The 41,469-nt window shown below is 73.2% G+C and carries 39 protein-coding genes and 1 pseudogene; 22 read left to right on the top strand and 18 right to left on the bottom strand.

The genetic code is table 11. From position 1 onward, the window contains the following. Positions 1-204 precede the first annotated feature (204 nt). Complete coding sequence (locus ACZ3YL_RS39375; protein WP_188309041.1) at positions 205-1,074, top strand: Fpg/Nei family DNA glycosylase; 870 nt, start codon at positions 205-207, stop codon at positions 1,072-1,074. A 31-nt stretch (positions 1,075-1,105) separates the two neighbouring features. Here the strand turns inward: ACZ3YL_RS39375 and ACZ3YL_RS39380 are convergent, their stop codons facing one another. Further along, positions 1,106-1,963 (bottom strand): SAM-dependent methyltransferase, encoded by an 858-nt coding sequence (locus ACZ3YL_RS39380; RefSeq protein WP_465662404.1) that lies wholly within the window; start codon positions 1,961-1,963, stop codon positions 1,106-1,108. A gap of 238 nt (positions 1,964-2,201) precedes the next feature. On the opposite strand from ACZ3YL_RS39380, the gene ACZ3YL_RS39385 reads away from it, so the two are divergent. The 4 genes from ACZ3YL_RS39385 (at position 2,202) to ACZ3YL_RS39400 (ending at position 6,379) form a co-directional block, all read left to right on the top strand. Beyond that, entirely contained in the window at positions 2,202-3,059 is an 858-nt protein-coding gene (locus tag ACZ3YL_RS39385) for a polysaccharide deacetylase family protein (RefSeq protein ID WP_465662406.1), read from the top strand. Positions 3,060-3,248: 189 nt separating this feature from the next. Further along, positions 3,249-3,575 carry a hypothetical protein gene (locus ACZ3YL_RS39390; protein ID WP_465662408.1) on the top strand — a complete coding sequence of 109 codons (327 nt, stop codon included), beginning with the start codon at positions 3,249-3,251 and terminating at the stop codon, positions 3,573-3,575. Between the two features lie 210 nt (positions 3,576-3,785). Next, positions 3,786-4,658, top strand: coding sequence for a sulfurtransferase (locus ACZ3YL_RS39395; RefSeq protein ID WP_465662410.1), 873 nt, complete (start codon positions 3,786-3,788; stop codon positions 4,656-4,658). Positions 4,659-4,840: 182 nt separating this feature from the next. Continuing rightward, the gene (locus ACZ3YL_RS39400) at positions 4,841-6,379 is read left to right on the top strand and encodes a M1 family metallopeptidase (protein ID WP_188309036.1); all 1,539 of its coding nucleotides are present in this window, start codon (positions 4,841-4,843) and stop codon (positions 6,377-6,379) included. Between the two features lie 86 nt (positions 6,380-6,465). Here the strand turns inward: ACZ3YL_RS39400 and ACZ3YL_RS39405 are convergent, their stop codons facing one another. From ACZ3YL_RS39405 to ACZ3YL_RS39415, 3 genes are all read right to left on the bottom strand, one after another. Next, on the bottom strand, positions 6,466-7,275 hold the full coding sequence (locus tag ACZ3YL_RS39405; protein WP_465662412.1) for an AAC(3) family N-acetyltransferase: 810 nt from the start codon (positions 7,273-7,275) through the stop codon (positions 6,466-6,468). A 164-nt stretch (positions 7,276-7,439) separates the two neighbouring features. Further along, positions 7,440-8,408 carry an NAD-dependent epimerase/dehydratase family protein gene (locus tag ACZ3YL_RS39410; RefSeq protein ID WP_465662414.1) on the bottom strand — a complete coding sequence of 323 codons (969 nt, stop codon included), beginning with the start codon at positions 8,406-8,408 and terminating at the stop codon, positions 7,440-7,442. Between the two features lie 145 nt (positions 8,409-8,553). Then, positions 8,554-9,924, bottom strand: coding sequence for a condensation domain-containing protein (locus ACZ3YL_RS39415; RefSeq protein WP_188309033.1), 1,371 nt, complete (start codon positions 9,922-9,924; stop codon positions 8,554-8,556). 381 nt (positions 9,925-10,305) lie between these two features. Here ACZ3YL_RS39415 and ACZ3YL_RS39420 point away from each other — a divergent pair, with 381 nt between their 5' ends. From ACZ3YL_RS39420 to ACZ3YL_RS39435, 4 genes are all read left to right on the top strand, one after another. After that, a complete protein-coding gene (locus tag ACZ3YL_RS39420) occupies positions 10,306-11,574 on the top strand; it encodes a beta-ketoacyl-[acyl-carrier-protein] synthase family protein (RefSeq protein ID WP_465662417.1) in 1,269 nt (422 codons plus the stop codon). Then, on the top strand, positions 11,571-12,818 hold the full coding sequence (locus ACZ3YL_RS39425; protein WP_188309031.1) for a ketosynthase chain-length factor: 1,248 nt from the start codon (positions 11,571-11,573) through the stop codon (positions 12,816-12,818). Before ACZ3YL_RS39420 ends, ACZ3YL_RS39425 begins: the two co-directional genes overlap by 4 nt. Before the next feature lie 133 nt (positions 12,819-12,951). Continuing rightward, on the top strand, positions 12,952-13,209 hold the full coding sequence (locus ACZ3YL_RS39430; RefSeq protein ID WP_188309030.1) for an acyl carrier protein: 258 nt from the start codon (positions 12,952-12,954) through the stop codon (positions 13,207-13,209). After that, positions 13,206-14,150 (top strand): aromatase/cyclase, encoded by a 945-nt coding sequence (locus ACZ3YL_RS39435; protein WP_317621429.1) that lies wholly within the window; start codon positions 13,206-13,208, stop codon positions 14,148-14,150. Before ACZ3YL_RS39430 ends, ACZ3YL_RS39435 begins: the two co-directional genes overlap by 4 nt. An 83-nt stretch (positions 14,151-14,233) precedes the next feature. Here the strand turns inward: ACZ3YL_RS39435 and ACZ3YL_RS39440 are convergent, their stop codons facing one another. Together ACZ3YL_RS39440 and ACZ3YL_RS39445 are read right to left on the bottom strand one after the other, a co-directional pair. Continuing rightward, entirely contained in the window at positions 14,234-14,788 is a 555-nt protein-coding gene (locus ACZ3YL_RS39440) for a hypothetical protein (RefSeq protein WP_188309029.1), read from the bottom strand. A 3-nt stretch (positions 14,789-14,791) separates the two neighbouring features. Then, positions 14,792-15,643 carry an SAM-dependent methyltransferase gene (locus tag ACZ3YL_RS39445; RefSeq protein WP_465662420.1) on the bottom strand — a complete coding sequence of 284 codons (852 nt, stop codon included), beginning with the start codon at positions 15,641-15,643 and terminating at the stop codon, positions 14,792-14,794. 199 nt (positions 15,644-15,842) lie between these two features. Here ACZ3YL_RS39445 and ACZ3YL_RS39450 point away from each other — a divergent pair, with 199 nt between their 5' ends. Further along, positions 15,843-16,787 carry a TIGR03619 family F420-dependent LLM class oxidoreductase gene (locus tag ACZ3YL_RS39450; RefSeq protein WP_465662422.1) on the top strand — a complete coding sequence of 315 codons (945 nt, stop codon included), beginning with the start codon at positions 15,843-15,845 and terminating at the stop codon, positions 16,785-16,787. Positions 16,788-16,820: 33 nt separating this feature from the next. Here the strand turns inward: ACZ3YL_RS39450 and ACZ3YL_RS39455 are convergent, their stop codons facing one another. Both ACZ3YL_RS39455 and ACZ3YL_RS39460 read right to left on the bottom strand, forming a co-directional pair. Then, positions 16,821-17,255: a PPOX class F420-dependent oxidoreductase gene (locus tag ACZ3YL_RS39455; protein WP_188309026.1), complete on the bottom strand. Its 435-nt coding sequence runs from the start codon at positions 17,253-17,255 to the stop codon at positions 16,821-16,823. Beyond that, positions 17,255-17,998: a TetR family transcriptional regulator gene (locus ACZ3YL_RS39460; protein ID WP_465662424.1), complete on the bottom strand. Its 744-nt coding sequence runs from the start codon at positions 17,996-17,998 to the stop codon at positions 17,255-17,257. Before ACZ3YL_RS39460 ends, ACZ3YL_RS39455 begins: the two co-directional genes overlap by 1 nt. A gap of 109 nt (positions 17,999-18,107) precedes the next feature. Between ACZ3YL_RS39460 and ACZ3YL_RS39465 the strand changes: the two genes are divergently transcribed. After that, positions 18,108-19,589, top strand: coding sequence for an MDR family MFS transporter (locus ACZ3YL_RS39465; RefSeq protein WP_465662426.1), 1,482 nt, complete (start codon positions 18,108-18,110; stop codon positions 19,587-19,589). Between the two features lie 8 nt (positions 19,590-19,597). Here the strand turns inward: ACZ3YL_RS39465 and ACZ3YL_RS39470 are convergent, their stop codons facing one another. Both ACZ3YL_RS39470 and ACZ3YL_RS39475 read right to left on the bottom strand, forming a co-directional pair. Beyond that, positions 19,598-20,788 (bottom strand): acyltransferase family protein, encoded by a 1,191-nt coding sequence (locus tag ACZ3YL_RS39470; protein ID WP_465662428.1) that lies wholly within the window; start codon positions 20,786-20,788, stop codon positions 19,598-19,600. 12 nt (positions 20,789-20,800) lie between these two features. Then, on the bottom strand, positions 20,801-21,676 hold the full coding sequence (locus tag ACZ3YL_RS39475) for an NmrA/HSCARG family protein (RefSeq protein WP_317621427.1): 876 nt from the start codon (positions 21,674-21,676) through the stop codon (positions 20,801-20,803). Positions 21,677-22,042: 366 nt separating this feature from the next. Between ACZ3YL_RS39475 and ACZ3YL_RS39480 the strand changes: the two genes are divergently transcribed. Then, positions 22,043-22,459 carry a DoxX family protein gene (locus tag ACZ3YL_RS39480; protein ID WP_188309022.1) on the top strand — a complete coding sequence of 139 codons (417 nt, stop codon included), beginning with the start codon at positions 22,043-22,045 and terminating at the stop codon, positions 22,457-22,459. 1 nt (position 22,460) lies between these two features. Further along, positions 22,461-23,594 carry an acyl-CoA dehydrogenase family protein gene (locus ACZ3YL_RS39485; protein WP_465662431.1) on the top strand — a complete coding sequence of 378 codons (1,134 nt, stop codon included), beginning with the start codon at positions 22,461-22,463 and terminating at the stop codon, positions 23,592-23,594. A gap of 108 nt (positions 23,595-23,702) precedes the next feature. On the opposite strand, the gene ACZ3YL_RS39490 is transcribed toward ACZ3YL_RS39485, so the two are convergent. The 4 genes from ACZ3YL_RS39490 to ACZ3YL_RS39505 form a co-directional block, all read right to left on the bottom strand. Beyond that, positions 23,703-24,500 carry a DUF6081 family protein gene (locus tag ACZ3YL_RS39490; RefSeq protein WP_465662433.1) on the bottom strand — a complete coding sequence of 266 codons (798 nt, stop codon included), beginning with the start codon at positions 24,498-24,500 and terminating at the stop codon, positions 23,703-23,705. A 46-nt stretch (positions 24,501-24,546) separates the two neighbouring features. After that, complete coding sequence (locus ACZ3YL_RS39495) at positions 24,547-25,581, bottom strand: LLM class flavin-dependent oxidoreductase (protein ID WP_188304371.1); 1,035 nt, start codon at positions 25,579-25,581, stop codon at positions 24,547-24,549. 79 nt (positions 25,582-25,660) lie between these two features. Next, positions 25,661-26,398 (bottom strand): SDR family NAD(P)-dependent oxidoreductase, encoded by a 738-nt coding sequence (locus tag ACZ3YL_RS39500; RefSeq protein ID WP_188304372.1) that lies wholly within the window; start codon positions 26,396-26,398, stop codon positions 25,661-25,663. Further along, positions 26,398-27,183, bottom strand: coding sequence for an SDR family NAD(P)-dependent oxidoreductase (locus ACZ3YL_RS39505; protein WP_188304373.1), 786 nt, complete (start codon positions 27,181-27,183; stop codon positions 26,398-26,400). Before ACZ3YL_RS39505 ends, ACZ3YL_RS39500 begins: the two co-directional genes overlap by 1 nt. A 221-nt stretch (positions 27,184-27,404) precedes the next feature. Here ACZ3YL_RS39505 and ACZ3YL_RS39510 point away from each other — a divergent pair, with 221 nt between their 5' ends. Further along, positions 27,405-27,830 carry a nuclear transport factor 2 family protein gene (locus ACZ3YL_RS39510; RefSeq protein WP_188304374.1) on the top strand — a complete coding sequence of 142 codons (426 nt, stop codon included), beginning with the start codon at positions 27,405-27,407 and terminating at the stop codon, positions 27,828-27,830. A gap of 106 nt (positions 27,831-27,936) precedes the next feature. On the opposite strand, the gene ACZ3YL_RS39515 is transcribed toward ACZ3YL_RS39510, so the two are convergent. Continuing rightward, positions 27,937-28,746: an AfsR/SARP family transcriptional regulator gene (locus tag ACZ3YL_RS39515; protein WP_188304375.1), complete on the bottom strand. Its 810-nt coding sequence runs from the start codon at positions 28,744-28,746 to the stop codon at positions 27,937-27,939. 325 nt (positions 28,747-29,071) lie between these two features. On the opposite strand from ACZ3YL_RS39515, the gene ACZ3YL_RS39520 reads away from it, so the two are divergent. Further along, on the top strand, positions 29,072-29,584 hold the full coding sequence (locus ACZ3YL_RS39520; protein ID WP_188304376.1) for a flavin reductase family protein: 513 nt from the start codon (positions 29,072-29,074) through the stop codon (positions 29,582-29,584). Here the strand turns inward: ACZ3YL_RS39520 and ACZ3YL_RS39525 are convergent. After that, positions 29,554-30,519 carry an MBL fold metallo-hydrolase gene (locus ACZ3YL_RS39525; protein ID WP_465662436.1) on the bottom strand — a complete coding sequence of 322 codons (966 nt, stop codon included), beginning with the start codon at positions 30,517-30,519 and terminating at the stop codon, positions 29,554-29,556. The genes ACZ3YL_RS39520 and ACZ3YL_RS39525 overlap by 31 nt on opposite strands. Before the next feature lie 249 nt (positions 30,520-30,768). Here ACZ3YL_RS39525 and ACZ3YL_RS39530 point away from each other — a divergent pair, with 249 nt between their 5' ends. Then, a complete protein-coding gene (locus tag ACZ3YL_RS39530; RefSeq protein ID WP_465662438.1) occupies positions 30,769-31,908 on the top strand; it encodes a sensor histidine kinase in 1,140 nt (379 codons plus the stop codon). On the opposite strand, the gene ACZ3YL_RS39535 is transcribed toward ACZ3YL_RS39530, so the two are convergent. After that, positions 31,847-32,455: a response regulator transcription factor gene (locus ACZ3YL_RS39535; protein WP_188304379.1), complete on the bottom strand. Its 609-nt coding sequence runs from the start codon at positions 32,453-32,455 to the stop codon at positions 31,847-31,849. The genes ACZ3YL_RS39530 and ACZ3YL_RS39535 overlap by 62 nt on opposite strands. A gap of 328 nt (positions 32,456-32,783) precedes the next feature. Between ACZ3YL_RS39535 and ACZ3YL_RS39540 the strand changes: the two genes are divergently transcribed. Continuing rightward, positions 32,784-34,085, top strand: coding sequence for an MFS transporter (locus ACZ3YL_RS39540; RefSeq protein WP_465662440.1), 1,302 nt, complete (start codon positions 32,784-32,786; stop codon positions 34,083-34,085). A 248-nt stretch (positions 34,086-34,333) separates the two neighbouring features. Here the strand turns inward: ACZ3YL_RS39540 and ACZ3YL_RS39545 are convergent, their stop codons facing one another. Next, on the bottom strand, positions 34,334-35,365 hold the full coding sequence (locus tag ACZ3YL_RS39545; protein ID WP_465662442.1) for a substrate-binding domain-containing protein: 1,032 nt from the start codon (positions 35,363-35,365) through the stop codon (positions 34,334-34,336). 712 nt (positions 35,366-36,077) lie between these two features. On the opposite strand from ACZ3YL_RS39545, the gene ACZ3YL_RS39550 reads away from it, so the two are divergent. The 5 genes and pseudogenes from ACZ3YL_RS39550 to ACZ3YL_RS39570 form a co-directional block, all read left to right on the top strand. Beyond that, a complete protein-coding gene (locus ACZ3YL_RS39550) occupies positions 36,078-36,884 on the top strand; it encodes a DeoR/GlpR family DNA-binding transcription regulator (protein WP_188304383.1) in 807 nt (268 codons plus the stop codon). Positions 36,885-37,288: 404 nt separating this feature from the next. Further along, entirely contained in the window at positions 37,289-38,203 is a 915-nt protein-coding gene (locus tag ACZ3YL_RS39555) for a substrate-binding domain-containing protein (RefSeq protein WP_317621011.1), read from the top strand. 46 nt (positions 38,204-38,249) lie between these two features. Further along, positions 38,250-39,845, top strand: a complete 1,596-nt coding sequence (locus ACZ3YL_RS39560; protein WP_465662445.1) for a sugar ABC transporter ATP-binding protein — start codon at positions 38,250-38,252, stop codon at positions 39,843-39,845. Then, entirely contained in the window at positions 39,842-40,882 is a 1,041-nt protein-coding gene (locus ACZ3YL_RS39565) for an ABC transporter permease (RefSeq protein WP_188304386.1), read from the top strand. Before ACZ3YL_RS39560 ends, ACZ3YL_RS39565 begins: the two co-directional genes overlap by 4 nt. Positions 40,883-41,022: 140 nt before the next feature. Further along, positions 41,023-41,469 (top strand): annotated as a pseudogene (locus ACZ3YL_RS39570) (galactose-1-phosphate uridylyltransferase); the annotation flags it as partial.

Genomic DNA, 41,469 nt, shown 5'->3' on the forward strand with positions numbered 1-41,469 from the left:
CTGCGCCGCCCCCTTCCGCAGCGCGTCCCTCTCGCCTGGTGGGGAGGGGGTGGGTGGGTGGGGGAGGTGGGGGGAGGGGTGCGGGGGTGGGTGGGGGTGGCTTGGGGGTGTGGGTGTTGCGGGCGCGCGGGCTTTCGCCCTGCGCGCCCGCTGGGGGCGGGCTGCGGGCGGGCGGGTGGTGTGGGGGTGCGGGAGACTGGGCGCATGCCGGAGCTGCCTGAGGTGGAGGCGTTGAGTGTGTTCCTGGCCGAGCGGTTGGTCGGGCGGGAGATCGCTCGGGTGCAGCCGGTGGCGGTCAGTGCGCTGAAGACGTATGACCCGCCGGTGAGTGCGTTGGAGGGGCGGACGGTGGGGGCGGTGACGCGGCGCGGGAAGTTCCTGGACATCGAGGCGGGCGGGCTGCACCTGGTGGTCCACCTGGCCAGGGCGGGGTGGTTGCGGTGGAAGGACGGGTTGCCCGCGGAGCCGCCGCGTCCGAGTCCGCGGAATCCGTTGGCATTGCGGGTGCGGCTGGCGGGGGAGGGCGGGGACGGGTTCGACTTGACCGAGGCGGGGACGAAGAAGGGGCTCGCCGTGTATGTGGTGGGCGATCCGGCGGAGGTGCCGGGGGTGGCCAGGCTCGGGCCGGATCCGCTGGATCCGGGGTTCACGGTGGGGGACTTCGCCGCTTTGTTGCGGGGCGACCGGCGTCGGTTGAAGGGGGTGCTGCGGGACCAGAGCGTGTTGGCGGGGGTGGGCAACGCGTACTCGGACGAGGTGCTGCACGCGGCCCGGATGTCGCCGTACAAGCTGGCGTCCAGCCTCACGGAGGAGGAGACGGCGCGGCTGTACGAGGCGCTCGGCGGCACGTTGCGGGAGGCGGTGGAGCGCTCGCGCGGGCTGGCGGCGGGGGAGCTGAAGGCGGAGAAGAAGCTGGGGCTGCGGGTGCACGGGCGGACCGGTCAGCCCTGCCCGGTCTGCGGGGACACGGTGCGGGAGGTGTCCTTCGCGGACTCCTCGCTGCAGTACTGCCCGACCTGCCAGACCGGGGGCAAGCCGCTGGCGGACCGGCGGCTGTCGCGGCTGTTGAAGTGAGGCTCGCTCCAACAGCCGCGTTGTGCCGGGTTCAGCGCTTGATGGCGACGCCGCCCCAGTAGTAGGCGGCCTTCGGGTCGGCGGGGGGCTCGCCGTCGGGCCGCCAGGCGAGCACTGGGGAGAGGCCCGGTTCGACCAGGTCCCAGCCGTCGAAGAAGCGGAGTACGTCGTCGTAGCCGCGGGGGACGAGGGTCATTCCGCCGGCCCGGGCCGCTTCGGCGACCTTGCCGACCGCTTCCGGGGCGAAGTCCGCGGTGGGGGTGGTGAGGGCGATGCAGCTGCCGGCGGGCAGGGCGTCGCGCAGCGCGGCGACCCGGCCCCACGGGTCGTCCTCGTCGGCGATCAGCATCAGTACGGCGATCATCAGCAGGCCGACGGGCTGAGTGAGGTCCAGCGTGGAGGTGAGCGCCGGGTCGGCGAAGAGTTCCTCGGGCTTGCGCAGGTCGGCGTGGATGTAGGTGGTGCGGCTGGCCGGGCTGGAGACCATCAGGGCGCGGGCGTGGGCGAGCACGATCGGGTCGTTGTCGACATAGACCACCCGGGTGCCGGGGCTGACGGCCTCGGCGATCTCGTGGGTGTTCGGCGAGGTGGGGATGCCGGTGCCCAGGTCGAGGAACTGGCGGATGCCGTGTTCCCGGGCGAGGTGGCGCACGGCCCGGCCCTGGAAGGAGCGGTTGGCCTTGGCCATCTCCTTGACGCTGGGCACAGCCTCCTCGATGGCCTGGCCCATGGCGCGGTCCGGCGGGAAGTTGGTCTTGCCGCCCAGCCAGTAGTCGTAGACCCGTGCGGAGTGCGGAGTGGTGGTGTCGACGCCGAAACGTTCCCACTGGCTCAGCTCGGCGTCGTCGTCCTGCGGGCCCGGCTGGGGGAAGTCCTGACTTGTCGTCATGGCCACGTCCTCTGATGGCAGATCATCACACTGGGGAAGGCACAGCGTAGCGGCCCCGGCGGGAACCGGGGCGTCCGGTCGGGGAAGATCCGTCGACGGGCCGGGGTGGCGGGGTGGCGGGGCCCCGGTGTGGGCCGTCGGAGTGGTGATCGGAGCCGTCTGAGTTGCCCTCGGGGAGCGGTGGTGACCCGCGGGGCAAGCATCCAGAATGCTGTCTGATCGTCATATCAAGTTCCCGATGGCCTCCCGGATCACCTCGCGGAGGCTGCTGCTGGTCGCGGCCGGGATGTCTCTGCTCGGCGGCGCTTCCGCCTGCAAGGGCCCCTGGAGCGGAGGGGACGGGGGCGCCGCAGCTCCGGAGGGGCGGACGGAGGTCCTGGCGACGGAGACACCGGGGGCCCCGGTGTCCTCGGCCACGTCCTCCCCGACGCCCTCCCCGGTGCCGCCCTCCGCCGCCGGCACGTCGGGCGTGCAGCCCGTCCGCAAGGCGCTCAGTGACGCGGAGAGCAAGCCGGTGTACGAGCTGGACCCGGCGCAGCGGGTGGTGGCGCTCACCATCGACGACGGGCCGGACCCCCGGTACACGCCCCAGGTGCTCGCGCTGCTCCAGCAGCACGGGATCCGGGCGACCTTCTTCCTGATCGGCGAGAACGCCGTGGAACACCCGGCCCTGGTGCGGGAGATCGCGGACCGGGGGCACCACATCGCCAACCACACCTGGACCCACCCGGACCTGCGGCACATGTCCGAGAGCGCCGTGCGGGACGAGCTGGAGCGGACCAGTGACCTGTTGCAACGGACCACCGGGCGGTTGCCGACCTGGTTCCGGGCGCCCGGTGGGGACTTCTCGCCGGTGTCGCTCAGCGTGGCCGCCGACCTCGGGCTGCGGAACATGAGCTGGACGGTCGACCCCCGGGACTGGTCCCGGCCGGGGACCTCGGCGATCATCGACACCGTCCTCAAGGAGGTCCGGCCCGGCTCGATCGTGCTCAACCACGACGGCGGCGGGGACCGCTCGCAGACGGTGGCGGCGCTGAAGACGTACCTGCCGGTGCTGATCGACTCGGGGTACTTGTTCACGGCGCCGCCGAACTGAAGATATGAAAGGCGGAATTTCAGCCTCGAATATCTGCGGCATATGCCCATGGTTCCGGTAATGGCTTTGCTGTTTAAACCACTCGAATGGGTGGATTTGAAGAACCGTTTCTGCGGTTTTTGGGCTTCTAGGGTGATACCGCACCAGTTTCCGCAGGTACCCCGGGTACCGCCTGAAAGGCCCTTGATCATGCGTCTCCGCAATGCTGTCCTCGCCGTGGCCAGCGCCGCCGCCCTCGTCCTCGCCGTCCCGATGTCGGCCAACGCCGCCGAGGGCGAATTCTTCTACAAGGTCGGCCCTGGCGTCCCGGCCGGGCTCGACAGGCCGGAGAGCGGCACGTGCATCGACCTTTTCGGTGCGACGGAGGACCACCCGGCCTTCGCGCCGGAGAACTTCACCAGGTCCACGGCGACGGTCTTCCTGGACTTCGGCTGCCACGGTGACACCTACTACGTGATGAACCCCGGCAAGCGGCTCGGCGACCGGCTGAAGCTGCGCTCGGTCGTCTTCTCCTGAGGCCGACGGAATCGGCTCACCCGCGGGACGGCCCGGCGATCGGTAGTGCACCGATCGCCGGGCCGTCTGTCGGTCGGGGTGGCCCGGGCCGGGCTGGCGGCGTAGCGTCGAACTGTCCGGCCCGGTCGCCGGCGCCTCGTCGTGCCCTCGTGGTCTGCCCGTGCCCGTGGTCGGGCACCGCAGCCTGGGCAGAGCGAAGGAGGGCCTGGGATGACCGGCAACGGCTACGCACATCCCGAAGCGCTGGTCCGCACCGAGTGGCTGGCCGGCCACCTGGACGACGGGACGATCAGGGTCGTCGAAGTCGACGAGGACACCGACGCCTACGACCGGGAGCACATCCCCGGCGCGGTCGGCTGGAACTGGACCACCGACCTGCACAGCCAGGTCGGCCGCGACTACGCCGACCGCGAGGCCGTCCAGCACCTGCTGCGCGCCGCCGGGGTGGAGGACGACACCACGGTGGTGCTGTACGGCGGCAACAACAACTGGTTCGCCGCCTACGCCTACTGGCTGCTGCGGCTGCGCGGCTTCGGGCCGGTGAAGCTGCTGGACGGCGGGCGCAAGAAGTGGGAGCTGGAGGGGCGGGAGCTGACCCACGAGGTGATGGACTACCAGCACACCGGCTACCGGCTGACCGGCCCCGAGCGGCCCGAGCTGCGGGCGCTGCGGGACGAGGTGCTCGCCAAGGCGGAGGTGTTCGCCAAGCCCGGCGCGGACGCGGTGCTGGTGGACGTCCGCTCCCCGGCGGAGTTCCGGGGCGAGCTGATCGCGCCACCCCACCTGCCGCAGGAGCAGGCCCAGGTGCCCGGGCACATCCCCGGGGCGATCAACGTGCCCTGGTCGCAGGCGGCCAACGACGACGGCTCGTTCCGCTCGGCGGAGGAGCTGCGGGAGCTGTACGGGGGCAAGGGGATCGGGGCGGAGCGCGAGGTGATCGCCTACTGCCGGATCGGCGAGCGGTCCGCGCACACCTGGTTCGCGCTCACCGAGCTGCTGGGCTACCCGCACGTGAAGAACTACGACGGCTCCTGGACGGAGTACGGGTCGTTGGTGCGGGCACCGGTGGTGCTCGGGGCCTGAGCGGCCGTCGGGACGGCTGAACGGGTGGGGCGGCCGGGACGGGTGGGGCGCGTGACGGTGGTGCCACACCGTCATTTCGGCGCGTTTCTTTTCATGAACATCTCACAAATGGGGAGTGGGCACCGGGCCACCGGGACAAGGATCGATCCGACCGATCGTTCCGGTGATCCTGGAGGACCACGTTGCGCAAGAGACTGATCGTCTCCGCCGCCAGTGCTGTGAGCCTGTTCCTGGCCGTCCCCGCCTCGGCAGCCGACTTCCAACCCGGCGCGGCCGGGATCGGCGACCCCTACTACCCGACCTACGGCAACGGCGGCTACCGCGTCTCGCACTACGACATCCGGCTGAAGTACCAGCCCGCGACCGACGAGCTGGAGGGCACCACCACCATCCTGGCCACGGCGACCCAGGACCTCTCCCGGTTCGACCTGGACTTCGCGCTGAACGTCTCCGAGGTGCGGGTCAACGGGCGGCCCGCGGCCTTCGCCACCAGCGGCGAGCAGGAGCTGCAGATCACCCCGGCCCGGCCGCTGGCCAAGGGCAGCCAGGCCACCGTGGTGGTCCGCTACAAGGGCGTGCCGTCGACGGTCAAGAAGTACGGCTTCACGGCCTGGCACCGCACCCCGGACGGCGCGGTGGCGGCCGACGAGCCCGAGGCGGCCTGGTGGTGGTTCCCGAGCAACGACCACCCGAGCAACAAGGCCACCTACGACGTCTCGGTGCAGGTGCCGGACGGCAACCAGGTGATCAGCAACGGCGTGCTGACCGGTACCAGCTCGCAGGCCGGCTGGACCCGCTACAGCTGGCGCGAGAACAAGCCCCAGGCGACCTACCTGGCCACCCTCGCCGTCGGCAAGTTCGACATCACCACCGATACCACCGCGAGCGGGCTGCCGGTCTACAACGCGTACAGCAAGGACCTCGGCGAGAACGCGGACGCGGCCCGGGCCAGCGTCGAGCGCACCGGCGAGGTGGTGGACTGGCTGAGCGGCTACTTCGGCGACTACCCGTTCAGCTCGGTCGGCGGCTACGTGCCCAACGTCCCGACCGGCTACGCCCTGGAGACCCAGACCCGGGTCTTCTACAGCCCCAAGCAGTTCGCCAAGGGCACCAACACCTCGGTGGTCGTGCACGAGCTGGCGCACCAGTGGTACGGCGACAGCGTCTCGCTCTCGCGCTGGAGCGACATCTGGCTGAACGAGGGCTTCGCCCGGTACGCCCAGCTGCTCTGGTCCGAGCACGAGAACGAGGGCACCGCGCAGGAGCTGGCCGACTACATCTACGCCTCGCACCCGGCCGACGACGCCTTCTGGACCGTCAAGCCGGGAGACCCGGGGCCGGACAACCAGTTCGCCAGCGCCGTGTACGACCGGGGCGCGGTGGCCATCCAGGCGCTGCGCAACACCGTCGGGGACGAGAAGTTCTTCCGGATCCTCAAGGGCTGGCCCACCGAGCGCAAGTACGGCAACGCGACCATCCCGGAGTTCCAGGCGTACGCGGAGAAGGTGTCCGGGCAGAAGCTCGGCGACCTCTTCACCACCTGGCTGTTCACCGCCGCCAAGCCGGCCGTCGGGCCGGTGGCGCCGGGCACCCCGGCGGCGGCCTCGTTGGCGCCGGGTGCGCGGAGCGACGCGGACCGGGGTGACGTCCAGGCGCTGGTGGAGCCGAAGTCCTGGAAGAAGATCCAGGCGACCGACTCCGTCCACGACACGCGGCGTTGACGTTCGGCCCGGTGGTGAGGTGACGGGCGTGGCCCGGCCGGCCGTTCGCGTTCGGGAACGGGAGCGCGAACGGCGGCTCGGCCGGGCTACGCCGCTCCGGAGCCGTCCGCTGCCAGCAGTTCGGTCAGGCGGCGGACGGCGAAGGGTATGAGCTCGCGGACCGGGACCAGCCGGCAGGGCGCGTTGCCGACCAGCACCTCGCGGATGCCCGCCAGCTCCTCGAACTCCCGGCCCACGACCGGGAAGTAAGTGTCGTTGTCGTTGCCTACGTCGGAGGACTCGATCCAGACCCGCTCGCCCTGGATCGCCATCGGGAAGCGGCGGAGCTTCAGCCGGCGGTTCGGCGCGAAGGTCTCCGCGTAGTGCAGGAAGGTGTTGCGGTTGTGGCCCACGCCGACCAGCAGCACGTACCCGCCGAGGTCGTGCAGCGCGCCGAAGGGCGACTCCCGGCCGACGGCGAAGCCCAGCGAGCGGCGGGCCGTCACCTCCCGGGCGTGGGCGCCGACGGCGGCGACCGAGGCCTGCGGGTGGCTGCTGCGCAGGCTCTCCGGCAGGGCGCGCAGTGCCTCGGACACCGCGCCCATCGGTGACGGCAGGTCAGGGTGGAACAGCGGGACGCGGGAACGGAGTTCGGCGATCTCGGGGGTGGGCAGGCCCGCGTGGTCCGGCGCCGGGTCGCAGACCGTGGAGCCGGTGAAGGCGGGCACGGCCACCGTGCCGCCCGGCCCGACGGCCTCGCGCAGACTGGCCACCACGGCCTCGGCCCCGCCCTCGACCCGGCCGAGGCTGGACAGCGAGGAGTGCACGATCAGCGCCATGCCGGGGCGGACGCCGACCCGGCGCCAGCCGTCCACGAGGTCGGCGGTGGTGAGCGGGCTGGTGCCCGGAGTGGTCATGGTCCCCCCTGGTGGCGGTAGTGCTGGGCGTTTCTGGGCGCACTGGGCGTGCTGATGCTGATTCGTACCGGTGTGGCGCGATTGTTCGGGCCCGACCCTAGCGGGTGGCACTGACAATCGGTCAGGAGGGGGGACCCTGCGTCAATCCACCACCGGGCCGGTGGTCATCGGGTGTCCGCCTCCGCGAGGACCAGGGCCTCCTGCTCGGGGGTGAAGCCGTGGCCGAGCGGCGGCTCGCCGCGGCCGCGGTCCCAGGCGAGCACGTCGGCGGCGGTCACCGCGAGCGGGGTGGCGGGCAGCCCGGCCGCGCGGGCCCGGGCCGGGTCACGCTGCTGGCCCGGCCAGAGCGGTTCGGCCCGGACCAGCGGGAAGAACGGCGGCGGGGCGCTCTCCGGCGGCACGGGGACGATCTCGACCTCGGTGCCGGCGACCTCGGCGCAGGTGGTGATCAGCCCGCCGAGGGTGGTCGGTTCGGCCGGGCCGACGGCGTGGAAGGCGCCCGGCCGGCCGTCCTGGAGCAGCCGGAGCACCAGCCGGGCCAGATCGCGCGAGTCGACCACCTGCACGGGCTGCTCGGGGCGCCCGGGCAGCGCGATCCGGCCGCCGCGGGCCGCCCGGCGCACCCAGTAGGTCAGCCCGCGCTGCTCGTCGTACGGCCCGGCCACCTTGCCGGGGCGCACGATCGTCGCCCGGTCGCCGTAGCGGGCGGTGACGTCCTGCTCGCAGGCGACCTTGAGCCGGCCGTACGTCTCCTCGGTCAGCTGCTCGGCCTCGCGCAGCGGCTCGCGGAGCGGGGCGGACTCGTCCGAGCCGGGGGCGAGTCCGCCCCGGCGGTAGACGGCGTGGCTGGAGACGAAGAGGTAGCGGCCGACCCGGTCGCCGAGGGCGGTCATGGCCTGGCCGACCTGGTGGGGGCGGTAGCCGGTGACGTCCACCACGGCGTCCCAGTGGCCCTCGCGCAGGGCGGTGTGGTCGCCGGTGTCGCGGTCGCCGAGGAGGTGGCGGGCCTCGGGGAAGAGGCCGGGGTTGGTCCTGCCGCGGTTGAAGAGGGTGACCTCGGCGCCGCTGCGCAGGGCGTCGGCGGCGATCGCGCGGCCGACGAAGGAGGTACCGCCGAGTACGAGGATCCGCATGGGATCCAGGCTAGGACCTGAGGTCAACCCGATGTGTTCGGCCGGCCGGCGCGCTGTCCTCGGCCGCCCGTCCTCGGCCGCCCGTCGGGGGGCGGCCATCGGTGGGCGGCCGAGGCGGTACGGGCCGGGCGGGGTTCGCCGGCGGTCAGGCCGGGGTGGTGGGAGCCGGCACCCGCGGGCCGGTGGTGGCGGCCTCGGTGAGGATCAGTTCCTCGACGCCGTACAGGAAGCGCTCCATCGCGGGGCGCGGGAGGACGGCCGGGTCGGCGGTCATGGCCAGGCTCAGCGCCTCCGGGGACTGCAGGGCGTCCAGGGCGTAGGTCAGGCCGGGGCGGGGCTCGAACTCCACCGGCCAGCTGAGGGTGGTGCCTCCGTCGCCCGGGTCGGGGGTGGCCGGGAGCAGGTCGCGGGTGTCGTTGAAGACGCAGGAGCGGTCGGCGAGCGGCACGCCCTCGGCGGTGAGCCGCTCGGTCTCGGCGGCCAGGGCGAGCTTGTCGAAGTAGGCGTGCCGGTAGGTGCCGATCGCGGCGGCGTGGGTGCGGCGCACGACCTCGCCGAACTCGGCGGTGGCGTCCGGGAGGTGGAACAGGCCGTCGCCCGCGACCACGCTCACCGCGTTGGCCAGTTCGGGCAGGAAGCGGTTGTTGACCACGACACCGAGCACCGCCTCGGTGCGGCCGGCGAGCCGGGCGGTCATCGCGGCGGTGGCCGCCAGCAGGACCGAGGAGGTGCTCACCCGGTGGGCGGCGGCGACCCGTTCGACCGCGTGGGGGAGGGCCGGGGAGCGCAGCACGGCGTTGGGGAAGCGGGCGGGGGTGTCCTCGGCCGCCCCGGGCTGGGGGAACAGGCGTGGCGGGCCGAGCCGGAGCTTGCGCAGGACCTGCTTGCGGGCCGCCTCGTCGCGGCGCCGGCCGCGTTCGGAGGTCTGGAACCCGGCTTCCTCCAGGGGCTGTTGGGCGGGTGTGCGGAGTCCGGCGAGTTCGGCGGGGGAGGTGCCGAGGCTGAGTGCGGTCAGGTCGGCGATCAGCCGGCTCATCCCCGAGCCGTCGACGGCGGTGTGCGAGAGCACCAGGCTGAGGTGCCGGGCCAGGCCGTCGGCCGTCACCACGCCGACCCGGAGCGGCCAGTGGGCAGCCGTGTCGAAGGGGCGTTCCGCCAGCTCCCGGTGCAGTCGGGCGCCGGCCTCGGCCGGGTCGGCGCCGTCCGCCAGTGGCTCCACCGCGACGGTCAACACCCCGGCCGGGTCGACGACTTGGTCCAGTCCTCCGTCCGGTGCCGGGCGCAGCCGGGTGTGCAGCGAGTCGTGCAGGTGCAGCAGCCGTTCCAGCGCGTCGAGCAGGACGGGCAGGGGCAGGCCGGGCTCCAGCGGGGCGGCGGTGGCGATGTTGTAGCGCGGCGCGTCGGCCGGGGGCAGCCGGCGGACGGCGTCCCAGATGGCCCGTTGGCCCCACGTGGCCGGTCCGGCTCCGGACCGGCCGGACGAGAACGCGATCTCCAGCAGTTGGCGTGTGGTCACCGTGTGGCTCTCCGATGTGCGGTGGGTCGGTGCGTCGGTGCCGGTGCGTTGGGAGCGCGGGTGCTGCTGGGGAGAGTGTGGCGCACCACCGCCGGGGCGTCGAGAGCGCCGACCGGTTCCCGTACCCGTTCCGCCGCCTGGTTCGGCGGGGCCTTCGGGGTGCGGCTCGTTCGCGCTCCTATCCGCAGTCGAGTCGGGCTCAAGCCCGCCGCCCCAGCCTGCTGATGGCCTTCGGGGAACGGCCCGGTGGCCTGACGTCCCTACCGGACTCACCGGATCAACCGGACTCGCCGGACCCAGCGGACCCAGCGGACTGACCGAACTCACCGGACGCAGGCGAAAGGAACGGACTGTGACGCGACGTACGGACGGAGGCCGGCGATGACCCGGCGTGTAGTGATCACCGGAATCGGGGTGCGCGCCCCCGGCGGCCCCGGCACCAAGGCGTTCTGGAACCTGCTGACGGAGGGGCGCACCGCCACCCGGACCATCTCGTTCTTCGACGCCTCGCCGTTCCGCTCGCAGATCGCCGGAGAGGTGGACTTCGACGCCGAGGCCGAGGGGTTCAGCCTCCGGGAGATTCGGCGGATGGACCGGGCCAGCCAGTTCGCGGTCGCCTGCACCCGGGACGCGCTGGCCGACAGCGGCCTGGAGACCGACGCGCTCGACCCGCACCGGATCGGCGTCAGCCTGGGCAGCGCCGTCGCCTCCGCGACCAGCCTGGAGGCCGAGTACCTGGTGCTGTCCGACCGGGGCCGGGACTGGAGGATGGACCCGGGCTACCTGTCCCCGCACATGGCGGACTACCTCAGCCCCGGCGTGATGCCCGCCGAGGTCGCCTGGGTGGCCGGGGCGGAGGGCCCGGTGGTGATGACCTCCGACGGCTGCACCTCGGGCCTGGACGCCGTCGGCTACGGCGTCCAGCTGATCCGCGAGGGCACCGTGGACACCGTCGTCGCGGGGGCGGCCGACACCCCGATCTCCCCGATCGTGGTCGCCAGCTTCGACGCGATCAAGGCCACCACCCCCCGCAACGACGACCCCGCGCACGCCTCCCGGCCGTTCGACGGCTCGCGCAACGGCTTCGTGCTCGCCGAGGGGGCCGCGATGTTCGTCCTGGAGGAGTACGAGGCCGCCCGCCGACGCGGCGCCCACGTCTACGCCGAGATCGGGGGCTTCGCGACCCGCTGCAACGCCTACCACATGACCGGCCTCAAGACGGACGGCCGGGAGATGGCCGAGGCCGTCCGGGCGGCCCTGGACGAGAGCCGGCTGGACCCGACCGCCGTCGACTACGTCAACGCCCACGGCTCCGGCACCAAGCAGAACGACCGCCACGAGACCGCCGCGATCAAGCGCAGCCTCGGCGCCCACGCCTACGGGGTGCCGGTCAGCTCGATCAAGTCGATGATCGGCCACTCGCTGGGTGCGATCGGCTCCATCGAGATCGCGGCCAGCGCCCTGGCCATCGAGCACAACGTCGTCCCGCCGACCGCCAACCTGCACACCCCCGACCCCGAGTGCGACCTGGACTACGTGCCGCTGACGGCCCGGTCCCAGCGGGTGGACGCGGTGCTGTCGGTGGGCAGCGGCTTCGGCGGCTTCCAGAGCGCGATGGTGCTGCACCGGCCCGAGCGGGTGGGCGCATGAGCGAGCGCAGCGAGGTGGGCGCATGCGCCCCGGCGGTGGTCACCGGGATGTCGGTGGTGGCGCCCAACGGCCTGGGCACGGAGGAGTACTGGAAGTCCGTGCTGACCGGCCGCAGCGGCATCGGCGAGCTGGCCCGGTTCGACGTCTCCGGCTACCCGGCCCGGCTGGCCGGGCAGATCCTGGACTTCGCGGCCGAGGAGCACCTGCCCAGCCGACTGCTGCCGCAGACCGACGTGTCGACCCGGTACGCGCTGGTGGCCGCCGACTGGGCGCTGGCCGACGCCGGGATCGCGCCGGGCAGCCTGGCCGACTACGACATGGGCGTGGTGACGTCCACCGGGCAGGGCGGGTTCGAGTTCACCCACCGGGAGTTCCGCAAACTCTGGCACCAGGGGCCGCAGTTCGTCAGCGTCTACGAGTCCTTCGCCTGGTTCTACGCGGTCAACACCGGGCAGATCTCGATCCGGCACGCGATGCGCGGCCCGAGCGCCGCCCTGGTCGCCGAGCAGGCGGGCGGACTGGACGCCGTCGGCCACGCCCGCCGCACGGTGCGCCGGGGCACCCCGCTGGTGCTCAGCGGGGGCGTGGACTCCGCCTTCGACCCGTGGGGCTGGCTCTCCCAGTTCGCCACCGGCCGGGTCACCACGGCGGAGGACCCGGACGCCGCCTACCTGCCCTTCGACGCCGCCGCGAGCGGGCACGTGCCCGGTGAGGGTGGTGCGCTGCTGGTGGTCGAGGACGCCGAGTCCGCCCGGCGGCGCGGCGCGCGGCAGGTCTACGGGCAGATCGCCGGCTACGCCTCCACCTTCGACCCCCGGCCCGGCACCGGCCGCCCGCCGGGACTGCGCCGGGCCGCCGAACTCGCCCTGGCCGACGCCGGACTGACGCCCGCCGACATCGACGTGGTGTTCGCGGACGCGGCCGGGGTGCCGGAACTGGACCGGGCCGAGGCGGAGGCGATCAGCGGACTGTTCGGCCCGCGCGGCGTGCCGGTGACGGCACCCAAGGCGCTCACCGGGCGGATGGCCGCCGGCGGCGGGCCGGCCGACCTGGTCACCGCCCTGCTGTCGATTCGCGACCGGGTGATCCCGGGGACCGCCAACACCGGCCGGGTGCCCGAGGAGTACGGCCTCGACCTGGTCACCGGCGGGCCGCGCTCCGGGGAGGTGCGGGCCGCGCTGGTCCTGGCGCGCGGGCGCTGGGGCTTCAACTCGGCGGTGGTGGCGACCGCCGCGGCGGCCTGAGCGGACCGCCGCACGACGTACGACCGTACGACCGCATGACCGTACGACCACATGGCTGGATGACTGGATGGCGGCGCGACCGCCCGACCGCGCGACTGCTTGACGAAGACGGAAGACGACAGAGGAGACCACCATGGCAGAGCTGGACATCGACGACATCCGCCGGATCCTGGTCGCCTGCGCGGGCGCGCAGGACGGCATCGACCTGAGCGGGGACATCCTCGACACCTCCTTCTCGGACCTCGGCTACGACTCGCTCGCGCTGATGGAGAGCGCGGCCCGGATCGAGCGCGAGTACGGCATCGAGCTGCCGGAGGACCGGATCGGTGACGTCGGCACCCCGCGGGACCTGATCGCGCTGGCGCACGCGGCCCCGGCGGCCGTCCGGTGAGCGGCGAGCGGCGGCTGCTGCGCACCGAACACACCCGGGTCGTCCGGGCGGCGCCCGAGACGCTCTACGACCTGGCCGCGGACGTCACGCTGTGGCCCGCCGTCTTCGGGCCGAGCGTCCATGTGCACCACCTGGAGCGCGGCCCCGGCTTCGAGCGGTTCGAGCTGTGGGCGCTGGTCAACGGCGCGGTGAGCAGCTGGGTTTCGCGGCGCGCGCTCGACCCGGAGCGCCGCTCGATCAGCTTCGAGCAGGAGCGCAGCCGGGCGCCGATCGCTTCGATGGGCGGCGAGTGGCTGTTCCGCGACCTCGGCGACGGCCGTACCGAGGTGGTGCTGCGGCACCACTTCACCGCCGTCGACGACGACGCCGCGACGATCGACTGGATCACCGAGGCGCTGGACCGCAACAGCCCCGAGGAACTGGCGGCGCTGGCCCGGATCACCGAGACCGGGCACCCGCTGCGGGACCTGGTGTTCTCCTTCGTGGACACCCTGCCGCTCGACGGCGGGCCGGAGGCGGCCTACCGCTTCGTGGACCGGGCTGACCTGTGGGCGGAGCGGCTGCCGCACGTGGCGCGCGTGGTGCTGGCCGAACCGGCACCGGGCGTCCAGGAGTTGGAGATGGACACGGTGACCGCGGACGGCTCGGCGCACACCACCCGCTCGGTGCGGGTGTGCCGGGAGCCGGAGTGGATCGCCTACAAGCAACTCCTGCCCCCGCAGCTGCTGTTCGGCCACAGCGGGCTGTGGACCTTCGGCACCGGGCCGGACGGGCCGGTGGCCACCGCGCGGCACACGGTGGCGGTGAACCCCGGCGCGGTGGAGCCGGTCCTCGGGGCCGGCCGCACGGTGGCCGACGCCCGGGAGTACGTCCGGGAGGCGCTCGGGCGCAACAGCCTCACCACGCTGTCGTACGCGACGCGGCGGGTGGCGCGCTCCTGAGCCGCGGTGGACGGGCCTGGCGACACGGAACGGGAGGGCGGCTGACCGCCCTCCCGTTGCGCTGTGCCCGGTCGGGCCGCTGGTCAGCCGATCAGGACCCGGGCGAGGACGGCCGAGCGGTCGGGGTGCCCGGTGACGACGCCGCTCATGCCCTTGGCGGCCTGCTCCCAGCGGTAGCTCCAGCCGGGGGCGTCGAAGCCGGTGCCGCCGAGGGCGAACTCGACCGCGCCGCCGGGGCCGGCGGTGGCCGTCCAGGCCACTCCGGGGAGGGTGAACCACTCGCCCGGGACGACCGGTCCGGGGGCGCACAGCGTCAGCAGGCCGCCGTCGTCGCCGTCGGCGCGGGCCTCGGCCGGTACCGTCCCGGCGTCGGCGAGCAGCCGGTGCCGGGCGGTCAGGGCGCCGGCCGGCGGGCGGAAGGCGATCCGCAGGTCCCACACCCGGCTGCTGAACTTGGGGCTGAACAGCAGGGGGTGGGGCCGGACGGTGACCTCGAAGGGTGCGCCGGCCGGGACCGCCGCCGGGGCGGTGACGTCGAAGCCGAGGGTGTACGGGATGGTGTGGGTGTCCTCGGCCGGTTCGGTGGAGACCTGGCAGGTCAGCGAGAGCGTCACCGGGGCCGTCAGGGTGGCCGTCATGGCTCAGGCCCCCCGCTCGGATATGACCAGCCCGCCGGCGCCCGTGCCGGTGCGCTCGCTGAGCTCGGCGCCCCGGCCGTAGCGCAGGTGCAGCTCGTCCATGGTCGGCGCGTCCAGGGCGCGCCAGCCGTGGCCGGCCAGCCAGCCGGGCGGGTCGGGCTGGGTGGAGCGCCACTGGGCGCCGATCGAGGACTGCATCTTCCGGAAGCCGCTGACGTCGCCCTTGTAGGTGGTGGTGGGGTTGACGTGTTCGACGGCCAGCCGGCTGGTGGGCGCGGAGAGCGCGCCGACCCGCTCGACCAGCAGGTCGTTGTCGGCGGAGGTCAGATAGGGCAGCAGGCCCTCGGCGAGCCAGGCGGTCGGGGCCTCGGGGCGGAACCCGGCGGCGGTGAGGGCGGGCGCCCAGTCCTCGCGCAGGTCGGCCGGGACGACGGTGCGGGTGCTGCCGGCCGGCGCGGCGGCCCGGCCGAGCACCGCCTCCTTGAACTCCAGCACCTCGGGGAGGTCGAGTTCGAACACGGTGGTCCCGGCGGGCCAGTCCAGCCGCAGCGCCCGGGTGTCCAGGCCGGCCGCGAGCAGCACCACCTGGCCGAGGCCGGCCCGGGCGGCGGCCAGCAGGTAGTCGTCGAACAGCGCGGTGCGCAGGGCGATGTAGCTGCCGAAGGTGCGCATGCTGCTGACCGCCTCGGCGCCGACGGCGTCCACGAAGGCCCGGGCGTAGGGGTCGTCGAAGAGCCGGTCGCGGCGGAGGCTCTCCTGTGCGCGGGCCACCGCCACACCGAGGGCGGTCAGGCCCACGCTCCGCGGCAGCCGGGGCCGGCCGGTGTCCGCCGGGGTCGGATCGAGCTGGCTCATCCTGTGGTTCCTCTCTCACACGCGGCGCGGTGCCGCTGGCCCGTTTGTCCCAGCTGCCGCTCGACTTCCGCTGGATTACTCCCGGCGGTTCGAGCGAAGTACCGTGACTCCAGCAGGATTTGAGTGTTCATCAAGTGATTCCACGGGAAGCTTGGCCGCGCACGTCGTGACCAGGCTCCGCAGAAGGAGGTCGTTGTCGGTGACCGGTGTCCAGCAGCAGAAGGTGCGGTCGGCCGTCGTCCGCAGTCCGGGGGCGGAGCGGCGGTTGCGGGTCGGCGGGGACCTGCCCTACTTCGACGATCCGGTCGAACTCCGGGACTACGTCCAGGCGTTCGAGGACCTCGGGTACGACCACCTCGGCTTCGGCGAGCACGTGGTCTCGGCCCGGACGGACGACTGGCCCTCGGAGATCTCGCCGTGCGCGCCGTGGCACGAGTCCTTCGTCCAGGCCGCCTACCTGGCGGCGATCACCTCCCGGGTGGAACTGACCGCCTCGGTGCTGCTCCCGCAGCGGCCGGTCGCGCTCGCCGCCAAGCAGGCGGCCGAGGTCGACCTGCTGAGCGGCGGGCGGCTGCGGCTGTCCGTGAGCGTGGGCTGGAACCGGGACGAGGTGCGGGCGTTGGGCGTGGACCCGGCCGTCCGCGGCCGGCTGATCGAGGAGCAGATCGAGGCGATGCGCCAGCTCTGGGAGGAGCCGTTCGTCAACTACCCCGGCCAGTACGTGCGGTTGAGCGAGGTCGCGCTCAACCCCCGGCCGCGGCGGCCGCTGCCGGTGTGGATGGGTGGTGGCTCCTTCGCCGACGGCGGGGTGCCGCAGCCGGCCGTGCTGGACCGGATGGCCCGACTGGCGGACGGGTTCCGGATGTTCGGCCCGCTGATGCGGGACACCGGCGCCGGGATGAAGGTCGTGCGGCGGCTGCGCGAGCTGGTCGCCGGCTACGGCCGGGACGCGGACGCCTTCGGGATCGAGGCGCGGATCCCGCTCCAGCTCGTCCCCGAGCAGGAGTGGGCCCCGCGCCTGGCCGACTGGCGGGAGGCCGGGGCCAGCCACGTCACGCTGTCCAACCGCCGTGGCGCGGGCGGCGTCCAGGCGGAGATCACCCGGCTGGCGCGGTTCGCGGAGCTGTCCCGCGAGGCCTGGTGAGGTCCTGACGCCTCGGCGGCCCCCCGGTATCCGCTACCGGGGGGCCGGCGGTACGTCGCGGGCCTCGACCCCCGGGGCGTCCGGGTCGAGGTTCCAGGTGATCACCCGGGCGGGGTGGATGCGGATCAGCTCGCCGCTGAAGTACGGGTTCGCCGGCGTCTCGTCGTAGCGGGCCTCGGCGCGGCCGCGGATCTCGATGCCCCGGCCGCGGAAGGGCGAGCGGGTGCTGCCCTCGGGCGCGTAGTCGTCCACGACGAGGGAGACCAGCGGGTTGGCCGCCACGTTGCGGAACTTGCGACTGGCGGCGAGCTTGGGGCCGCCGATGTCGATGGCGCCGGTGGCGGGGTCGACCGAGAAGCCGACCGGCCGGTTCTGCGGCTCGCCGGCGGGGCCGACGGTGGCCAGCCGGCCGTGGCTCTGGGAGGCCAGGTAGCGCAGTTCGGTCTCGCTGAACGGATTGGTCGTCATCACGGCGTCCGATCGTCGGGTTCGGGGGGCGTGGCGGTCTCGGTGCTGGTGCTGGTGCTGGCGCCGGCGCTGGTGCCGGTGTCGCCCTCGGCCTGAGCCGGGTCGCCGAGGTGGCGGATCAGCCGGCGCAGCTGCTCGCCGTAGTAGCGCTCGAACTCCGGGTCGTCCGGGGCCAGGCCGGCGACCTCCCGGGCGGTCTGCGGGAGCATCACGGGGGCGAGGATCATGCCCATCACGGCGAGCCGGACGAACCCCGGGTCGAGGTCGGCGGCGATCTCCCCGCGGGCCTGGGCCCGGCGCAGGTTGGCGAGGTCCTGGGCGAGGGTGGCGTCCTCGTGGACCTCGTCGGCGGCCGATCCGTCGCCGGTCAGGCCGCGCCAGACCATCAGCCGGGCCGGCCTCGGGTCGGCGAGCCCCGCCCGGAGGTAGCGGGCGGCGACCTCCTCCAGTGGCAGGTCGGGATCGGCGAAGACGGCCTCGCTCTCCGTCCAGCTGCGCTGCAGCTCGCGGTAGAGCCCCTCCTTCCCCCCGAAGTAGTAGTTGATCAGCTGCTTGTTGACGCCCGCGTTGGTCGCGATGTCCTGGACGCGGGCGCCGGCGAAGCCCTTCGTGGCGAACTCGTCGAGTGCGGCGCTCAACAGGGCCTGTCGGGAGCGGTCGGCGTCCCGCTGCCGCTCCTCGGGGGTGGGGGACCGTCGGGGATGCCGCCGCTTGCTCTCCACCTCGGTCGATGACTCGCTCATGGCGGCAGTCTACACCGGCATCACCCCTACGTGTGACTGCATCATCTGGGTAGGCGAGATAGTCATCCAGTTGGTTGACAGAACCGAACCACTGGCTGAGACTGCTGCTGTGAAAGCATCCAAGAACGCCTCAGCGCCCGTGGTGGAGAATCCGGGACTGACGCCGGAGACCCGGCGGGTAGTCGTCGTCGTGCTGGTCGGCGCCGTCCTGGCCTTCCTCGACGCCACGATCGTCAACGTCGCCCTCAAGACCCTCACCACCGAGCTGGACGCCACCCTCGACGCCGTCCAGTGGGTGGTCACCGCCTACCTGCTGGCCCAGGCCGCCGTCCTGCCGGTGACCGGCTGGGCCGCCCGCCGGGTCGGCGCCCGGCGCCTGTACATCGCCTCACTGCTGCTCTTCACCCTGGCCTCGGTCGCCTGCGGCCTGGTCGACAACGTGGGCGCGCTGATCGCCGCCCGCGCCGTCCAGGGCATCGGCGGCGGCATGATGATCCCCGCCGGGCAGATGATCCTGGTGCGCACCGCCGGCCAGGCCGGCCTGGCCCGGGTCATGGGCGCGGTCGGCATCCCGATGGTGCTGACCCCGGTCGTCGGGCCCACCATCGGCGGCCTGCTGGTCGACCACGCGGGCTGGCAGTGGATCTTCCTGATCAACGCGCCGCTCGGAGCGATCGGCCTCTTCCTGGCCGCCCGGCTGCTCCCCCCGGACCCGGTCGGCGAGGAGGCCGGACCGCTCGACCTGCCCGGACTCCTGCTGGTCGGCCTCGGCATGGTCGGCATCACCTACGGCCTGTCCGAAGCCGGCAGCGCGGGCCTGACCTCGGCCAAGGTCCTGATCCCGCTGCTGGCCGGCCTGGTGCTCACCGGCGGGTTCGTGCTGCGCTCACTGCGGGTGCCGCACCCGCTGCTGGACATGCGGCTCTACCGCAGCCGGCTGTTCAGCTCGGCGTCCTTCGTCACCTTCGTGTTCGGCGCCGCCACCTACGGCGGCATGATCCTGATGCCGCTCTTCTACCAGGTGGTCAGGCACGAGGACGCCTCGCACACCGGCCTGCTGCTCGCCCCGCAGGGCCTCGGTGCGGCGGTCGCGATGGGCATGTCCAGCCGGCTGTTCGAGAAGATCGGCAGCGTCACCTGTGTGATCGGCGCGGCGGTCAGCGTGGTCGCCACCCTGCCCTTCGTGCTGATCTCCGACGGCACCTCGTACTGGGTGCTCGGCGTGGCGATGGTGGTCCGCGGCCTCGGCATCGGACTGTCCGTGATGCCCGCCATGACCGCGGCCTTCCGCGCCATCGACCCGGACAAGATCAACGACGCCACCCCGCAGCTCAACGTCATGCAGCGGATCGGCGGCTCGGTCGGCACCGCGGTCTTCGTGGTGGTGCTCCAGCAGCACCTCGCCGGCGAGACCGAGCCCGCCGCCCAGGCCGCCGCCTTCGGCGACACCTTCTGGTGGGTCTTCGGCGCCGCGGTGCTGGCCGTGCTGCCGACCCTGCTGATGGCGGCCGTCGAACGCCGCCACCAGCAGGACCAGCCGCCCGGCGAACCCTCGTCCCCGCAACTCGTGGACGAGGGCGAGCTGGCCTGAGACCACCGTCAGGCGCGCTCCGGGGTCGGGGCCCCCGCCTTCTCCGGGCGCGCCGGACGGGGGGCCGCGGTCCCGGGCTTCCGGGCCCGGGACCAGCGGCGCATCATCGGCTGCTCGACCAGCGTGTACAGCAGCCAGGCGGCCAGCAGGCTGGCCGCGAGGAACGGCAGGCTCAGCGCCGTCGCCTCCAGCGCCGACATCCGCATCCCGATCCCGAGCGCCTTGGCGCCGTACGTGATCACCAGCTGGTGGACCATGTAGAGCGCGAAGGACACCTCGCCCAGCCACAGCGCCACCCGGCCGCTCAGGAACGAGCGCCGGCCCTCCAGATCGGCCACCGCGCCGGCCGGGATGAGCAGCGCCAGCGGCACGATCGTCAGCGCGGCCGTGCCGAACTGACCCGGCGCGTACAGCGCCCCGGCGTACCCGGCCAGGAACAGCAGCCCGGCGGGCAGCAGGCCGATCCGCGGCCATCCCCAGGCCAGCACGATCCGGGCCAGCAGCATCCCGAGGACGAACTCGAAGGCCCGCATCACCGGGAAGAAGTAGACGAACCACAGCTGGTCGACGGAGTAGTCCATCCGCGGCGAGATGTGCGGACCACCCGACAGCAGCAGCGCCGAGACGGCCGGCACGCAGAACACCGCCAGCACCGCACCGCCCGCCCACCACCACAGCCGCCCGGCCCGGATCCGGCCGACCGACGGCAGCAGCAGCGGGAACAGCAGGTAGAACAGCGCCTCGCAGCACAGCGACCAGCTCACCTGGTTGATCCCGGTGAGCACGTCGAAACGCGGGATCCAGGACTGCACCAGCAGCAGGTTCGGCACCAACTGGCCCGCGGTGAAGGCCTCCCCGCAGACCAGCATCAGGACCACCGCCGCCACCGCCGTCACCAGGTGGTTGGGGTAGATCTTGCACAGCCGGCGGCGCCAGAAGGCCCGGGCCGGCTCACCCGGCCGGGCCGACCAGGTGAGCACGAAGCCGCTGAGGACGAAGAAGAACGACACGCCCGTCGACCCGGCGGCGCTCCACCAGAAGCCCGCGCCGGTGCCGGAGGTCCAACTGCTCGGCAGGAAACGGAAGAAGGCGTGCGAGAAGAAGACCATCCCGGAGGCGAGGAACCGCATCCCGGTGAGGGTCGGCAGGTTCGGACGTCGGGGCGCCGTCGTCGCGGCGCCGGGTGTCAGGGCGCTCATCGCCGGGCGGTCCTAGCCGGCCTGCGGCGCCCAGCCGCTGCGGCGCAGCAGCTCGGCGAAGGTCAGCAGACCCGGGTGGGCGGCCCGCAGCGCAGGGATGTCCGCCCGGTAGCCGATCTCGTTGAACCACTCGAAGGTCTTCGCCATCCAGACGTCCTTCCTGGCCAACTCCTCCAGCGGGATGGCCTCGTAGCGAGCCGGGCGGCCGGTGTGCGCGGCGAAGGCGGCCGCGATCTCCGGGCCGGTCAGGGCCTCGCCGGCGATCTCCACGTTCCGGCCGACGAAGGCGTCAGGGGCCTCGAAGGCGTCGGCCACGAAGTAGCCGATGTCCTGGGAGGCCAGCACCTGGAGCTTGGTCTCCGGGTACAGCCCGCGGCGGAACACCAGGGTGCCGTCCGGCTCCGGCTCCGGCGGCAGGTCCAGGAAGTTCTCCATGAAGTAGACCGGCCGCAGGAAGGTCGTCGGCAGCTGCGCCGAGCGGATCGCCTGCTCCGCGCGGAGCTTGGTCTCCCGCCAGCCGACCCCGCCGGGCTTCTCCACCCCGCCGACCGAGCTGTGCACCAGGTGCGCGACGCCCGCCCGGGCGGCCTCCTCGGCGAACAGCGCCGCGTGCCGCTCCTCACCGTCCAGGCCGTTGCCGTGGGTCGGGGTGAAGACGGTGAACAGGCCGTGCGCTCCCCGCAGCGCCGCCCGGACAGCGTCCCGGTCGTCGAACTCGCCGCGCACCAACACGGCTCCCTTGGCCGCGAGTTCACGGGCGGCCGGCTTCTCCGGATCGCGGACCAGGACGTGCACCCCCCAGCCCCGGTCCAGCAGGTGCCGGGCGGCGCTGCCACCCTGGCGACCGGTCGCGCCCAGCACCAGAACCCACTTGTCGTCCGCTGCCACGTCCCACTCCTTCGCTAGCCCGTCGTGACGGCCGCGGACGGCACGGGCGTGCCCCGCGGCCGGGCCCCCTCTGCCGGATCGTGCCGGGCGCGCACTGGGGGCACCTCCCGGCCGAAGGCTGGGGGAGCCGCGCGCTGATCCGACAAGATCCGAAAGCGAGGACCCGGGCCTCAGCGTGGTGGGGGCGGCTCGAATCCGGCTCGAATCCATGGCCGCCGCCGGGGCCCGGCCGACCTGTGGGGGGACCGTACGGCGGGTGCGGTGTCCAGCCGCCCTCCAGCGCGGTTCGAGACGGTCGACGGAGCCTGACGCGCAACAGTGCGGCGATCCACGAGCAACGCTCCACACGTGCGAGAAGGGCGACCCATGGCACACCTACCCCGGCTCATCAGTCGACTGTCCCGGCCGTTGCTGGCGACCAGCTTCATCGTGGGCGGCTACGGCGTGCTCCGCGCGCCCGGCCCGCTGCCCGAACTCGCCCGGCAGCGCGGGGTGCCGTACCCCGAGGCCGCGACCCGGGCGACCGCCGCGGGCATGATCGCGGGCGGGGTGGCCCTGGGCACCGGGCTCGCGCCGGTGGCCGGCGGCGCCCTGCTGGTCGCCTGCCTGGTGCCGACCACGGTCGCCGTGCACGGGTTCTGGCGCCAGCCGGACCCGGCGCGGCGGCGGGCCCAGCGCAACGAGTTCCTCAAGAACGTCAGCCTGCTGGGCGGGCTGGTGATCGCGGCCGTGGACGCCCGGTCGACCCACCCGGCGCCGCCCGTGACCCTGGAAGGAGCCTGAGATGGCCGACACCCGACTGCCGCTCCCCGGCGGCGCGTTGGACCTCGTACCGGTCGCCGCCAAGCACGCGGCCGACGCGGACCAGCAGCGACGGCTCCACCCCGACGTGGTGCACGGCGTGGTCGCGGCCGGGTTCGCCCGGCACTTCGTGCCCGAGCGCTGGGGCGGCGACGCCGGCGGCTTCGCCGACCTGCTGGCGGCGGTGGCGACCGTGGGGGAGGGCTGCACCTCGGCCGCCTGGGTGGCGGCGCTCACCGCCACCGTGCCCCGGATGGCCGCGCACCTGCCGCTCGCCGGGCAGCGGGAGATCTGGGCGGACGGCCCGGACACCCTGCTGGTCGGCGCGCTGATGCCGCTGGGCCGGGCCGAACGGGCACCCGGCGGCTGGCGGTTGACCGGCACGTGGTCCTTCGTGAGCGCCGTCGAGTTCGCCGACTGGGCGCTGGTCTGCGGCCAGACCCCGGGGGAGGACGGTGGCCGGGTGGCCCGCTACTTCGCGGTGCGGCGGGGGGACTTCCAGGTGCAGGACACCTGGTTCACGGTCGGCATGCGGGGCACCGGCAGCAACACCCTGACGGTGGCGGACGTGTTCGTGCCGGACCAGCGGGTCTGCACCCGCGCGGCGGTGCTCGACGGCCAGTGCCCCGGGGCCGTCGACGGCTGCACCCGGGTGCCGCTCAAGGCCGTCAACGGGCTGTCCTTCGCGGCCCCGGTGCTCGGCGCGGCCCGCGCGCTGCTCGCCGGCTGGGCCGACTGGGCCGCGCCGAAGATCGCCGGCACCGGCGGCGGGGACCCTTCGCTGGCCGACAACGCCGCCCGCCACCAGGTGCTGGCCCGGGCGGCGGCCGAGATCGACGCCGCGCAGCTGCTGCTGGAGCGCACCGCGCGGGTCGCCGACGAGGGGCCGGTGAGCGCGCTGCACGCGGTGCGCGGCGGGCGGGACTGCGCGATCGCCGCGGAGCTGCTGCTGGCCGCCGCCGACCGGCTGTTCCGGGCGGCCGGCACCTCCGGGCAGGTCGAGAGCAGCCCGTTCGCCCGCGCCTGGCGGGACGTCAACGTGGCCGTGGGGCACCTGGTGCTGCGGTTCGAGCCGGCCGCGGGGGCGTACGCGCAGCGGGCGCTCGCGGAGCGGTAGCGGTAGCAGTAGCAGGAGCGGCAACCGGGACGGCCGGGGCCCGGGGGAACGGCGGTTCCCCCGGGCCCCGGCGTGTGGTCCGGCGTGTGGTCCGGAGCGGGTAGGGCGTCAGGCGGGACGGCGGCGGACCTGGGCGCGCTGCAGGGTCAGCCGCATGCCGCCCGTCGGCGCGTCGGCGAACATCCCGACGCCGAGGGCGAGTCGGGCGGGCCGCAGGCTCTCCAGCGGCCCGTCCGTACCCCGGACCGGACGGGCCGGGGCGGGCAGCGGGCGGCCGAGGTCCGGCACGGTGAAGACCTCGGTGCCGTCCAGCCACCAGTGCGCCGAGCCGCGCCCGCCGTCGACCGTGACCGTGCAGCGGTGGAAGCGGCCCGGGACCCGGGCGGCCACCGGGAGCTCGTACGTGAAGGACCCGACGCCGGGGCGCGGGAGCCGCTCGTACAGCACCAGCACCCGGTCGTTGGTGAGCAGGAAGTCCAGGACCAGGCCGGAGGCGAAGTCCACGCAGATCATGTTGGCCGAGGCGCCGGGTGCGCCGCCGTACACCTCGGTGGAGAGGTCCAGCCAGGCGGTCAGCACCTCGCCGTCGCGCAGTTCGAAGCCGGGCGCCCCGGTCTCGTCGGCCGCGTCGGTGCGCTCGGCGAAGGCGGCCCAGCGCAGGTGGCCGGCCGGGCCGGACGGTCCGGCCGCCGGGCGGGCGAAGGCGGGCAGTCCGGTGACCAGGTCGGTGCCGGTGGGTTCGACGACCAGCCCGGCGGAGGTCAGCCGGGCGCGGCCGTCCCCGGCGGGGCGGCCGCCGGCGGGGCGGGCCCGCCACCCGGACGGCAGACCGTCGGGGGCGGGCCGGGGCGAGCGGAAGTCGTCGGCGAGCAGGACCTCGCCGGAGGTGTCCTGGGTGTTCGTCACCGCGGTGCTCCCTGTCTCGGTACACGGGTGTCGGGCGGCGGGTCGGTCAGTCGCCGACCCCGGAGCGGTCCAGCGCCTCGGCGGCGGCCCGCAGGATCCGCAGCCGCCCGTCGAGGGAGGTGGCGGCGGCCGAGACCATCACCCCGAGGGTGGTGACGCCGGCCTCCGCGTAGGCCTGGAGCCGGTCGGCGAGCCGGGGCACCGGGCCGCAGAGCGAGGTGCGGTCGATGAAGTCCAGCGGGAGCGCGGCGCCCGCTCCCGCGCGGTCCCCGGCCGCCAACCGCCGCTGGAACAGCTCGACTTCGCGCTCGTAGCCCATCTCGCGGGCCAGCCCGAGGTAGAAGTTGTGGGCCGGGTCGCCGATGCCGAGCAGGTAGACGTACTGGTCGCGCAGGGCGTCGGCAGCGGTCGGGAGGTCCTCCGCGACCGAGGTGGGCAGGCTGGGCAGTACGTCGAAGCCGGTCAGGTCGGTGCCGGCGCGTTCGCGGCCGGTGCGCAGTTCGGCGACGGCCTTGGCGACGGCCTCCGGCGAGGTGAACACCCCGATCCAGCCGTCCGCGATCTCCCCGGTGAGCCGCAGGTTCCGCGGGCCGACGGCGGCCAGGTAGACCGGCAGCCGGGGCCGCAGCGGCTGGGTGAGCAGGTGCAGCGGGGCGCCGTCGCGTCCGGCGGGGGGCAGCTGGAAGTGCTTGCCCTGGTGGGTGACCGGGGCACCGGTCAGCGCCCGGCGGACGATCTCCACGTACTCGCGGGTGCGTTCCAGCGGGTGGTCGAAGGCCACCCCGTACCAGCCTTCGGACACGTCGGGGTTGGACACGCCCAGCCCGAGCCGGAACCGGCCCCCGCTGAGCGCGTCCAGGGTCGCGGCGGTGAGCGCGGCCAGGCCCGGTGGGCGGGCCGGGATCTGCATCACGCCGGAGATCAGTTCGACCCGTTCGGTCCGGCCGGCCACCAGGCCGAGCACGCTGGGCGCGTCGGACCGGTAGCCCTCCGGGGCGAGCACCGAGGCATAGCCCAACTCCTCGGCGGAGACAGCCAGTTCGGCGGCTCCTTGGTAGACCAGGTTCGCTGCCAGTCGCACGGTTGCTCCTCGCTCCTCGGTCTCTTCGCTGCGTGGTCCTTGCAGTGCGGTCCTTGCTGTGCGGTCCTTGCGGCAGTCCTCAGATCAGGTGGGCGCCGCCGTCGACCAGCAGCACCTGCCCGGTGGTGTAGGCGGCCCCGGCCAGGCTCAGCACGGCCTCGGCGACGTCCTCGGGCAGGCCCGTGCGGCGCAGCGGGGTGCTCTCCCGGACCTTCGCCGCGATCGGCGCGAAGAAGTCCTTGCCGCTGGTCCACGGCGTCTCGATCAGGCCGGGCGCCACCGCGTTGACCCGGACCCGCGGGCCGACGGTGTTCGCCAGCAGCCGGGTCATGTGCTCGATCGCGGCCTTGCTGACCGCGTACGGGATCGAGCTGCCGGCCGGTCGGCTGCCGGCCACCGAGGAGATGTTGACCACCGCGCCGCTGCCGGTGTCGGTCAGGTGGGGCATGGCGGCGACCGTGGTCTGCCAGGTGCCGATGACGTTCAATCCCAGGACGGTGCGCCACAGTTCGGGGTCGGCGCCGACCAGGTCGGCGTGCGGGACGGGCCGGGTGAACCCGGCGTTGTTCACCAGCAGGTCGAGCCGCCCGTAGTGGGCCACCGTCTCGGCGACGAGCCGCCGGGCCTCGGCCTCGACCGAGATGTCGGCCCGGACGTAGTGGGCGTCCGGCAGTCCGGCGGCGACCTTCTCGCCCGCCTCGACCGAGCGGGCCGAGTTGACCACCACGCGGTACCCGGCGGTGGCCAGGCGCTGGGCCACCGCCGCGCCGATGCCGGAGGAGGAGCCGGTGACCAGGGCGACCTTGGCGGCGGCCATCAGTAGTTCCCCAGTCCGCCACAGACGTTGAGCGCCTGCGCGGTCACGGCGGCCGCGTCGTCGCTCACCAGGTACTCGACCATCGCGGCCACCTCGCGGACCTCCACGTAGCGGCCGAGCGGCACCCGGGTGGTGATCCGGTCGTGCACCTCCTGCGGTCCGACCTGCCAGATGGCGCCGTAGTGCTCGCGCACCCGCTCGGCCATCGGGGTCTCGACGAAGCCGGGGCAGACCGCGTTGACGGTGATCCCGGTGCGGGCCAGTTCCAGCCCGAGGGCCTTGGTGAACCCGACCACGCCGTGCTTGGAGGCCGAGTACGGGGCGGCGTGCACCACGCCCTGCTTCCCGCCGGTGGAGGCGATGTTGATGATCCGTCCGCGCTCCTTGGCCAGCATGCCGCCGGCGTTGAGCACCGTCTTGGTCATCATGAAGACGCTGTTGAGGTTGGTGTTGATCACGTCGATCCACAGGTCGTCCGGGATCTCGGCGGTGGCGCCGCCCCCGCTGCGGCCGGCGTTGTTGACCAGGATGTCGACCGGGCCGAAGCGGTCGACGGCGGCCCGGACGTAGGCGTGGATCTGCTCGGGCTGGGCGACGTCGCAGACGGTGCCGTCGACGTCGAGGCCCTGCTCGCGCAACTCCTTGACGGTGGACCGGAGTTCCTCGTCCCGGCGGGCGCAGATGAAGACGCTCGCGCCGAGCCGGGCGAGCCTGGTCGCGACCTCCAGGCCGATTCCGCTGGTCGCACCGGTGACCAGGGCCACCGGCCGTGTTGCGTTCGTCATGCTGCCTCCACTGTGGTGATCGGCCCTTCGGGCGTGTCCGACAATTCCCGCCGGGCGCGAACTGTCAGACCTAGGTGCGTGCGGCAGCGAGCGTTCCGGCCGGCGCTAGAGGCGGGCTGGAAGGCGGCTGGAGGAGCCCGGGCCGGGCGCTCAAGCCCCCTTCGAGGCGGGCCGGGCACGGTGGGCGGGCAATCCCGCCCCTCCGCTCGGAAGGACCGCCGATGACCGTCGCCCCCGTACAGACCGAACTCCACTCGCAGGTCCAGCACTTCTACGCGCACCAGATGCAGGCGCTGGACGGCGGCCGGTTCGCGGACTACGCCGCGACCTTCACCGAGGACGGCACGTTCCAGCACTCGCCGCAGGCCGAGCCCGCCGTCGGCCGGGCCGGGATCGTCGCCGAACTGGTGCGCTTCCACGAGCGGTTCGCCGACGACCCGGTGCAGCGCCGGCACTGGTTCAACCACATCGCGCTGGAGGCCCAGCCGGACGGCTCGATCCGCTCGACGGTGTACGCGCTGGTGGTGACCGTCCGGCCCGGCGGCACGCCGGTGATCGCGCCGAGCTGCGTGGTGCACGACGTGCTGGAGGCGCGCGAGGACGGCCTCCTGCTGCGCTCGCGGCTGGTCACCCACGACCAGCTGTAGGACGTGTCGGACAGCACTCCGCCCCGCTGGACGTGGTCCAGCGGGGCGGAGTGCTGTCGGGCGGCACGGCCCGCCGCGGCCTCCCGTCGTGGCGTCCCGCCGCGGTTCAGGACGCCAGCCGGACCGGTTCGGCCGGCTCGCGCGCCTCCAGTGCCGGATCGCCCGCCAGCACCGCCTGGTGCAGCCGCTGCAGCCGGGCCGACGGCTCCACGCCGAGCTCGTCGATCAGCGTCCGGCGCAGCGACCGGAAGGCGTCCAGGGCCCGCCACGGGCTGCCCGAGCGGTACAGCGCCGTCATGAGCAGCGAGCAGAGGTTCTCGTTCATCGGGTGCTGCGCGACGAGCATCCGCAGCTCGCCGAGCAGCAACTGGTGGCGGCCGAGCAGCAGATCGGCCTCGATCCGCTTCTCCAGCACCTGCATCCGGGTCTCCTCCATGCCGAGCACCTCCGTCTCCAGCACCCGCCCGACCGGCACGTCCACCAGCGCCGGCCCCCGCCACAGCGCCAGCGCCCGGCCGAGCTGCCCGGACGCGACCCGGGGGTCGCCGCCGTCCAGCTCGGCGTTGCCCAGTGCGGCCAGCCGCTCGAACTCCGCGAGGTCGCAGCTGTCCGGGCGGACGGCGAGCTGGTAGCCGCCGAAGGAGGTGACCAGCACCTCCTTGGCCGACCGCTGGGCGGAGGCCGGCAGCGTGGCCGTGATCTTCCGGCGCAACTGCAGGATGTACGTCTGCAGCGTGGTGGCCGCACTGCGCGGGATGTGCTGTCCCCAGACCTCCTCCATCAGGGTCGGCACGGGGACGATGCGGCCGGCGCGCAGCGCCAGGAGCGCCAGCACCTGCCGGGGCTTGCCGGCGCTCGGAACCATGGACTTGCCGTGCTCGCGGATGGAGAACTGACCCAACACCTCGATATCCACGATGGGATCCCCCTTCAAGGTTGGCTTTCCGTCCTGCGGTTGAGCATGTCATCCGGGCGGGGACGGGCCCAGTGACGCCGTCACGCATTCTGGTGTGACGCCGTCATGCGGGATGTGCTCCGGTCATAGGTGGGGCGGGTCGGACGGGCCCCCGCGGTACTGATGGGGACGGCCCGCGGTGCCGGTGGGGACGGCCTGCGGCGGCCCGTCCGCCGGGCCGCCTCCAGCGCCGGTCCACCGGCGGTCCAGCTCCGGTGAACAGCCTTTCGGTGGACCGGACGACCGGACCGGTCGACCCGACCGAGTGGGAATGGGGTGAGCGTGCATGGCCGTGGACGCGGGGGGTTTTCGCGACCTGTTCGGCGCCTTCCCGACGATGGTCTCCATCGTCACGGCGATCGACGCGGGCGGGGAGCCGCGCGGCCTGACCTGTAACGCGGTGTCCGCGGTGTCCGTCGAGCCGCCGCTGCTGCTGGTGTGCGTGGACCGCCGCTCGCAGACCCTGGACGCCCTGCACACCGCGGGCGCCTTCGTGCTCAATGTGCTGGCCGACGGCGCCCAGGACGTCGCGCGGACCTTCGCCGGCCGGGCGGAGCACAAGTTCGCCGGGCAGCGGTGGCGGCCGTCCGTGGCGGCCGGCGGCGCGCCGGTGCTGGTCGACGCGGTGCTCGCCTACGCGGAGTGCGTGGTGGTGCGGAGCCTGGAGGCCGGCGACCACTGGATCTTCGTGGCCCGGGTGGACGGTGCCGAGACGCTGCCGCGCACGCCCGTGCTGTACCACCGGGGCGTCTTCGAGCCGTGGCGGCCTCACGCCCGGCAGGTCGGCAGCCGCCCGTGAAAGTCCACCATCTCGGCGAACAGCGCGCCGACGTCCAGCGCGGCGCCGGGCCGCGCCCCGCCCAGTTCGGCGTAGGCGCGTCGCAGGTTGGGGACGAGGCGTTCGGAGTCGAGCAGGGCGGCGAACTCGCCGAGTTCGCAGTCGCGGGCGGCCTCCAGCGGGCTCAGCCCGGCCGCCAGGCCGTCCGCCGCGACCTGCTGGACCCACCGCAGGTAGCGCTCCGTCTCGTCGAACAGCTCGGGGCCCGCCACCGGGCCGTGGCCGGCCACCACCGTCCGGGCGCCGAGCGCGCGCAGCCGCCGGACCACCTCGATCGACCCGGACACCGAGCCCATCAGGCAGAACGGGGTGACCCCGGACATCACCACGTCCCCGGTGAACAGCACCCGCTGCTCGGGCAGCCAGACCACCGAGTCGTTGCCGGTGTGGGCCGGCCCGGGGTGGATCACCTCGGCGACGGTGCCGCCGACGTGCAGGGTCACCCCGTCCCGGTAGGTGAGGGTGGGGGGTGACAGCTCGACCTCGCCCCAGCAGACCTCCGGCCACAGCGTGGTCAGGTGCAGTCCGGCGGCCGTCATCTCGGTCCGGGTGCGTTCGTGGCCGACCACCACGGCCTCGGGGAAGACGAAGTTGCCGAACGCGTGGTCGCCGTGGAAGTGGGTGTTGACCAGGTACCTCGGCATCTCGGGGGCTACCGTGGCGACGGCCTCGCGCAGTCGGCGGGTGCGGGCCTCGGTCGCGGTGGTGTCGACCAGTGCCGAGCGGCCGTCCGACACGATCAGGCCGGCGTTGCTCAGGCACCAGCCGCCGTCGGGCTGGACGTACGCGAAGACGCCGTCCGCCACTTCCTCCAGGCGTCCGTCCTGCGCTCGTCGGGTGGTCGGGGTGCGGGTGGTCGGGGTGGAGTCGGTCGGGGTGCGGTCGGTGGTCGTCACGGGGGCTCTCCTCGGTCGTCGTCGCGGCACGCTCCCGGGGGGCCGGGAGGCGCGGGGCCGATGACGCCCAACCATCCACGCGGTGGGTGGAGTTCGGCTCGAACAGCAGCCTTCGAACACGGCCTGCGGACAGCGCCCGCCCGTCCGGCATAGAGTCGATGGCGAGTCCGCGACCAGGTCCGCTGTACGGGGGAGTACCGGATGTCACGCCTGCCCGATGAGAAACTTCCGTCCCGACTCGCTGTCCGCATGGCGCTCGGTGTCCAGTGCGGCATCGCCTTCATGATGGTCCTCAACCTCCTTGCCGAGCAGCCGACTCCGGCCCGCCTGGCCGGAGCGCTGAGCGCCTCGGTCGGGGTGTTCGCCCTGCAACTGCTGCACTGTCTGCCCGCCGGCCGGCGGTTCCGCGACCGCCACGGCCGGCTGAGCCTCGCCGTGCAGGCCGCGCTCACCTACCTTCCGATGGTGCTCTGCGGCCTCAACTGGGGTGGCATGGCCGGGTTCCTGGCCGGCTCGACCCTGCTGCTGCTCCAACCCCGTTTGGCCTGGCCCCTGTTCGCGGTCGAGGCGGCCTCCACCGGTCTGCTGGCGGAGCTGCTCTCGGGCGATGTGCTGGGTGTCGCCTGGCTCACCACGTCGACGGTGGTGATCGGCCTGATCGTCTACGGGCTGACCAGGGTCGCCGAGTTGGTCGCCGAACTCCACCGGGTGCGCGCCGAGGTGACCAGGCTGGCCGTCGACCGGGAGCGGCTGCGGGTCGCCCGGGACCTCCACGACCTGCTGGGGTACAGCCTCTCGGCGATCATGCTCAAGAACGAGCTGACGTACCGGCTGATGGGCCGCGACGACGAGCGGGCCAGAGTCGAACTGTCCGAGGTGCTGACCATCACCCGGCAGGCGCTCGCGGACGTCCGCGGAGTGGCCTGGGGCTACCGGGAGATGCGCTTCGCCGACGAACTCGACTCGGTGCACGGGGTGTTGGACGCCGCCGGGATCAAGACCGTGGTGGAGCCACTGGTGGAGGTCGGCTCGCCGGAGGTCAACACGGTGCTGGCGACGGTGCTGCGCGAGGGGGTGACCAACCTGCTGCGGCACAGCGAGGTGCGGCACTGCCGGATCTCGGTCCGCCGGCGGGGCGGGCGGGTGCGGCTCACCCTCTCCAACGACGGGGTGCGGCCGAAGGCGCCCCGGGTGCGGCGCCGGGGCGGCGGGCTGGACAACCTGACGCAGCGGGTGGAGCGGATCGGCGGCAGCCTGACGTCGATCGTCGACCGGGAGGGCTGGTTCCACGTGGTGGCGGACTGCCCGGTCGAGGCCGGGCGGGAGGTCACGGTATCCAGCCGTTGTCCCGAGCGATTCGAACCGCGTCCAGCCGATTTCGCGCGCTGAGCTTCACCACGGCGGTGGTGAGGTAGTTCCGTACGGTGCCGACGGACAGGTGGAGCTGTCCGGCGATGTCGACGGCCTCCTCGCCCGCCGAGGCGCGGGCCAGCACATCGGTCTCGCGGGGCGTCAGCGGGTTCTGGCCGCGGTCCCACAGGGCGACCGCCAGCTGGGGGTCGATCACCCGGCGCCCGCCGGCCACCGTGCGGATGGCGGCGGTGAGTTCGGACGGCGGGGCGTCCTTGAGCAGGTAGCCGTGCACCCCGGCGTCCATCGCCCGGCGGATCATCCCCGGCTGGTCGAGGGCGGTGAGGATCAGCGTCCGGCAGCCGGGCAGCTCGGTCCGCACCTGGCGGGCCGCGGTGATCCCGTCCAGGCCGGGCAGGTTGACGTCGATGACGGCGACGTCCGGCCGGTGCTCCAGTGCCGCGGCGAGGATGCCGTTGCCGGTCGCGACCTCGGCGACCACCTCCAGGTCCTCCTCCAGGGTGAGGAGGGCGACCAGGGCCCCGCGCAGGATGCGCATGTCCTCAGCCAACAAGATCCGAATCATTGCGCCCGACCCCCGTCTGCCGCATGCCGACCCGCCCCGCGCAGTCCCGCGCCGCCCCGGCCCGCTGTGGCCCGCGCCATCCCGCCGGGTCCCGCTACGTCGCCGTGGCCGTCGGTCGATGGTAACAACGCCGTGTGTCGGGCAGGGACTCCCTCATTTCGGGACGGTTGCCGGGGTGGATCCGCGAGGGGGTCGCCGGCGGGTTCGGTGGTGGGGAGCCGGGGCCGGGGTTCCGGATTCGCGGTTCCGGATTCGGGGTTCCACATCTATCTCGACGTGAAGTATCTTGATGTCGAGATTGATGGTGGACGCGAAACGAGGACCTGTCATGCGGGGGAACGGACTGTGGGCGCAGCTGCGGCGGCCGCCGGGCGGGCGGGACGCGCGGATCATGCTGCTGGCCCAGGGCGTGGACCGGACCGGCACCGGAGTGTGGGCCGCCGCCTCGGTCCTGTACTTCACCTACGTCTGCGGGATGGACGCCGGACGGCTCGGACTGCTGCTCGGCGTCGGCGCGGTGGCCGGGATCATCGGCTCCCCGCTCGCCGGGCGGGCCGCCGAACGGCTGTCGGTGCGCGGCCTGTTGACCGGCTGCCACCTGGTGCGGGTGGCCACCATGGCGCTGCTGCTGGTGGTCGACGACTTCACCGCGCTGCTGGTGTCCGTCGCCCTGACCTGCCTCGCCGAGCGCGGTGCCAAGACCCTGGAGATGCTGTTCGCCACCCGGGTCGCGGGCGAGCGGCGCGCCACCTACCAGGCGCTGTTCCGCAGCGTCGCCAACGGCGGGTACGCGGTCGGGACGGGCTTCGCGGCCATCGGCCTGGCCGTCGGGACCACGACCGCCTACCGGGCGCTGATCGTGGCCAACGCGCTCTCGTACCTGCTGGCCGCCGCGCTGATCCGGCGCACCGGGGAGCCGGTCGGGCGGGGCCTGGTGACGGCCTCCCCGGCGGCGCCCGTACCGTCGGACGGCGGGGAGACCACCGCCGGCGCCGTGCCGAGCCCCTGGCGGGACCGCGGCTACCTGCTGTTCGTCCTGCTGGACCTGCCGATGTGCCTGGACGACTCCGTCCTCAACGTCGGCCTCCCGCTCTGGCTGATCCACCACACCGACGCGCCGCACGCCGTCGTCCCGGTCTTCCTCACCCTCAACACCGCCCTGGTGGTGCTGCTCCAACTCCGTTTCTCCGCCTGGGCCGAGCGCCCGCGCGGCGCGATCAGGGCGGTCGGCTGGTACGGCGTCACCCTGTTCGCGAGCTGCCTGCTGATCGCGCTCTCCACGGGTGGCGGACCGCTCACCGCCTCGCTCGCCCTGCTGGCCGCCGCGGCGCTGGTCACGCTCGCCGAACTGATGCGCTCGGTCAGCTCCTGGGAACTGGCGGTCAGCCTCGCCCCGCCCCGTGCCCGGGCCTCCTACCTGGGCGTCGCCGGAATGTCCCAGTCCGTGCAGAAGTCCGTCGGCCCGATGCTCCTGACCGGCGTGGTGATGGCCGCCGGCCCGGCCGGCTGGCTCACCCTCGGCGCGGCCTCCACCGCCCTCGCCGCCCTCCAGCGCCGGGCCAGCCTGCGGCGGCTCGCGTCCCTGGAGGCTCCCTCGGCGGTTCCGGCGGAGCCGGTCGCCGTCGCCTGACGGGGGCGCGGGGACGTGTGCAGCGCACGATGGTCCGGCGGACACCGAGATCGCCGTCCGCGACTTCCTCGCCATACGCCGGACCGGCTGCGCCCCCACAGCGCATTCCTGGTGTCGTCGTCGGCGTAGCCCGCCTCGACGCGGGCGGTGAGTGCGGCGCTGAACACCTGCCGGCAGGGAACGACCGCCTGCAGGGTGATGCGCGGTTCGTCGGACACCGGCCGTGTCGGCCGTCGCTCCCGAGGCCGTCAGGTGCAGACGGCGCCGGACGCCTGCCAGTTGGAGGGGTCGACCATGGTGGCGGGGACGGTGGTCTCGTGCGGGAGCTCCTTGCCGTCCTTCAGCCGGTCGACCATCTGTTGGACGGCGAGCGCGCCGACCTCGGAGCCCTTGAGGAGGAGCGCGGCCCGCATCGCGGCGGGCTTGCCGGGCAGCCAGTCCTTGCAGGCGAGGTAGGCCCCGATGCCCATGCCGATGATGTTGTCCGGTCCGAAGCCCGCCTCGGTCAGGGCCTGGATGCCGCCCTCGGTGTCCTCGTCGTTGCAGCCCCAGACCACCCAGTGCTTGACGCCGGGTTTGGGGGCGAGGGTGTAGGCGGTTCGGTGGTGGGCGTCCTCGACGGTGTTCTCCGTCCACACCTTCGCGGTCTTCAGCACGGCACTGGCGTGGACGGAGAACGCGTCCACCGCCGCGTTCATCCGGTCCCGGCAGACCGGGATGTCGCTGTTCCCGATCGACAGCGTCCAGGTGTCGGCGGCCTTCCAGCCGGCCTTGGTGTACTCGGTGGCCGCGCGTTCACCCACCGCGGCGCCCATGGTGGCGCCGTTGAAGCCGACCCGGGGCACCAGTCCCTTGGTGAAACAGGCACTGGGATCGGTGTAGTCGGCGCAGATCTGGTCGTCGGCGGAGAGCAGCGGAAGGCCCGCCTGACGGGTGAGGGCGACGAGTTCGGGGCCCGCGGAGGGATCGGGGACGACGGCGATGAGGCCGCTCGTCTTGTTGTCGATCGCCTTCTTGGCCTCCGCGAGCGAGCGGTCGCGGTCGTTGCCGACGTTCACGACGGTCAGCTCGACGCCGAGCTCGCGGGCCTTGGCCTTGGCTCCGGCCGCCTCGTCGACGAAGTATCCCTGGTCGCCCTGCTTCTGGAGGAAGGTGATGGAGATCGGGCCGTGGCCCGAGGTGCTCTGCCCTCCGCCCGAGCATCCGGTCAGCGCCAGAGCGAGAGCGGCCGCGCCGACGGCGGCGGCGGGCGCCGGTCGGCGGGCTCGAGTGGTGCGCATGGCCTGGTTCCTTTGAACGGCGACCGCCCGACGTGCGGCCGGCGGTGCGGATGAACGCGAGGACGGAAGGGCAGGAGGGCAGGGCAGAGTAAGCGTGAGGGCGGAAGGGCAGGGCAGGGTGAGCGTGAGCGTTTGAACGTTCAAATCGCTCAGAAGCCAACGCATTCGAACGCAGAACTGCTAGGAAACGCCACGTTCATCTGGCCGTCAAGATCTCGCGACCACGAGATGCAGGCCGATACTCGCTCGTTATCGCTGCCGCGAGCGGCACTTGGGCCGGACCAGGGCGAGCTGCCGGGCTGCGTCGGCCCTGACTGGGGCCCGAGCGGCTTCCGGTGCTTTCGACATTACTCAACACATCTGAACAGGCGATCGCGCTGTCACCTCTGGCACTCACTCGGCCCGGACGTGACCGAGCAGCGGACCGACCGGATCACGTGGGCCAACCGGACCATGTCGGCCGACCGGACCATGTGGACCAACCGGACCACGAGGACCAAGCCGACCACGTGCCTGCCGCAAGGCCGTTCAGCGACGACGAGGACGAGGCGGGCACCGAGCTTCCACGGCACCCTCGCCACACCCCGGTTACCACGAATCGGAGACGTATAGTCACACGTTCCACCACAACAGACGCACCCGAAACGGTCGGGCCGTCGGGCCGTGCCGCCCGTGGGCCGGCCGCGTCCGCGTGCTGACCTAGGAGTGCCACGTGACTGACAACGCACAGCTGCTGGCGCGGCAGCGGCGCGCGATGATCCTCGAATGGCTCCGGCAGCGGGGCGGGGTACGGGTGAACGAACTCACCCGTGAGTTCGGCGTCTCGGACATGACCATCCGCCGGGACCTGGACGCCCTCGCCCGGCAGGGGCTGCTGGACAAGGTGCACGGCGGGGCCGTCCCGGCCGGTGCCCCGAGCAGCCAGGAGCCGGGCTTCGAGGCGAAGTCGTCCTGGCAGCCGTCGGCCAAGGAGGCGATCGCCCGGGCCGCCGCGGAACTGGTCCGGCCCGGGATGGCCGTGGGCCTGGGCGCGGGTACGACCACGCACGCCGTGGCCCGGGAGCTGGCGTCGGTGGACGGGCTGACCGTGGTGACCAACTCGCTGCGGATCGCCGAGGTGTTCGAGCAGGCCGGCCCGGGTGCGGGGGCCGGGACCACCGTGCTGCGCACCGGCGGGATCCGCACGCCCTCCGACGCCCTGGTGGGCCCGCTCGCCGACCAGGCGATCCGCTCGCTGCACGTCAACGTGCTCTTCCTGGGCTGCCACGGCATCTCCGCCGAGGCCGGGCTGACGTCGCCCAACCTGGCCGAGGCGGAGACCAACCGGGTGTTCATCGGCTCCGCGCGCCGGGTGGTCGTGGTCGCCGACGACACCAAGTGGGACACCGTCGGCCTGGCCACCTTCGCCACCCTGGACCAGGTCGACGTGCTGGTCACCGACGAGGGGCTGTCCGCCGAGCGGCGGGCCGTCGTGGCCGAGCGGGTGGGCGAGGTGATCGTCGCAGAGTCGGTCAACTGACCGGCTGGTGACGGTAGTCGGTCACTCGACTCCCGGCGGGGAGAGCGGGTGGGGCGGGGCGGTGCGGCTCCGGCGGATAACGGGATCGTCTCGAATTGACGTGAGCGGAACGAAGGTCTTGACGAACGCCCGGCCGGGGAGTTTCCTGTGCGAGCACGTTTGATCAAGTTGAGTTCTGATCGATTGTGTTTGATTCAAGCGGTACCGGCCTCGCGGGGTCTCTCCGCGGGCCCTTCCCCCTCACCTTCTCCTTGTCGGGAGCCTTTCGCATGTTCATTCGTCGTCCTGGTCGGGTCCTGTCCGTTGCCGTTCTGGGCTGCGTGTCCCTCGTAGCCGCGGTGGGGTGTTCGACAGGCCAGGAGTCGTCGTCGGGTGCGGGTGACACGGCAAAGGTCGAAGGCAAGGTGTCGCTGACGTACCTGCAGAAGCAGGGGGATCAGGAGTACTTCGTCGGCGAGGCGGCGGGTGCGAAGGCGAAGGCCGCGGAGCTGGGGGTGGACCTGAAGGTCGTGAACCTGGGCGACGACGCCAACAAGACGGTCAGCGAGGTCCAGTCGGCGATCGCCGGCAAGAGCAACGGGCTGATCGTGGTCGTGCCGGACCCGGCGGTGGGCCCGCAGGTCGTACAGACCGCCAAGGACGCCAAGGTCGCCCTGCTCACCTCCGACGACCAGATCTGCGTGACCGGCCCGGCCCCGGCCGCCTGCGCGAAGAGCGATCTGGTCCCGCGGGTCGGGTTCAGCGGCGAGCAGATGGGCGGCGAGGTCGGCAAGCGCGCCGCCGCCGAGTTCAAGAAGGCCGGCTGGAACGCGGCCGACACCCGGATCATCTCCGCCTGGAAGCAGGACGTCACCGTCTGCGGCGACCGCGTCAAGGCCGCCAAGGCCGCATTCACCCAGGCCGCCGGTGACGGCGTGAAGAACATCGACGTCGCCACCGACAACACCCCCACCGGCGCCCAGGACAAGACCGCCGCCACCCTCACCGCCAACCCCGGCGTCAAGCACTGGATCGTCTGGGGCTGCAACGACGAGAACGTCCAGGGATCCGTCACCGCCCTGCAGAACGCTGGCGTCAGCCCCGACGACATCGCCGGCGTCGGCCTCGGCGCCTACCTCGCCTGCAAGGACTGGACCAGCGGCAAGCCCTCCGGCATGAAGGCCGCACTCTTCATCAACGGCAAGGACGTCGGCGCGCTGGCCGTCCAGACCATGTACGACAAGCTCAAGAACAACAAGGACTTCCCCGCCGAGGGTTTCGCCTCCACCACCATGGTCGACGCCGCCACCTGGCAGAGCAGCGGCATGACCTGCAGCTGACGGTGCCGCACCAGAACCTCCGATTCGCACCTCCAGCGAGGCACACATGACCGCACCCGAGTCCCCGCCCGGCGCCGGACCGTCCCCGCAGCCCGCCCTCGGCCTGGCCGCCGAGAACGTCGGCAAGGCCTTCGGCAGCGTCCGGGCACTGCACGGCGTCACCGTCGCCTTCCCGCCCGGGCAGGTCACCGCCCTGATGGGCGAGAACGGCGCCGGGAAGTCGACCCTGCTGCGCATCCTGAGCGGCGACCACCGCCCGACCGAGGGCCGGGTCCTGCTCGACGGCGCCCCCCTCGACCTCTCCTCGCCGACCGACGCGCGCCGCGCGGGCATCCGGATCATCCCGCAGGAGCCGGAGATCATCCCGCACGTGTCGGTCGCCGAGAACGTCTACGCCGGCAGCCTCCCCCGGCGGGCCGGCCGCCGCTTCGACCGCGCCGAACTGCGCCGCAGGATCACCGCCGACCTCGCCGCACTCGGCTTCGAGCAGGTCCTCGACCCCGACCTGCTCGGATCAGAACTCACCGCCGCCCAGCGGCAGTTGGTCGAAATCATGCGAGCGCTCACCGGCGCCGTGCCACCCCGGGCGATCGCCTTCGACGAGCCCACCTCCTCCCTCTCCGAGCACGAGGTGGAGGCGCTGTTCGCCCTGATCGGCCGGTTGCGCGACCAGGGCATCGCGATCGTCTACGTCTCGCACCGGATGAAGGAGATCTTCCGGCTCGCCGACCGGGTCGCCGTCCTGCGCGACGGCACCCTCACCGGCGTCCTGCCCGCCGCCGAGACCGACGAGCGCGAGCTGGTCCGGCTGATGGTCGGCCGCGACCTGGCCGGCCTGTTCGTCCGCCAGGACGTCGCCACCGACCGGGTGGTGCTGGACGTCCGCGGCCTCACCACCGACGACGTGCGCGACGTCAGCCTCCAGGTCCGGGCCGGCGAGGTGGTCGCCCTCGCCGGGCTGATCGGCGCCGGCCGGTCCGAACTGGCCCTCGCCCTCGCGGGGGACGCGCCGATCCGCTCCGGCGAGATCCTCCTCGGCGGCCGGGCGGTGCGCCTGCGCTCGCCCAAGGACGCGATCCGGGCCGGCCTCGGCCTGGCCCCCGAGGAACGCAAGGCCCAGGCGCTGTTCCTGCACCGCGCCATCCGGGACAACACCTCCCTGGTCAGCCTCGACCGGCTGCGCCGCCGGCGCTTCGTCAAGCGCGCCGCCGAGAAGCAGCTCGCCCAGGAGTACGCGGACCGGCTGCGGGTGCGCGCCCCCTCGATCGAGACCGAGGTCCGGACGCTCTCCGGCGGCAACCAGCAGAAGGTGGTGCTCGCCCGCTGGCTCGCCCGCCGCCCCGAGCTGCTGATCCTGGACGAACCGACCCGCGGCGTCGACATCGGAGCCAAGGCCGAGATCTACCAGATCATCGCCGACCTGGCCCGGGACGGCGTCGCCGTCCTGGTGATCTCCTCCGAGCTGCCCGAGGTCCTCGGCCTGGCCGACCGGATCCTCGTCATGCAGAACGGCCGGATCACCGGCGAACTCGGTCGCGCCGAGGCCTCCGAGGAGGCCGTCCTCGCCCTGGCCATGACGGATGACCTCGCCACCGGCCCCCGTACCACCGACACCGACGCCACCACCGGAGTTGCCCGATGACCACCCCCTCCGCCACCGCCGACCAGCGGCCGCAGGCCCCGGCCGGGCCCGCGCGGCCGACCGGTCCGCGGGCGCTGCTCGACGTCGTCGGTGGCCAGAACCTCATCCTGCTGCTGGCCCTCGCGGCCGTGCTCGCCCTGTTCGGCTCGCTCGACATCAACTACCTGAGCTGGAACAACATCCAGGTGATCGCCGAGGCGGCGACCATCGCCGGGCTGCTCGCCGTGGTCCAGACGGTGGTGATCATCTGCGGCGGCCTGGACATCTCGGTGGGCTCCCAGGCCGGCCTCGCCTCCGTGGTGAGCGCGATGGTGTTCACCTCCACCGGCTCCAGCGCGCTGCTCGGCATGGGCGCGGCCGTCCTGGTCGGCGCCGCCGTCGGCCTGCTCAACGGCGCCGTGATCATCTACGGCCGGGTCAACCCGACCATCGCCACCCTGGCCGGACTGGCCGCGTACAAGGGCGTCGCCCAGCTGATCTCCGACGGACGGGCCCAGGGCTACGTGCTCGGCGACCCGCTCTTCGTCTTCCTCAGCCGCGGCAAGATCGCCGGCCTGCCGACGATGGTGTGGATCCTCATCCTGATCGCCGCCGCCGTGCACGTCCTGCTCACGTACACCGACATCGGGCGCAACATCTACGCCCTCGGCGGCAACGACACCGCCGCGCGGCTGGCCGGCATCAACCTCAACAAGTACCTGCTCTCGGTGTACGCGCTCACCGGCATGGTCGCGGCCGTGGCCGGTGTGCTGCTCACCGCGCGCACCGGCTCCGGACAGCCCGTCTCCGGCAGCGAGGGCCTGGAACTCCAGGCCATCACCGCCGCCGCCCTCGGCGGCTGCGCCCTCAAGGGCGGCAAGGGCGGGATCGGCGGCACCCTGCTGGCCGTCGCCCTGCTCGGAGCCCTGCAGAACGGCCTCACCGTCCAGGGCATCAACACCTTCTGGCAGAACGTCGCCCAGGGGCTCCTGCTGGTCGCCGCCGTGGTCATCCAGCAGCGGCGCGGCCGCGAGCGGGCCGTCGGCCTGCCGGCCTGACCCGCCCGCTCCTGAGCTCCCCTGGAGGCCGCCTCCGCCCCCCACCGGAGGCGGCCTCCGCCATGGGCGCCGCCGACGCCGCCGACCATCCTGGAAACGCCGACCTCCGTGACGTGCCGGAGGTCCCGGAAGGCAGAACAGTGAAGAAGACCGCCACCAAGCTCGCGGACGGCCGCGAGCTGACCTACTACGACACCGACGAGTCCGTGGTCCGCGACGCCACCGACCCGCGGCCGCTGGAAGCCACCACCAGCCTCTCCGCGATCCGGCTCGACCCCGCCACCGGCGACTGGGTCACCATCGCCGCCCACCGCCAGGCCCGCACCCACCTCCCGCCCGCCGACGAGTGCCCGCTCTGCCCCTCCCGGCCGGACTGGTCGAGCGAGATCCCGGCCCTCGACTACGAGGTCGCGGTCTTCGAGAACCGCTTCCCGTCGCTCTCCTTCGACGCGGCCGCCCACGTGCCCGCGGAGTCCGGCCCGCTGCACACCCGCGCCCCCGGCGCCGGCCGCTGCGAGGTGGTGTGCTTCACCGCCGACCACGACGCCTCCTTCGCCGACCTCACCCCCGGACGCGCCCGCCTGGTC

Source organism: Kitasatospora sp. NPDC023176, from assembly GCF_055560495.1.

Bases quoted from the DNA above. Each gene is read 5' to 3' on its own strand.
- ACZ3YL_RS39375 (WP_188309041.1), top strand. From the start codon at position 205: ATGCCGGAGCTGCCTGAGGTGGAGGCGTTGAGTGTGTTCCTGGCCGAG.
- ACZ3YL_RS39380 (WP_465662404.1), bottom strand. From the start codon at position 1,963: ATGACGACAAGTCAGGACTTCCCCCAGCCGGGCCCGCAGGACGACGAC.
- ACZ3YL_RS39385 (WP_465662406.1), top strand. From the start codon at position 2,202: ATGGCCTCCCGGATCACCTCGCGGAGGCTGCTGCTGGTCGCGGCCGGG.
- ACZ3YL_RS39390 (WP_465662408.1), top strand. From the start codon at position 3,249: ATGCGTCTCCGCAATGCTGTCCTCGCCGTGGCCAGCGCCGCCGCCCTC.
- ACZ3YL_RS39395 (WP_465662410.1), top strand. From the start codon at position 3,786: ATGACCGGCAACGGCTACGCACATCCCGAAGCGCTGGTCCGCACCGAG.
- ACZ3YL_RS39405 (WP_465662412.1), bottom strand. From the start codon at position 7,275: ATGACCACTCCGGGCACCAGCCCGCTCACCACCGCCGACCTCGTGGAC.
- ACZ3YL_RS39410 (WP_465662414.1), bottom strand. From the start codon at position 8,408: ATGCGGATCCTCGTACTCGGCGGTACCTCCTTCGTCGGCCGCGCGATC.
- ACZ3YL_RS39420 (WP_465662417.1), top strand. From the start codon at position 10,306: ATGACCCGGCGTGTAGTGATCACCGGAATCGGGGTGCGCGCCCCCGGC.
- ACZ3YL_RS39425 (WP_188309031.1), top strand. From the start codon at position 11,571: ATGAGCGAGCGCAGCGAGGTGGGCGCATGCGCCCCGGCGGTGGTCACC.
- ACZ3YL_RS39430 (WP_188309030.1), top strand. From the start codon at position 12,952: ATGGCAGAGCTGGACATCGACGACATCCGCCGGATCCTGGTCGCCTGC.
- ACZ3YL_RS39440 (WP_188309029.1), bottom strand. From the start codon at position 14,788: ATGACGGCCACCCTGACGGCCCCGGTGACGCTCTCGCTGACCTGCCAG.
- ACZ3YL_RS39445 (WP_465662420.1), bottom strand. From the start codon at position 15,643: ATGAGCCAGCTCGATCCGACCCCGGCGGACACCGGCCGGCCCCGGCTG.
- ACZ3YL_RS39455 (WP_188309026.1), bottom strand. From the start codon at position 17,255: ATGACGACCAATCCGTTCAGCGAGACCGAACTGCGCTACCTGGCCTCC.
- ACZ3YL_RS39460 (WP_465662424.1), bottom strand. From the start codon at position 17,998: ATGAGCGAGTCATCGACCGAGGTGGAGAGCAAGCGGCGGCATCCCCGA.
- ACZ3YL_RS39470 (WP_465662428.1), bottom strand. From the start codon at position 20,788: ATGAGCGCCCTGACACCCGGCGCCGCGACGACGGCGCCCCGACGTCCG.
- ACZ3YL_RS39480 (WP_188309022.1), top strand. From the start codon at position 22,043: ATGGCACACCTACCCCGGCTCATCAGTCGACTGTCCCGGCCGTTGCTG.
- ACZ3YL_RS39485 (WP_465662431.1), top strand. From the start codon at position 22,461: ATGGCCGACACCCGACTGCCGCTCCCCGGCGGCGCGTTGGACCTCGTA.
- ACZ3YL_RS39500 (WP_188304372.1), bottom strand. From the start codon at position 26,398: ATGGCCGCCGCCAAGGTCGCCCTGGTCACCGGCTCCTCCTCCGGCATC.
- ACZ3YL_RS39505 (WP_188304373.1), bottom strand. From the start codon at position 27,183: ATGACGAACGCAACACGGCCGGTGGCCCTGGTCACCGGTGCGACCAGC.
- ACZ3YL_RS39510 (WP_188304374.1), top strand. From the start codon at position 27,405: ATGACCGTCGCCCCCGTACAGACCGAACTCCACTCGCAGGTCCAGCAC.
- ACZ3YL_RS39520 (WP_188304376.1), top strand. From the start codon at position 29,072: ATGGCCGTGGACGCGGGGGGTTTTCGCGACCTGTTCGGCGCCTTCCCG.
- ACZ3YL_RS39530 (WP_465662438.1), top strand. From the start codon at position 30,769: ATGGCGCTCGGTGTCCAGTGCGGCATCGCCTTCATGATGGTCCTCAAC.
- ACZ3YL_RS39535 (WP_188304379.1), bottom strand. From the start codon at position 32,455: ATGATTCGGATCTTGTTGGCTGAGGACATGCGCATCCTGCGCGGGGCC.
- ACZ3YL_RS39540 (WP_465662440.1), top strand. From the start codon at position 32,784: ATGCGGGGGAACGGACTGTGGGCGCAGCTGCGGCGGCCGCCGGGCGGG.
- ACZ3YL_RS39545 (WP_465662442.1), bottom strand. From the start codon at position 35,365: ATGCGCACCACTCGAGCCCGCCGACCGGCGCCCGCCGCCGCCGTCGGC.
- ACZ3YL_RS39560 (WP_465662445.1), top strand. From the start codon at position 38,250: ATGACCGCACCCGAGTCCCCGCCCGGCGCCGGACCGTCCCCGCAGCCC.
- ACZ3YL_RS39565 (WP_188304386.1), top strand. From the start codon at position 39,842: ATGACCACCCCCTCCGCCACCGCCGACCAGCGGCCGCAGGCCCCGGCC.